50 protein-coding genes and 2 pseudogenes (1 of these 52 running past the window's edge) are annotated in these 57,362 nt (G+C 71.7%); 30 read left to right on the top strand and 22 right to left on the bottom strand.

Annotated elements, in window-relative coordinates:
* The 10 genes from E1295_RS48630 to E1295_RS11175 all read left to right on the top strand — a co-directional run.
* Positions 1 to 1,318, top strand: partial view of a hypothetical protein gene (locus tag E1295_RS48630; RefSeq protein ID WP_220448653.1) — the 3' portion only. It extends 77 nt beyond the left edge of the window; the window shows 1,318 of its 1,395 coding nt (coding positions 78-1,395); its start codon lies off the left edge, out of view; it ends in the stop codon at positions 1,316 to 1,318.
* Between the two features lie 177 nt (positions 1,319 to 1,495).
* A complete protein-coding gene (locus E1295_RS11215) occupies positions 1,496 to 2,539 on the top strand; it encodes a PaaX family transcriptional regulator (protein ID WP_132630174.1) in 1,044 nt (347 codons plus the stop codon).
* Positions 2,540 to 2,620: 81 nt separating this feature from the next.
* On the top strand, positions 2,621 to 3,544 hold the full coding sequence (locus E1295_RS11210; protein ID WP_246079978.1) for a PaaX family transcriptional regulator: 924 nt from the start codon (positions 2,621 to 2,623) through the stop codon (positions 3,542 to 3,544).
* A 185-nt stretch (positions 3,545 to 3,729) separates the two neighbouring features.
* A complete protein-coding gene (locus E1295_RS11205; RefSeq protein WP_246079977.1) occupies positions 3,730 to 4,593 on the top strand; it encodes a transporter substrate-binding domain-containing protein in 864 nt (287 codons plus the stop codon).
* Positions 4,590 to 5,435, top strand: a complete 846-nt coding sequence (locus E1295_RS11200) for an amino acid ABC transporter permease (protein ID WP_132630173.1) — start codon at positions 4,590 to 4,592, stop codon at positions 5,433 to 5,435. The genes E1295_RS11205 and E1295_RS11200 overlap by 4 nt, the downstream gene beginning before the upstream one ends.
* Complete coding sequence (locus E1295_RS11195) at positions 5,432 to 6,253, top strand: amino acid ABC transporter ATP-binding protein (protein ID WP_425465337.1); 822 nt, start codon at positions 5,432 to 5,434, stop codon at positions 6,251 to 6,253. Before E1295_RS11200 ends, E1295_RS11195 begins: the two co-directional genes overlap by 4 nt.
* Positions 6,250 to 7,371 (top strand): CapA family protein, encoded by a 1,122-nt coding sequence (locus tag E1295_RS11190; protein WP_246079976.1) that lies wholly within the window; start codon positions 6,250 to 6,252, stop codon positions 7,369 to 7,371. Before E1295_RS11195 ends, E1295_RS11190 begins: the two co-directional genes overlap by 4 nt.
* Complete coding sequence (locus tag E1295_RS11185; protein WP_132630172.1) at positions 7,364 to 8,602, top strand: CaiB/BaiF CoA transferase family protein; 1,239 nt, start codon at positions 7,364 to 7,366, stop codon at positions 8,600 to 8,602. The genes E1295_RS11190 and E1295_RS11185 overlap by 8 nt, the downstream gene beginning before the upstream one ends.
* Position 8,603: 1 nt before the next feature.
* Positions 8,604 to 9,689 carry a 2-hydroxyacyl-CoA dehydratase family protein gene (locus tag E1295_RS11180; protein ID WP_246079975.1) on the top strand — a complete coding sequence of 362 codons (1,086 nt, stop codon included), beginning with the start codon at positions 8,604 to 8,606 and terminating at the stop codon, positions 9,687 to 9,689.
* Positions 9,677 to 11,020, top strand: a complete 1,344-nt coding sequence (locus E1295_RS11175; RefSeq protein WP_132630171.1) for a 2-hydroxyacyl-CoA dehydratase family protein — start codon at positions 9,677 to 9,679, stop codon at positions 11,018 to 11,020. The genes E1295_RS11180 and E1295_RS11175 overlap by 13 nt, the downstream gene beginning before the upstream one ends.
* On the opposite strand, the gene E1295_RS11170 is transcribed toward E1295_RS11175, so the two are convergent.
* The gene (locus tag E1295_RS11170; RefSeq protein ID WP_246079974.1) at positions 10,909 to 11,814 is read right to left on the bottom strand and encodes a PaaX family transcriptional regulator; all 906 of its coding nucleotides are present in this window, start codon (positions 11,812 to 11,814) and stop codon (positions 10,909 to 10,911) included. The genes E1295_RS11175 and E1295_RS11170 overlap by 112 nt on opposite strands.
* Positions 11,815 to 11,916: 102 nt before the next feature.
* Here E1295_RS11170 and E1295_RS11165 point away from each other — a divergent pair, with 102 nt between their 5' ends.
* From E1295_RS11165 to E1295_RS11140, 6 genes are all read left to right on the top strand, one after another.
* The gene (locus E1295_RS11165; RefSeq protein WP_132630170.1) at positions 11,917 to 12,843 is read left to right on the top strand and encodes an SDR family NAD(P)-dependent oxidoreductase; all 927 of its coding nucleotides are present in this window, start codon (positions 11,917 to 11,919) and stop codon (positions 12,841 to 12,843) included.
* 1 nt (position 12,844) lies between these two features.
* Positions 12,845 to 13,729 carry an amidohydrolase family protein gene (locus E1295_RS11160; protein WP_281284732.1) on the top strand — a complete coding sequence of 295 codons (885 nt, stop codon included), beginning with the start codon at positions 12,845 to 12,847 and terminating at the stop codon, positions 13,727 to 13,729.
* On the top strand, positions 13,729 to 14,187 hold the full coding sequence (locus tag E1295_RS11155; protein ID WP_132630169.1) for a MaoC family dehydratase: 459 nt from the start codon (positions 13,729 to 13,731) through the stop codon (positions 14,185 to 14,187). The genes E1295_RS11160 and E1295_RS11155 overlap by 1 nt, the downstream gene beginning before the upstream one ends.
* 69 nt (positions 14,188 to 14,256) lie before the next feature.
* Positions 14,257 to 15,786 carry an acyl-CoA synthetase gene (locus E1295_RS11150; protein WP_132630168.1) on the top strand — a complete coding sequence of 510 codons (1,530 nt, stop codon included), beginning with the start codon at positions 14,257 to 14,259 and terminating at the stop codon, positions 15,784 to 15,786.
* Between the two features lie 276 nt (positions 15,787 to 16,062).
* Positions 16,063 to 16,644, top strand: a complete 582-nt coding sequence (locus E1295_RS11145; protein ID WP_132630167.1) for a DUF3887 domain-containing protein — start codon at positions 16,063 to 16,065, stop codon at positions 16,642 to 16,644.
* Positions 16,645 to 16,682: 38 nt separating this feature from the next.
* A complete protein-coding gene (locus E1295_RS11140) occupies positions 16,683 to 17,810 on the top strand; it encodes an alpha/beta hydrolase family protein (protein WP_220448652.1) in 1,128 nt (375 codons plus the stop codon).
* Here the strand turns inward: E1295_RS11140 and E1295_RS11135 are convergent.
* Positions 17,797 to 17,940, bottom strand: coding sequence for a hypothetical protein (locus tag E1295_RS11135; RefSeq protein ID WP_220448651.1), 144 nt, complete (start codon positions 17,938 to 17,940; stop codon positions 17,797 to 17,799). The two genes, E1295_RS11140 and E1295_RS11135, sit on opposite strands and share 14 nt — an antisense overlap.
* A 25-nt stretch (positions 17,941 to 17,965) precedes the next feature.
* Here E1295_RS11135 and E1295_RS50825 point away from each other — a divergent pair.
* Together E1295_RS50825 and E1295_RS50820 are read left to right on the top strand one after the other, a co-directional pair.
* Positions 17,966 to 18,031, top strand: a pseudogene (locus E1295_RS50825) (hypothetical protein); the annotation flags it as partial.
* Between the two features lie 146 nt (positions 18,032 to 18,177).
* Positions 18,178 to 18,546, top strand: a pseudogene (locus tag E1295_RS50820) (MmyB family transcriptional regulator); the annotation flags it as partial.
* A gap of 54 nt (positions 18,547 to 18,600) precedes the next feature.
* Here E1295_RS50820 and E1295_RS11125 read toward each other — a convergent pair.
* Complete coding sequence (locus E1295_RS11125) at positions 18,601 to 19,395, bottom strand: SDR family oxidoreductase (protein WP_132630166.1); 795 nt, start codon at positions 19,393 to 19,395, stop codon at positions 18,601 to 18,603.
* A gap of 91 nt (positions 19,396 to 19,486) precedes the next feature.
* Between E1295_RS11125 and E1295_RS11120 the strand changes: the two genes are divergently transcribed.
* Positions 19,487 to 20,101 carry a TetR/AcrR family transcriptional regulator gene (locus E1295_RS11120; protein ID WP_132630165.1) on the top strand — a complete coding sequence of 205 codons (615 nt, stop codon included), beginning with the start codon at positions 19,487 to 19,489 and terminating at the stop codon, positions 20,099 to 20,101.
* Positions 20,102 to 20,459: 358 nt separating this feature from the next.
* Here the strand turns inward: E1295_RS11120 and E1295_RS48625 are convergent, their stop codons facing one another.
* The 7 genes from E1295_RS48625 to E1295_RS11080 form a co-directional block, all read right to left on the bottom strand.
* A complete protein-coding gene (locus tag E1295_RS48625; RefSeq protein ID WP_166427174.1) occupies positions 20,460 to 20,639 on the bottom strand; it encodes a hypothetical protein in 180 nt (59 codons plus the stop codon).
* A 175-nt stretch (positions 20,640 to 20,814) separates the two neighbouring features.
* Complete coding sequence (locus E1295_RS11105) at positions 20,815 to 23,079, bottom strand: phosphodiester glycosidase family protein (protein WP_166427173.1); 2,265 nt, start codon at positions 23,077 to 23,079, stop codon at positions 20,815 to 20,817.
* 29 nt (positions 23,080 to 23,108) lie between these two features.
* A complete protein-coding gene (locus E1295_RS11100) occupies positions 23,109 to 23,915 on the bottom strand; it encodes a phosphatase (protein WP_132630163.1) in 807 nt (268 codons plus the stop codon).
* A 4-nt stretch (positions 23,916 to 23,919) separates the two neighbouring features.
* Positions 23,920 to 25,038 carry an ABC transporter ATP-binding protein gene (locus E1295_RS11095; RefSeq protein WP_132630162.1) on the bottom strand — a complete coding sequence of 373 codons (1,119 nt, stop codon included), beginning with the start codon at positions 25,036 to 25,038 and terminating at the stop codon, positions 23,920 to 23,922.
* Between the two features lie 20 nt (positions 25,039 to 25,058).
* The gene (locus tag E1295_RS11090; protein WP_132630161.1) at positions 25,059 to 26,762 is read right to left on the bottom strand and encodes an ABC transporter permease; all 1,704 of its coding nucleotides are present in this window, start codon (positions 26,760 to 26,762) and stop codon (positions 25,059 to 25,061) included.
* Complete coding sequence (locus tag E1295_RS11085; RefSeq protein ID WP_132630160.1) at positions 26,762 to 27,799, bottom strand: extracellular solute-binding protein; 1,038 nt, start codon at positions 27,797 to 27,799, stop codon at positions 26,762 to 26,764. The genes E1295_RS11090 and E1295_RS11085 overlap by 1 nt, the downstream gene beginning before the upstream one ends.
* A 132-nt stretch (positions 27,800 to 27,931) precedes the next feature.
* Entirely contained in the window at positions 27,932 to 28,717 is a 786-nt protein-coding gene (locus E1295_RS11080) for a GntR family transcriptional regulator (protein ID WP_132630159.1), read from the bottom strand.
* A gap of 308 nt (positions 28,718 to 29,025) precedes the next feature.
* Here E1295_RS11080 and E1295_RS11075 point away from each other — a divergent pair, with 308 nt between their 5' ends.
* Positions 29,026 to 30,198 (top strand): SGNH/GDSL hydrolase family protein, encoded by a 1,173-nt coding sequence (locus E1295_RS11075; protein ID WP_132630158.1) that lies wholly within the window; start codon positions 29,026 to 29,028, stop codon positions 30,196 to 30,198.
* 57 nt (positions 30,199 to 30,255) lie between these two features.
* On the opposite strand, the gene E1295_RS11070 is transcribed toward E1295_RS11075, so the two are convergent.
* The 3 genes from E1295_RS11070 to E1295_RS11060 all read right to left on the bottom strand — a co-directional run bounded on the left by E1295_RS11070 (position 30,256) and on the right by E1295_RS11060 (position 33,321).
* On the bottom strand, positions 30,256 to 30,840 hold the full coding sequence (locus tag E1295_RS11070) for a dihydrofolate reductase family protein (protein ID WP_132630157.1): 585 nt from the start codon (positions 30,838 to 30,840) through the stop codon (positions 30,256 to 30,258).
* A gap of 39 nt (positions 30,841 to 30,879) precedes the next feature.
* Positions 30,880 to 32,463 (bottom strand): MFS transporter, encoded by a 1,584-nt coding sequence (locus E1295_RS11065; protein WP_132630156.1) that lies wholly within the window; start codon positions 32,461 to 32,463, stop codon positions 30,880 to 30,882.
* A gap of 63 nt (positions 32,464 to 32,526) precedes the next feature.
* Positions 32,527 to 33,321, bottom strand: coding sequence for an alpha/beta hydrolase (locus E1295_RS11060; protein ID WP_132630155.1), 795 nt, complete (start codon positions 33,319 to 33,321; stop codon positions 32,527 to 32,529).
* Positions 33,322 to 33,422: 101 nt separating this feature from the next.
* Here E1295_RS11060 and E1295_RS11055 point away from each other — a divergent pair, with 101 nt between their 5' ends.
* The gene (locus E1295_RS11055; protein WP_220448650.1) at positions 33,423 to 34,118 is read left to right on the top strand and encodes a TetR/AcrR family transcriptional regulator; all 696 of its coding nucleotides are present in this window, start codon (positions 33,423 to 33,425) and stop codon (positions 34,116 to 34,118) included.
* 36 nt (positions 34,119 to 34,154) lie between these two features.
* Here E1295_RS11055 and E1295_RS11050 read toward each other — a convergent pair whose 3' ends face one another.
* Complete coding sequence (locus tag E1295_RS11050) at positions 34,155 to 35,321, bottom strand: MFS transporter (RefSeq protein WP_246079979.1); 1,167 nt, start codon at positions 35,319 to 35,321, stop codon at positions 34,155 to 34,157.
* Positions 35,322 to 35,591: 270 nt separating this feature from the next.
* Entirely contained in the window at positions 35,592 to 36,233 is a 642-nt protein-coding gene (locus tag E1295_RS11045) for a TetR/AcrR family transcriptional regulator (protein ID WP_132630153.1), read from the bottom strand.
* Between the two features lie 116 nt (positions 36,234 to 36,349).
* On the opposite strand from E1295_RS11045, the gene E1295_RS11040 reads away from it, so the two are divergent.
* Positions 36,350 to 37,558: a cytochrome P450 gene (locus E1295_RS11040; RefSeq protein ID WP_132630152.1), complete on the top strand. Its 1,209-nt coding sequence runs from the start codon at positions 36,350 to 36,352 to the stop codon at positions 37,556 to 37,558.
* Between the two features lie 19 nt (positions 37,559 to 37,577).
* Here E1295_RS11040 and E1295_RS11035 read toward each other — a convergent pair whose 3' ends face one another.
* The 6 genes from E1295_RS11035 to E1295_RS11010 all read right to left on the bottom strand — a co-directional run bounded on the left by E1295_RS11035 (position 37,578) and on the right by E1295_RS11010 (position 46,406).
* Entirely contained in the window at positions 37,578 to 38,657 is a 1,080-nt protein-coding gene (locus E1295_RS11035; RefSeq protein ID WP_132630151.1) for a HesA/MoeB/ThiF family protein, read from the bottom strand.
* A 121-nt stretch (positions 38,658 to 38,778) separates the two neighbouring features.
* Positions 38,779 to 40,890, bottom strand: coding sequence for an FtsX-like permease family protein (locus E1295_RS11030; protein WP_132630150.1), 2,112 nt, complete (start codon positions 40,888 to 40,890; stop codon positions 38,779 to 38,781).
* Positions 40,887 to 44,057, bottom strand: a complete 3,171-nt coding sequence (locus E1295_RS11025; protein ID WP_166427172.1) for an FtsX-like permease family protein — start codon at positions 44,055 to 44,057, stop codon at positions 40,887 to 40,889. The genes E1295_RS11030 and E1295_RS11025 overlap by 4 nt, the downstream gene beginning before the upstream one ends.
* Positions 44,058 to 44,073: 16 nt before the next feature.
* Positions 44,074 to 44,802, bottom strand: a complete 729-nt coding sequence (locus E1295_RS11020) for an ABC transporter ATP-binding protein (protein WP_132630149.1) — start codon at positions 44,800 to 44,802, stop codon at positions 44,074 to 44,076.
* Complete coding sequence (locus tag E1295_RS11015; protein WP_132630148.1) at positions 44,799 to 45,731, bottom strand: ABC transporter ATP-binding protein; 933 nt, start codon at positions 45,729 to 45,731, stop codon at positions 44,799 to 44,801. The genes E1295_RS11020 and E1295_RS11015 overlap by 4 nt, the downstream gene beginning before the upstream one ends.
* A gap of 156 nt (positions 45,732 to 45,887) precedes the next feature.
* Positions 45,888 to 46,406 (bottom strand): MarR family winged helix-turn-helix transcriptional regulator, encoded by a 519-nt coding sequence (locus tag E1295_RS11010; protein WP_246079972.1) that lies wholly within the window; start codon positions 46,404 to 46,406, stop codon positions 45,888 to 45,890.
* 245 nt (positions 46,407 to 46,651) lie between these two features.
* On the opposite strand from E1295_RS11010, the gene E1295_RS50815 reads away from it, so the two are divergent.
* The gene (locus tag E1295_RS50815; protein ID WP_132630147.1) at positions 46,652 to 48,505 is read left to right on the top strand and encodes an extracellular catalytic domain type 1 short-chain-length polyhydroxyalkanoate depolymerase; all 1,854 of its coding nucleotides are present in this window, start codon (positions 46,652 to 46,654) and stop codon (positions 48,503 to 48,505) included.
* A 109-nt stretch (positions 48,506 to 48,614) separates the two neighbouring features.
* On the opposite strand, the gene E1295_RS11000 is transcribed toward E1295_RS50815, so the two are convergent.
* Positions 48,615 to 49,082, bottom strand: a complete 468-nt coding sequence (locus E1295_RS11000; protein WP_220448649.1) for a MarR family winged helix-turn-helix transcriptional regulator — start codon at positions 49,080 to 49,082, stop codon at positions 48,615 to 48,617.
* A gap of 155 nt (positions 49,083 to 49,237) precedes the next feature.
* On the opposite strand from E1295_RS11000, the gene E1295_RS10995 reads away from it, so the two are divergent.
* The 7 genes from E1295_RS10995 to E1295_RS10965 all read left to right on the top strand — a co-directional run bounded on the left by E1295_RS10995 (position 49,238) and on the right by E1295_RS10965 (position 57,023).
* Positions 49,238 to 50,299 (top strand): LLM class flavin-dependent oxidoreductase, encoded by a 1,062-nt coding sequence (locus E1295_RS10995; protein ID WP_132630146.1) that lies wholly within the window; start codon positions 49,238 to 49,240, stop codon positions 50,297 to 50,299.
* The gene (locus E1295_RS10990; RefSeq protein ID WP_132630145.1) at positions 50,296 to 50,673 is read left to right on the top strand and encodes a hypothetical protein; all 378 of its coding nucleotides are present in this window, start codon (positions 50,296 to 50,298) and stop codon (positions 50,671 to 50,673) included. Before E1295_RS10995 ends, E1295_RS10990 begins: the two co-directional genes overlap by 4 nt.
* A gap of 94 nt (positions 50,674 to 50,767) precedes the next feature.
* Positions 50,768 to 51,298 carry a toxin-antitoxin system HicB family antitoxin gene (locus tag E1295_RS10985; protein WP_132630144.1) on the top strand — a complete coding sequence of 177 codons (531 nt, stop codon included), beginning with the start codon at positions 50,768 to 50,770 and terminating at the stop codon, positions 51,296 to 51,298.
* Positions 51,298 to 52,224, top strand: a complete 927-nt coding sequence (locus E1295_RS10980) for a DUF4097 family beta strand repeat-containing protein (protein WP_246079971.1) — start codon at positions 51,298 to 51,300, stop codon at positions 52,222 to 52,224. Before E1295_RS10985 ends, E1295_RS10980 begins: the two co-directional genes overlap by 1 nt.
* Positions 52,225 to 52,238: 14 nt before the next feature.
* A complete protein-coding gene (locus tag E1295_RS10975; RefSeq protein WP_132630143.1) occupies positions 52,239 to 53,204 on the top strand; it encodes an ATP-binding cassette domain-containing protein in 966 nt (321 codons plus the stop codon).
* Positions 53,201 to 54,004, top strand: a complete 804-nt coding sequence (locus E1295_RS10970) for an ABC transporter permease (RefSeq protein ID WP_132630142.1) — start codon at positions 53,201 to 53,203, stop codon at positions 54,002 to 54,004. Before E1295_RS10975 ends, E1295_RS10970 begins: the two co-directional genes overlap by 4 nt.
* Positions 54,005 to 54,296: 292 nt before the next feature.
* On the top strand, positions 54,297 to 57,023 hold the full coding sequence (locus E1295_RS10965; RefSeq protein ID WP_132630141.1) for a beta-L-arabinofuranosidase domain-containing protein: 2,727 nt from the start codon (positions 54,297 to 54,299) through the stop codon (positions 57,021 to 57,023).
* Positions 57,024 to 57,362 lie beyond the last annotated feature (339 nt).

Raw genomic sequence — 57,362 nt, 5'->3', positions numbered from 1 at the left:
TCCGCACGCCTCGGCGGCGACCCGCCCGGCCCTCCCCATCAGCGTCAAGGGCGTCCATCCGGACGGTGCCACGTACGCGATCGAGGTTCCGCGCGACTGGAACGGCACCGTGCTGACGTACAGCCCGGGCTACGGTCAGGGCGCCGGCCCCGCGCACCTGCCTGCCGATCTCGGCGGCGACGCCGCCGCCCGGGACTGGCTGCTGGCCCACGGGTACGCCCTGGCCGGCACCCGCCCCTACGGCGACGGCTGGGCGGTCGAGGAGACCCTGCGGGCCTCGGCCGACACGCTCGCCACGTTCGCCGAGGTCGCCGGGAGGCCCGCGACCACCCTGGCCTGGGGAGCCTCGATGGGAGGCGCCGTCGCGGCCGGCCTGGCCGAGCTCCGGCCCGACCTGATCGACGGCGCGCTGCCCTACTGCGCCTCGGTCGCCGGCCCGGTGGCGATGCTCAACCAGTCGCTGGACGCGGCCTTCGCGTTCAAGACGCTGCTCGCCCCCGCGAACGACGCGATCAAGCTCGCCCGGCTTGCCTCGGCGGAGGAGGAGACGCGGAGCACCGCGGCCGCCCGCGCCGTCCTGGAGGCCGCGCAGGAGACCGCGGCCGGCCGGGCCCGCATCGCCCTGGCCGCGGCCTTCGCCCAGGTGTCCACCTGGTCCGTGCCGGGCACCCCCGAACCCGCGCCGCGCGACTGGGCCGGGCAGCAGGCCCAGGAGTACGCGGCCTTCATGGCGACCGTCTTCTCCCCCCGTCATCCGCTGGAACAGCGGGCGGGCGGGAACTTCTCCTGGAACACGGGCGTGGACTACCGCCGGGCGCTGCGGGAGTCCGGGCGCATGAAGCAGGTACGCGCCCTCTACGACAGCGCGGGGCTGGACCTCGACGCCGACCTGTCGGCGCTGGCAGCCGCGCCGCGCGTCTCCCCCGACCCCGGCGCCGTCGCGTACATGGAGGACAACTTCACCCCGCGCGGCGCGATCGGCGTGCCCGTCCTGACGATGCACGAGCGCGGCGACAACTACCCCACCGTCACCCAGGCCCGTGCCTACTCCGACGTGGTGCGGCGCGCGGGGAACGGCGCGCTGGTGCGCCAGGCGTTCGTCGACCGGCCCGGCCACTGCCGATACACCGGAGCCGAGTTCGTCGCCGCGGTGCGGACGCTGGAGGACCGGGTCGCCACCGGCCGCTGGAAGGCCACCGACGCCCACCGGCTCAACAGGCTCGCCGAACGCCTGGCCGAGGAGGATCCGGCGCTCGGCACCGCGGAGTTCGTCCGCCACTCCCCCGGCCGCTTCCTGCGTCCCCACGTACCGCGGTGAACAGGAGACCTCCCACGCCGCCGTCGTCCCGGACCGGCCGGGATCGCCGGGATCGCCGGGAAGGGCCCGGGCATGGAGCCGAGGACGTAGGATGCACGCGGGTCCAGCCCGGTAAGCCCGCCCGTGGCCCTGATGCGGCCCGCGGCGGCGACCCCGCATCGGCCGAGGAGTCTGACGATGAAGGCAAGCCGGGTGGCCACGTCGCCGGAGCCGGGCTCCCTGCCCAGGGCCCGGCAAGGAGCCGAACCTCAGCGGCTGCTGACCACGCTGCTGGGCGACTACTGGTTCTGGCGTCAGGAGCACATCCCGTCGGCGGCGCTGGTGCGGTTGCTGGAAGAGTTCGGCATCACGACCAGCAGTGCCCGCGCCGCCCTGCGGCGGCTCGTCTCACGGGGGCTGCTGACCAGTTCCCGCAACGGCCGCACCACCGCTTACGGGCTGCCGCCCCGGGCGTACGACGTGATCGTGGCGCACATGCGCCGGCTGCTGACGTTCGGCGCCGCCACGCCGCGCTGGGACGGCGAGTGGACGGTCGTCACGTTCTCGGTGCCGGAGGAGCAGCGCGACACTCGCCGCGCCCTGCGTGACGGGCTGCGCCTGCTGCACTTCGGCATGATGTTCGACGCGGTGTGGGTGTCCCCGCACGACAGGACGGCCGACGCCGCCGACCTCGGGCGAAGGCTGGGCGTGCGCGAGGTGGTCGTGTTCCGGGGCCGCGAGGTGGCCGGCGGCGACATGGACGCGGTGCCGGCCCGCGCCTTCGACGTCACCGCGCTGCGCGAACGTTACCTGCGCTTCATCGACACCCATGGGCCGGTGGCCGAGCGGCTGGCGGTGTCCGGCCCGTCCCCCGCCGAGGCGCTGCGCCTGCGGACCGCGATCATGACCGACTGGCGGGTGTTCCCCACGATCGACCCCGACCTCCCCGCCGAACTGCTGCCCGACGCCTGGCCGCGGGACGAGGCCAGGCGGCTGTGCGTGCGGATCTACGACTCGCTCGGGGAGCCTGCGGAGCAGCGCTTCCGCGAGATCCTCGCCGGGTTCGACCCCGAGCTGGCCGGGCTGGCCGCCCACCACACCTTCACGCAGGTGTCCGCCCTGGAGTCGCCGGCGATCCGGCGTCACACGAGCTTCGACGAGACGACCGACCGCGACCGCCTCGATCTCCTCGCCGGCGGCGACCTGGACGGCGCGCGGCGGAAGGGAGACGGTAGCCGCTGACGCAACTCGTCAAGGACCCATCGAGAAGCATGACATATTGATAACGCTCGCTCCCTCAAGCGTTGTCAATATACTTCTGCTGTGAATGCTAGCGAGCTACCCGAGGCAGGCGATGTCGACTTTCCGCGCTTCCAGGTGGGCGCGCCTCCGCAACACCTGATCACGACCCTGCTCGGCGACTACTGGATCAGCCGGCCCGAGCAACTGCCGTCCGCGGCCCTGGTGCGGCTGGCCGAGGAGTTCGGGGTCTCCGCCGTGGCGGCAAGGGCCGCCCTCAGCCGCCTGACCAGGCGAGATCTACTGGAGTCGTCCAAGGCCGGGCGGCGCACCTACTACCGGCTGACGGACCGGGCCGCCGCGGTGATGCAGGAAGGCAGACAGCGGATCATGTCCTTCGGCCTGGAGCAGGGCGCGTGGGACGGGCGTTGGGTGATGGCGGCGTTCTCCATCTCCGAGGAGCAGCGCGACCTGCGCCACGCGCTGCGCGCGAGGTTGCGCTGGCTCGGTTTCGCCCCGCTCTACGACGGGCTGTGGGTCTCGCCGACGGCCGACGCCGACAGCGCGGCGGCGGTGCTCACCGAGTTGGGGATCCCCATGGCGACGGTCTTCCGCGCCGAAGCCGTGGACCTTCCCGGCATGCGCGCCCCGCGGGAGGCGTGGGACTTCGACCAGCTCCGGCGCACCTACGAGGGGTTCGTGGCGCAGTACGCGCCGCTGCTGGAGCGCGTGCGCAGGGGCGCGGTCGGCGCCTCCGAGGCGCTCGTGGCGCGTTCGGGGATCATGGACACCTGGCGGACGTTCCCCAACCACGACCCCGACCTGCCCGCGGAGCTGCTGCCCGCCGACTGGCCGCGCGCCGCGGCCCGGGACCTCTTCGTGGAGATCTACGACACCCTCGGGCCACTCGCCGAGTTCCGCGTCAAGCAGATCGTCGCGGAGTTCGACCCCCAGCTGGCCGAGCTGGTCGCCCACCACCGGACCAGCTCCATCCTCGCGGTCACCTGATCGCGCGACCGGGCGGCGCCCCCGCTCGCCCGGCGCACCCCCTGGCCTGCTCTGCGCACAGACGCCCCTTGACAGGTGTGCACCTTTAGATGTGACACTTACCCACACGGCCGCAAGAATAACTGCAGCATTAGCTGGTCGCGGGAAGGATCACCATGAGAGTGCCCAGGACCATCCTCGCGGGTGTGACTGCTTTGACCCTCGCCGGCGTCGCAGCGTGCGGCGGAGGCGAGGGCGAGACGCAGCGACCGGCCGGTGCGACGGCTCTGTACGACGCCCTACCCGAGAGCATCAAGGAAGCGGGCGTCATCCGTTTTGCCGGGGATTCCCACCCGCCGTACCGGATCGTCGCCAACGACGGCAAGACCGTCACCGGCATCGACAAGGATGTGCAGGAGGCCCTCGGCAAGGCCCTCGGGGTCCCCACCGAGATCTCGATCGTCAGCGGCCTGCCCGCAGCGCTCTCCGGCATGCTCGCCTCCAGGTACGACGCCTTCAACGGACCGGTCAAGGACACCGCCGAGCGCGAGAAGCAGTTCGACGCGATCGTGTGGATGGTCACCCGGACCTCCTACCTGATTCCCAAGGCCGGCTCCTCGGCCATCAAGAGCTCGGGTGACCTGTGCGGCAAACGGGTCGCCGGCACCGCGGGCAGCATCACCGAGGACCAGGCCAAGCGCCTGACCGAATGGTGCACCAAGCAGGGCAAGCCGACGCTCTCCTTCATCGGCTTCGCCGACACGAACGGCACCATCCTCGCCGCCACGTCCGGCCGCGCCGACGCGGCGGGCATGACCGAGAGCGCGGCCCTCGACGTGATGGGCAAGCAGAAGGACGCCTTCACCTACGTCACGCAGACCGACGAGCAGGGCGCCGGCGTCGACCAGCTGGCGATGCTCGTGCCCAAGTCCAGCGGTCTCGGCCCGGTCATGCTCGACGCGTTCAAGGAGATCTTCAAGAACGGCGAGTACAAGAAGATCATGGACAAGTACGGGCTCCAGAACGTGGCGGTGGAGGAGCCCAGGATGAACACGGCGGCGGCGCAGTGAGCACGGCCCCACAGGCCGTGGACGTCGCCTCGGCCCGTCCCCGCATCCGCCCGCTGCGCTGGGTGGCGGGAGCCGCGCTGCTCGTGCTGGCCGCGCAGTTCGCCTGGTTCCTCGTCACCAACCCGCGCTTCGAGTGGCCGGTGGCCGGCAAGTACCTGTTCGACCCGAACATCCTGCGCGGCCTCGGCATGTCCCTGCTGCTCACCGTCATCGGGATGACGCTGGGCAGCGTGCTCGGGGTGCTGCTCGCGGCCGGCAGGCTGAGCGACTTCAAGCCCGTGTCCTGGGCCTGCGGCCTCTACGTCGCGCTCTTCCGCGGCATTCCGCCCCTGGTCCAGCTGATCTTCTGGTTCAACCTCGGGTATCTCCTGCCGCGGATCTCGCTGGGCGTGCCGTTCGGCCCGACCTTCGTCTCGTGGCCCACCAACTCCGTGATCAGCTCGCTGACCGCCGCGGTCATCGGGCTCACCCTGCACGAGGCCGCGTACATGGCCGAGATCGTCAGGGCCGGCATCCTCGGCGTGGACGGCGGGCAGCGCGACGCGGCCCGCGCGATGGGGTTCACGGCCAGGCAGAGCTTCGTCAAGGTCGTGCTCCCGCAGGCGATGCGGGTGATCGTCCCGCCCACCGGCAGCCAGTTCATCAGCCTGCTCAAGGGCACCTCCCTGGTGAGCGTGATCGCGATGGCCGACCTTCTGTACTCGGTGCAGGTGATCTACAACCGGACCTACGAGATCGTGCCGCTGCTGATCGTCGCCTGCGCCTGGTACCTGGCGGTGGTCACCGTGCTGTCGCTCGGCCAGCGGCGCCTGGAGCAGCACTTCGGGAAGGGGCAGCGGTGAGCGACCAGCCGGTCCTGCGCGTCCATGACGTGCGCAAGCAGTTCGGCGAGCAGATGGCGCTCGACGGGGTGAACCTCGACGTGCAGGAGGGCGAGGTCGTGGCCGTCATCGGCCCGTCCGGATCGGGCAAGTCCACCCTGGTCCGCTGCGTCCACCAGTTGGAGGGCATCGACGGCGGAGCCATGTACCTCGACGGGGAACTGCTCGGCTACGAGACGCACCGGGGCCACCTGCGTCCCCTGCCGGACCGCCGGGTGGCCGCCCAGCGCGGCCGCATGGGCATGGTCTTCCAGCAGTTCAACCTGTTCCCGCACTGGAGCGTGCTGCGCAACGTCGTCGAGGCGCAGGTGGCGGTGCACGGCCGCAGCCAGGACAAGGCGCGCGAGGAGGCATTGCGGCTGCTGAAGCGGGTGGGGCTCGCCGACAGGGCGGAGTCCCATCCCCGGATGCTCTCCGGCGGCCAGCAGCAGCGCGTCGCCATCGCCAGGGCCCTGGCCACCCATCCGAGGATCATGCTGTTCGACGAGCCCACCAGCGCCCTGGATCCCGAACTGGTGGACGAGGTGCTGAGCGTCGTCCTCGACCTGGCCCGCGGCGGCATGACGATGATCATCGTGACGCACGAGATGAGCTTCGCCCGCGAGGTGGCCGACCGCTGCGTCTTCATGGAGGAGGGCCGGGTGGTCGAGACCGGCACCCCCGCCGAGATCTTCGACGATCCCGCCTCACCCCGGCTACGAGCCTTCCTGTCGCGCTTCTCCGGGCAGGCGGCGCGAACCCCTGACGAACGCCTGCTTGAGAAGGAGCGCACTTCGTGAGTCTCACGGTGATGGCCGTCGGCGACCTCGTCCTCGACGAGCCGGGTCCCGAGGCCTTCTTCACCCCGTCCCGGGAGACGATGGGGCGGGGCGATGTGGTGATCGGCCACATCGAGGTGCCCCACAGCACGTCCACCGCCCAGGTCAGCACCGACGTCCCGGCGCCGCCCGCCGATCCCGCCGCGCTCGGCGCGGTCGCCGAGGCGGGCTTCCACGTGGTGACGCTGGCGGGCAACCACGTCTACGACGTCGGCGACCAGGGAGTGGCCGACACGATCAGGCACGCGACCGAGGCCGGACTGGCCACCGCGGGCGCCGGCCTGACACTCGACGAGGCCCGCCGTCCCGCGGTCGTGGAGCGCGACGGGCTGCGGATCGGCGTGCTGAGCTACAACTGCGTCGGGCCGCGCGAGTCCTGGGCGACCAGCCGCAAGCCCGGCTGCGCGTACATCAAGGTGCTGACCCACTACGAACTCGACCACGCCAGCCCCGGCGGGCCGCCCGCCGTCTACACCTTCGCCGACCCCGCCTGCCTGGAACGGATGGCCGAGGACGTGGCGGCCCTGGCCCGCGAGGCCGACGTCGTGCTGGTGTCGCTGCACAAGGGCGTCGGGCACACGCCCGCCGTGCTGGCGATGTACGAGCGGCCCGTCGCCCATGCCGCCGTCGACGCCGGCGCGCACGCCGTGTTCGCCCACCACGCCCACATCATGCGAGGCGTCGAGATGTACCGCGGCCGGCCGATCTATCACGGGCTGGGCAACTTCGTGACCGTGACCCGAGCGCTGACGCCCGCGGCGGGAGACGAAGGCGAACGGGCCGCGTGGGCGCGCCGCAGGGTCGAGCTGTACGGCTTCGCTCCGGCCCCGGACATGCCGTACTACCCCTTCCATCCCGAGAGCCGGAACACCGCGATCGCGGTCTGCCGGTTCGGCCGGGGCGGCCTGGTCTCGGCCGGTCTCGTGCCCTGCTGGATCGACGGCGCCGGCCGGCCGGCGCCGCTCGGGGACGACGAGGAGGGACGGCGGGTCGTGTCGTACATCGAGGGCATCACGCGGCAGGCGGGCCTGGGGACGGAATTCCACTGGGAGGGGGACGAGGTGGTGCTGCGTGGCTGAGCGCCCGCTCGAAGGCCGTACGGTGATCGACCTGACGACCGCTCTGTCCGGACCGTACGCGACCCTGCTGCTGGCCGGGCTCGGCGCCCGGGTGATCAAGGTCGAGAATCCGCTGACCGGCGGCGACAGCTCCCGCAACAACGCCCCCTATCTCGGTGCCGGGGGACTGGCGCTGACCCGCGGCGGTGACGACGACATGTCCGTGTCGATGCTCCTCCGGGGCCGCAACAAGCAGAGCGTCACGCTCAACCTGAAGCATCCCCAGGCCCGCGACGTCCTCGCCGGGCTGGTCCGGATGTCGGACATCATGATCGACAACTACAGCGCCGGCGTCACGGCGCGGCTCGGCATCGGCCACGACTGGGCGACCACGATCAACCCGCGCATCGTGTGCACGTCGATCAGCGGTTTCGGCGCGCAGGGCGGTCCGGGCTCGGGCAAGGCGATGGACACCATCATCCAGGCGCTCAGCGGCGTGATGATGACCGCGGGCGCGCCCGGCGACCCGCCTGTCCGCTTCGGGCTACCGGTGGGCGACCTGGTCGCGCCGCTGTACGCGGTGATCGGCACGCTCGCCGCCGTCCTGCGGGCCGACGCGACCGGCCAGGGCCAGCACGTGGACGTGTCCATGCTGGGGGCGCTCACCTCGCTGGTCGCGTGCGAGCCGTTCGACGCCTACGAGAAGCTGGGCCTGCCCATGCGCACGGGAGCGACCGTGCCGAGGCTGGCGCCGTTCGGCACGTTCGCCGCGGCGGACGGCTGGTTCGCGTTGTGCGGCCCCACCGACGCCTTCGCGAACGGACTGTTCGCGGCGATGGGGCACGACGACCTGGCCGCGGACCCGCGCTTCGCCTCCCGCGACGCGCGCGTGGCCAACGCCGGCGAGCTGCACGAACTGGTGGGCGCGTGGGCGGCGGCCCGCCCGCTCGCCGCGGTCCTCGACCTGCTCACCCGGCACGGCGTGCCCGCCGCCGAGGTGCGTGAGCCCGGTGACGCCGTGCGCGACCCGCTCGTACTGGAGCGCGAGGAGGTCGTACCCCTCGAACATCCGCGCCACGGCGACCCCGGGGACCTGTACGGAACCGGCGTGCCGATCCGCTTCTCCGCCTCGGAGGCGGCGCTCGACCGGCCGGCGCCCGGCCTCGGCGAGCACAACGCCGAGATCTACGGCGGGCTGCTCGGCTACTCCGACGACGAGCTCAAGGCGCTGGCCGCCGAAGGGGTGATCTGACGTGCCTGCGGCGCTGGCCGCGCTGGAGGAGGCGTACGCCGGGCGTGGCGCCTCGGCGGCTTCCGCGAAGGACCCGGCCCCCGTCGTCGGCTACGTCGGGGCCGACGTGCCGGTCGAGCTGCTGACCGCCGCGGGACTGCGCGCGTTCCGCCTCACGGGCGACCCGGAGTCCGGTTCCGACCTCGGGGACCGCTACCTGGGGCGCGGGGTGGACCCGGTGGCCCGCTCGGTGCTCGCCCGGCTGCTCGCCGGGGCCTTCGGCGACCTCGACCGCATCGTGGTCTCGCACGACTGCGAGGCGTCCCTGCGGCTGTTCTACGCACTGCGCGAGCTGGGCCGCGTGGAGCCGGGCGCGGGGCTGCCCGGGGTCTACCTGGTGGACCTGCTGCACCTGCCGCACCGTACGACCGCCCGTTACAACCGGCGCAGGATCGGCGAGTTCGCCGCCCGGCTGGAGGCCTGGACCGGCCGCCCCCTCGACGTGGCCGGGGCGATGGCGGCGCACGACGTACGGCGCAGGCTGCTGGCGGCCGCCGCCGAACTGCGCAGGGCCGTGCCCGCCCGCCTCACTGGGCGGCAGTTCCTCGCGGTGGCGGGCGCCCCCCTGCCCGTGAACGAGCACATCCCGCTGCTGGAACGGCTGCTGGCCGAGGCGGGACGGCTCGACGAGCACGCCGGGAAGCGCGTCTTCCTGAGCGGCAGCGACCACGACACGCCGCACGTGTACGAGGCCATCGAGTCCGACGGCCATGTGATCGTCGGCGAGGACCATTCCTTCGGGGACCTCTCCGTGACCGAACCGATCGGCGCGGCAAGCCTGGACGCGCTGGCCGAGCACTACCACCGCAGCGGCCCGACCGCCCACCGGGCCACGGCGGGCGAGCGCGCCGCGCACGCGGCGGCGGCCGTACGGCGCTGCCGGGCCGACCTCTTCATCGCTTACAGCCGGGACGGGGACGAGGCTCCGGCCTGGGACTTTCCCGCGCAGCGCGCGGCGCTGGACATCCCCTCCGTGCTGCTGGAGCGCCAGGAGTACGGGCGTGCCGATCTGGCCGCTCTGCGCAAGGAGTCACCATGCCCGATGTGAGAACGCGCAGTGTCAAGTCCCTCGCCACGGCAGCGGAGGCGGGCAGGCACCAGCGCGAATGGTTCGCCGACCTGCACCGCCGGGTCGCCGACGGCGAGCCGTTCGCCCTGCTGAACGCGGACGTCCCGCACGAGATCTTCCGCACCATGGACATCCCGTACGCGGTCAGCCAATGGTGGGCGTCGCTGGTGACCGCCAAGCAGCGCTCCGGGCACTACCTGGAGCTGGTGCGTCAGCGCGGCTACCCCGACTACTCCGAGCAGTACAACTCGGTCACCCTTGGCTCCGCGTTCGACGCGGAGCCGGAGGCGGGCCCGTGGGGCGGCCTGCCCAGGCCGGACATCATCGTCGGCGACGCCACCGGCGACGTCACCCGCAAGATCTTCGACATCTGGGGGCGCGAGCCCGGGGTCACCTTCTATCCCCTGGAGAGCGCCGCGGAGAACGAGGTGCCGGCCAACTGGTGGGAACTCATGCCGCACCGGTGGGAGGAGGCGGTCGGCCCGGCCCGGCTGGACCTGCTCACCGCGGAGCTGGAGAATCTCGTGAGGTTCCTGGAGACCACCACCGGCAGGCGGTTCGACGAGTCCCGCTTCCGGGAGGTGATGGCCCTGGTCAACGAGCAGGAGGAGTGGAACAGGAAGACGCGCGACCTCATCGCCCGGGCCCGGCCCGCGCCGCTCGGCGTCGTCGACAGCATCCCCAGCGTCATGCTCCCGCAGTGGCACCGCGGCACCGAGTGGGCCAGGGACCTGGCCCGGCGCCTGCACGAGGAGGTACGCGACCTGGTCGACGCGGGTCAGGCCGTGTGCCGGGACGAGCGGGCGCGGCTGATGTGGATCGGCCGCGGCCTCTGGTACGACATGGGCTTCTACCAGCGCTTCCAGGAGGAGTACGGCGCGGTGTTCGTCTGGTCGATGTACCTCGCCATCGCCGCCGACGGCTACGTCCGCTACGGCGACGACCCCATGAGAGCGCTGGCGGCGCGTTTCGCCGCGTTCGGCGACCAGCTCTACACCCCACCGTGGTCGAGCGAGTGGTATGTGAAGGAGGCGCGCCTGCACGGCATCGACGGCGTGGTCCACCTGGTCTCCGACGACCCCCGGGGCGGCTACTTCACCACCAGGGCGCTGGAGGCGGCCGGGTTCCCGGTGCTCGAGGTCCACGCCGACAACGTCGACACCCGCACCTTCGACGGCGGCGTGGCCGAGCGCGTCGGTCAGTGGCTGGAGAGCGTGGTCCTGCCCCGGTCGGGCTCGTCACCTGTGTCCGGCCGTACGCCGGCCGTCTCGACCACCGCCGCCGCCAGTCGCGCGGCGGGTGCCTCATAGACGCGGGCGAGCGTGTGGAAGACGTGCTCGGCGCGGATGGCCGGCCAGTCACGCGGCAGGTGCTCGGCGGGCAGGTGCGGGTCCTGCCGGATGAGCTGCAGCCAGTCGGTGTGCAGGAGCAACTGGCGAGCGAGGTCGTCGGCCGCCGCCGGCAGCGGGCGCGCGGTGTCCCAGCGGTCGAGGAAGGCCCGGTAGCGTGCGGCGATCTGCTCGGTGTCGAACGCCTTGCGGACGAGGTCGGCCGACTCGGTGGGGGCGAGCGCCCTGGCCTGCAACACGGTGACGTGGTCGCCGCCCCGGAGATCGTCCGACTCGACGGAGCTGAGGATGGCGCCGACGTCCTTGGTGCCGGGGGCGACCCAGAGCCCGCTCTGCAGCAGGCCGAACCCGGCCCAGACCAGCTGGGAGCGCAGGTCGTGCCGGGTGGTGCGCAGGCTGTCGGGGAGGGAGAAGCCGAACAGGGTCCAGGTTCCGTCCCATTCGCGGTTCACCGCGCCGGTCTCCCAGACGCGCCGGCCGCCGTCCTCCAGCACCTGCTCCGCCCGTTCGGTGAGCCCGAAGTACGTCTTGCGCCCCCGGCGGTGCCGGGCCAGCAGGTTCCGCTTCGCCATGCGGGCCAGCGTCGACCGGACCGCCTCCTCGGAGACGCCGAGGCGGGCGAAGACCTCGATGAGGCTCCCCGAGTAGACGGCGGTGCCGCGCCCCAGCACGTAGATCCCCAGAAAGCTGAACAGCAGCGACTGCGGCCGCGGGGCCGCGGCCGCCTGCCGGTCGTCTCCCTCGGTACGCGCCACGACCCGAGCGTAGGACGGTCACTGACGTTGGGCAAATTTTTGACGACCGTCACATAAGCGACATAGATTCGCCTTATCCGCCGTACAACCCAAGGGGAACCCATGGATCTTTCCGCCAAGGTCGCCGTTGTCACAGGTGCGGGCCGCGGGCTCGGCCGCGCATATGCCGAGGCGCTGGCCGCGGCCGGAGCAGCGGTGATCGTCAACGACGTCGACGCCGAAGCGGCGGCGCAGGTCGTCGAGGCCATCACCGGGAGCGGCGGCAGGGCACGCGCCGTCGCCGCCCCGGTCGGCTCCGCCGAGGTGGCCGACCGGCTGGTCGCCACCGCGGTCGAGGAGTTCGGCCGGCTGGACGTGATGGTCACCAACGCGGGCATCCTGCGCGACCGGGTCCTGTGGAAGATGTCGGACGACGACTTCGACGCCGTGCTCGACGTGCACCTGCGCGGCACGTTCACCTGCGCGCGGGCCGCGGCGGTCCGGATGCGCGAGCAGGGCACCGGCGGCCGGCTGATCCTGATCTCCTCGCCGGCCGGCCAGCGCGGCAACTTCGGCCAGACCAACTACGCGGCGGCCAAGGCCGGCATCGTGGCGATGGCCAGGACCTGGGCGATGGAGCTGGCCAGGGCGAACGTCACGGTGAACGCGGTCGTGCCGGTGGCGGCGACGGAGATGACCAAGACCATTCCCGTGTTCGCGCCCGTCATCGAGGAGTCCGAGCGGACCGGCCGGCCGCTCCCCGGCTGGCTGCGCAAGGACGAAGGGCTGGGCACGGTCGAGGACGTGGCGGGGCTCGTCGTGTTCCTCGCCTCGGACGCCTCCGCCGAGGTCACCGGCCAGGCGATCGGCATCGGCGGGGACCGGCTCGCCCTGTGGTCGCACCCCGCCGAGAAGGCCGTGGCCTTCGCCGACGGAGGGTGGACGGCCGAGACCATCGCCGCCTCCTGGGGGTCGGGCGTCGGCGCCGAGCCGGAGACGTACGGGATCCCCGCTCCCAAGGCGCCCGCCTCGAACGGGCAGGGGGCCTGACATGCCGGTCATGGACGTCGCCGGCCTGGTCGCGATCGACGTGCACACCCACGCGGAGATCTCCAAGGACGGGCACCGCTCGCTGAGCCCGGAACTGTTCGGCGCCTCCGAGGACTACTTCAAGGCTCACGGGCACCGGCAGCCGACCATCGATGAGACGGCCGCGTACTACCGGGAGCGGAACATGGCCGCGGTGGTGTTCACCGTGGACGCCGAACACGCCACCGGGCACCCCCGCATCTCGAACGAAGAGGTCGCCGAGGGCTGCGCCCAGCACGCCGACGTGCTGATCCCGTTCGCCAGCGTCGACCCGTGGAAGGGCAGGGCGGGCGCGCGCGAGGCGCGGCGGCTGGTCGAGGAGCACGGCGTACGCGGCTTCAAGTTCCACCCCGGCATCCAGGCCATCGCCCCCAACGATCCCGTGGCGTACCCGCTGTACGAGGTCATCGAGGAGCTGGGCGTCCCGGCGCTGTTCCACACCGGGCAGACCGGCATCGGCGCGGGTGTCCCCGGCGGTGGCGGCATCCGGCTCAGGTACAGCAATCCGCTGCTGGTGGACGACGTGGCCGTCGACTTCCCCGAACTGCGGATCATCCTGGCCCATCCCTCGTTCCCCTGGCAGGACGAAGCCCTCGCCGTGGCCACCCACAAGCCGTACGTCTACATCGACCTGTCCGGCTGGTCGCCGAAGTACTTCCCGCCGCAGCTCGTGCGGTACGCCAACTCCCTGCTGAAGGACAAGGTGCTCTTCGGCTCCGACTACCCCGTGATCACCCCGGACCGCTGGCTGAGCGACTTCGACAAGCTCGACATCAAGCCCGAGGTCCGCCCGAAGATCCTCAAGGACAACGCCGCCCGTCTGCTCGGCCTGAAGGAGAACGCCTGATGACGACCACCGCCAACGGCCTGACGGAGATCAAGGCCCTGGCCGGCAAGGACCTCGGCCACAGCGCCTGGCTGGAGATCGCCCAGGACCGCGTGAACACCTTCGCCGACGCCACCGACGACCACCAGTGGATCCACGTCGACCCCGCCAGAGCCCAGGACGGGCCGTTCGGCGGCACGATCGCCCACGGTTACCTGACCCTGTCCCTGGTCATCCCGCTGTTCAACGACCTGCTCGACATCCAGGGCGTCACCATGAGCATCAACTACGGCCTGGACAAGGTGCGCTTCCCCAGCCCGGTCAAGGTGGGCGCCAGGATCCGCCTCGGCGCCACCGTCGCCTCGGTCGAGGACGTCGCCGGCAACGGCGTGCAGATGCACGTCGACTTCACCGTCGAGATCGAAGGGGCGGGCAAGCCGGCCTGCGTCGCCCGCGCCATCTACCGGCACTACGCCTGACGCGGCGGCGGCCCCGTCCGCGCTGCCGTACCTCCCCCTGATCTCCGAGCCGACAGGAGGCCGAACACCATGCGCAACGCCGGTCTGGGAGGGTGGCCCGCCCGCAGGGCCCGGATGACACCGGACCGGACCGCGTTCGTCTTCGCGGGCCGGCCCGTCACCTACGCCGAGGTCCATGAGCGGACGACGCGGCTGGCGTCGCGGCTGCGCGCGTCGGGGGTCGGATCCGGTGACCGGGTCGCCTACCTCGGCCGCAACCACGTCGCTCTCGTCGAGACGATGTTCGCCGCCCACCTGCTCGGAGCGGTCTTCGTACCGCTGAACTTCCGGCTGGCCGCGCCGGAGATCGGGTACATGCTGGACCACTCGGGCGCCGAGGTGCTGATCTACGCGCCCGAGTGCGCCGAGGTGGTCCGGGCCCTGCCGGACACCGCCGCCCTCCGGCAGGTCGTCGCCCTGGACACTCCGCGGACCGGGGAGCAGCACTACGAGACCTGGCTCGCGCAGGGCGACCCCACCCCGATCGACACGGCCGTGGGGCTGGACGACACGGCGCTCATCCTCTACACCTCGGGGACGACCGGACGGCCCAAGGGCGCCATGCTCACCCACGCCAACCTCGTGTGGAACTGCTTCAACCTCCTGCTCGGCGTCGACGTCACCAGCGACGAGATGACGCTGATCAGCGCGCCGCTGTTCCACGTCGCGGCCCTGAACCAGACCCTGCTGCCGACCTTCCTCAAGGGCGGCTGTTCGGTGATCATGCCGTCATGGCAGGTGGACGAGTGCTACGACCTCATCGAGAAGCACGGGATCACCTGGATGTTCGGCGTCACCACGATGTTCGCCGCGTTCGCCCGCTCGCCCCGGTGGGCCGGCGCCGACCTGTCGTCGCTGCGTCACCTCATGGCCGGCGGCGCCGCGGTCCCCGCCGCTCTGATCCGCACGTACCAGGAACGGGGTCTGGTGTTCTGCCAGGGGTACGGGCTCACCGAGACCGCTCCCGGCGCCACCTTCCTCGAAGCCAGTCAGAGCGTGCGCAAGACGGGCTCGGCGGGCGTGCCGGTGTTCTTCGCCAACGTACGGGTCGTCCGGCCCGACGGCACGGACGCGGCGGCAGGACAGCCGGGTGAGGTCCTCGTTCAGGGGCCGAACGTCACTCCTGGTTACTGGCGCAACCCGGAGGCGAGCGCCGCCGCGTTCTCCGGCGACGGCTGGTTCCGCTCCGGCGACGTCGCCGTCCTGGACGACGACGGCCACCTGTACGTCGTCGACCGGGTCAAGGACATGTACATCTCGGGTGGGGAGAACGTCTATCCCGCCGAGGTCGAGGCGGTGATCTTCGAACATCCGGGCGTCGCCGAGGTCGCCGTGCTCGGCGTACCCGACGCCGAATGGGGCGAGGCCGGCCGCGCGTTCGTGGTGCCTCGCGCCGGCGCGAGTGTCACCGCCGGCGAACTGCGCGACTTCCTCCTCCCCCGTCTGGCCAAGTACAAGATTCCCCGCTATGTCGACATCACGGGTGAGCTGCCGAAGACCGGGTCCGGCAAGATCCACAAACCCGCGCTGCGACGCCTCCCCCTGACGGACACCGGCTGAGGGCGACGTATTCCGTGCTGTTCTCCCGTAGTATTACGTGCCAGTGACAGCGGCACGATTTCAAGGAGCATCGGCATGGAAGCGCACGACACCCCGACCTGCCGACACTGCGGGAAGTCGCTCCCTAGCAGCTCAGGGCGGGGACGGAAGCGCGAATACTGCGACGCGACCTGCCGAAGCGCTGCGCGGCGCACCCGCGACCGGATGGAGCACGTAAAAGAAAACTTGACACCGTTGCCCCGTAAAGGGGATATTGACGGGGCAACGGAAACGCCGGTGACCACCGACCTGGCGGAGGCCGCGCATCGTCTGACGGAGCACCTGAGCACCACGTCGACTCCGCTGGACGCGGTGGCAGCCGCCCGGGAGCTCGCGCGTCTCGTCGATCAGGCCATGCGGGCCGCGGTCGCCGGGGCACGCACGGCGGGGCACACCTGGCAGGAGATCGGAGACGTGCTGGGCTCCAGCCGGCAGGCGGCGTTCCAGCGCTTCAGCCGGCCACTCGACCCGAGGACGGGGACACCCATGACCGAGAAGATCGTGCCCGACGCAGCCGACCGTGCGGCCGCCCTGGTCGCGGACCTGATCGGGAACCGCTGGGAAGACGCGTGCCGCGACTTCGACGAGACGATGGTCGCCGGCCTCGGCCCGGCCCGCCTGGCCGAGGTCTGGGCGCAGGTGATCGGCACGGTCGGCGGATACGAGGACATGGGGGAACCCGTGGCCCACCAGGCAGGCGATCACACCGTGGTGAACGTCCCCCTGTCCTTCGAAGCGGGCGACCTGACCGCCCGCGTCTCCTACGACCGCGACGGCAAGGTCTCCGGGTTCTACCTCACGCCGACCGGCACTCTGTGACCTTCTCCCCTTGACCTGAGAAACGGAATGACGCTGCCATGGCCAGACGGGCACCCACGCATGCACCGAACATCCATTCATCGCGCCTGGGCGCGTGCCTGTGCGCGTTCGCTCTCCTGACGGCCGGATGCGGCACGGCCGCCGTCGACTCCGGGTCCGCCGATTCCACGACCGCCGCCTCCGCGACGACCGCCTCTTTGCCGGGCCCCCGCGCCATCGAGGAGGAGGTGAGCTTCCGTGCCAACGGAATGACCGTGCACGGCACCTGGCGCCGTCCGGCCCGGCAGGGCGAACCCGCCCCGGCGGTGCTCCTGATCGCGGGCAGCGGCCCCACCGACCGCGACGGCAACTCCGCTCAGCTCGGCGGGGTGGACACCCTGAAGACGATGGCCGAGCTTCTTTCCGCCGAGGGCGTGGCAAGTCTGCGCTACGACAAGCTGGGCAGCGGCAGGACGGGGCTGGGACCGTACGCCTCCAAGGCCGCCGACATCGGGGTCGGCGTGTTCGAACGGGAAGCCGCAGCGGCCCTGAGCTACCTGGCCGGGCGGCCCGGCGTCGACCGACGGCGGCTCACGGTCATCGGGCACAGCGAAGGAGCACTTTTCGCCCTCCTGCTCGCGACGAAGGGGAGGACGCCCGTGCACAGCCTCGGGCTGCTCCAACCGCTGAGCCGCCGGTACCTCGACGTCATCAGCGCCCAGATCACCGCCCAGATCAGAGCCCAGCTGCAGGCCGGGGCGATCACCAAGGCGCAGGCGACCGAGGTCGAGGACGCCCTGGCGAGCGCCGTCGCGTCGCTGCGTGCCGGCGGAACGGTCCAGGCGAACCTGCCGGGCGGGCTGTCGAACGTGTTGTCCCCGGCGAGCGCGAAGTTCCTGTCCGAGGCCGACCGCCTGAACCCGCCCGAACTGGCCGCCGAGCTCAAGGCGCGCACCCCGGTTCTGCTGAGTTGCAGCGACGCCGACATCCAGGTCGGCTGCGACGACGTCGAGCAGCTGGCCGCCGGGCTGAAGCAGGCACGGGCCGGCACCGAGTTCGTCCGTCTGACCGGGGTCAGCCACGTACTCAAGGAGGATCCGAGCCGGAATCCGGCCCACTACGGCGCCCCCCTGCCGTTCTCGTCGCAGCTCAAGCAGGCGATTCAGACCTTCGTCAGCCGAGCTTGAGCAGCAGATCGGTCAGTTCGCCCGGCATGGTGATCATGCAGTCGTGTCCCGTCTCCAGCTCCCACGCCTGCGCCGGGCTGCCGTTGGGCTGGATCTCCGGTACGGGCCGCCGCTCGGTGTCCTCCGGCACGCCGGCCAGCCGGGAGGAGGTCGCGATGCTCGCCGGGATCAGCGCCGACTACTACCTGCGCCTGGAGCAGGGCCGCGACCGCAACCCCTCCGCGCAGGTCCTCGAGTCCCTCGCCCGCGTGCTGCGGCTCGACGACGACGCGACCGCCTACCTGCTCCGTCTGGGAGCGGGGGAACCTCGGAGGCGGCGACGGCGGCGGCCCAGGAAGGAGACCGTTCCGGAGGGCCCGCCGAGCAGGCCCTGTTCCCGGACTGGGAGGACGCAGGACAGGGCATGGTCGCCGGCTTCCGCGAGTCCGTCGGCACCGACACCGACGACCCCCGGTTCATCGAACTCGTCGGCGAGCTCTCCCTCGCCAGCCCTCGCTTCAGCAGGCTCTGGGCCCGCCACGACGTGAACACGTGCAAGGGCTCGCCCAAGCACCTCGACCATCCGCAGGTCGGGGACCTGTGGCTGAACCGGGAGAGACTGGAGGTCAGCGGCGCGCCGGGGCAGACGCTCGTCATCCTCCATCCGGACCCCGGCACCGACAGTGCCGACAAGCTGACGCTGCTCGCATCCATCGCACGCACCCCCGAGACCCCGCCTCGCCCGAACCCGTCCTGACGAACCGTCCCACGGACCTTTCCGGAGACCCGAAGGTGCCGGCGCGGGCGCCGGTCAGCTGAGGACTTCGCCGCCGTCGACGGTGATGACCTGGCCGGTGACGTAGTTGTTGGCCATGAGGAAGAGGGCGGTGGCGGCGGCTTCCTCCGCGGTGCCGACACGGCCGAGCGGGGCGGTCGACCCGGCGGCGGCCACCGCCTCGTCGGAGTCCAGCCCCGGCAGCGAGCGCAGCAGCGGGGTGTCGATCCGGCCGAAACGGACGGTGTTCACGCGCACCCGTGTGGGGGCGAGCTCCACCGCGAGCGCGCGGGTGAGGGTCTCCACGGCCCCGGCGACCGCCAAGGGGGCGGTCATCCCGGGAGCGGGGCGTACCACGAGGATCCCCGAGCTGAAGGTGAGAGAGCCGCCCGCGGGAAGCCGGGTCGCCGCCGCGCGGGCGGCGGCGAAGGCGGCCCCGAGGCGGGAGTCGAAGGTCGTGCGGATGGTGTCGGCCGACAGCCCGGCCACGGGGCCGGCGCCGCTGATGCCGCCGGCGGTGACGAGCACGTGGTCGGCCTGGCCCGCCCGGTCGAAGGCCTCGGCAAGGGTCTGCTCATCGGCGCCGTCGCCGGAGACGCCCACCACGGCGTCGTCGGGGGCGTCGCCCCCGCCCGCGCTCCGCACTCGGGAGACCGCGGCGCCGAGCCGGTCGGGGTCGCGGCCGACCAGCACGACCTTGGCGCCGACGGAACGCAGCAGGACGCCCGCGGCCAGCCCGATGCCCGAGGTGGCGCCGATGAGGACGGCGGTTTCACCGGCCAGGGAGCCGGGCAGCGGCGAACGGACGGGGATGGGAGGCGCAGTGCTCATGGGGAAGCCTTTCAGAAAATAAACTATCTGGTTGTTTTACTGATCCTCCCGCCGGGGCCACAGGAAGTCAACCGGATGGTTTAATTTCTTCATGGCCTACGACGCGGAGGACACCAAGCGGCGGATCTTCGACGCCGCCACCACCGAGTTCGCGCTGCACGGCCTGGCGGGGGCCCGGGTCGACCGGATCGCGACGAACGCCTGCGCCAACAAACAGGCCATCTACCTCTACTACGGGAGCAAGGAGAAGTTGTTCGCCGCCGTCCTGCGGGCGAAGCTGCAGGAGGTCGGCGGCTCCGCCTCCATCGCCCCCGACGCGGTGGCCGAGTCGGTCGGGCAGATATTCGACTGGTATCAGGAACACCCGGAGCTGATCAGGCTGCTGCTGTGGGAGTCGCTCGAGGTGTCGGGAATATGCGACGAGAGCGAGCAGGAGCGCCGTGACGGTTTCCGCCAGAAGGTGCACCACCTGGTGGAAGGAGGCGTGGTCACCCACCTTCCCGAGGAGGAGCGCATCCGCGCCGCCCAGGACCTGCTGTGCACGATCATGGGGCTGATCGCCTGGAACTTCGCCGTACCGGGGATGTGCCGCGCCATCCTGGACGAGGAGAGCGACCGGGCCGCCCTGGCCCGCCGCCGCGACACGGTGGTCGAGGTCGCGCGCCGGCTCGCCGCCTCCCCGGCGGGTGACCGGCCGGGCCGCTGAGGTCGCCGGAGGGCGAGGACCGGCACCGCCCCGCGGCTCGTTCTCGCCGGAGCCTTCGAACGCCGGCCCGCGTCAGCGCAACCGGGCCGAGAGCCCGTCGAGAACGACACCGAGCTGCCGTTCGAACCTCCGGTCGCCGTCGTCGCGGAGGTGCCCGGCGGCCTTGACCAGGTCGGCGCCTTCGCCCCGGCTTCGTGATCGAGGAGCAGGAACGCGGCCAGTCGGCCGACCCCGGCCGCTACTCTCTCGCCGGGCACGATGCCTGGCTCATTCTCGACTTCGTGTGGGGCCCCGTGGCCGAGGCCGCCTTCGCCGCACTGGGAAGCACCCGCCCAGGCGGCGACGGCGAGGCGACCTCCTACGTGCAGATCGGTTCTCTCGCAGGCACCGAGGCGGCGCTGCCCGCGGCGCTTCTCCGCAGCCGGCGGATCCGGATCAGCGGCAGCGGGATGGGCTCGGTCTCCAAGGCCGAGATGATCGCCGGGTTCCCCGACATGATCACCCGGTTCGCCGACGGCACCTTCGACGCGCCGTACACCGCCTATCCGCTCAGCCGCGTCGGCGAGGCCTGGGCGCACCGAGGGCGCACCCGCGCCGTCGTCGTCCCCGGGGCGAACAGACCTCGGGCTCAATTTCCGGGATTTCCTGAGTTTCGCCGCGCGAGGTATATCGGTGAACCACGGACATGGGCCCCCGGCCCATGTCCGGGAGGGTCAGTTCGCGACCACGGCGGTCAGTTCGTCGAGGACCAGGGTGCCGACGTAGCCGGCGTCCGGGTCGAGTTCGTTGAAGAAGATCCGGCGCAGGCTCACCGGATAGGCCATGGCGTCCGGCACGTCATAGGTGACCTGCTGCCAGCCCGGTTCGGTGAGGAACGCGGGCTCGATCGTGTGCAGGGTCCCGTTGCGGTCGACGACCTCCAGGCGCGTCCGGTGGACGTGTCCTTCCGCCTTCACCCAGAGCTTGAACGCCGTCGGTTCGCCGGCCACCGGAAGGAGGCCGGCGGCCGGCCAGACGCCGACGCCGCGCGTCTCGGTGCTCTGGGTGAAGTCGTAGTCCAGCTTCAGCCCGTTGCCGGCGTGGCCGTCCGGGGTGGACGAGACGGTTCCGGTCGCGCGCAGGCTCCAGAAGTCCCAGTTCGAGGTGTCGTCGAAGGTGTCCACCACGCCCTGGGACGTCCCGATGCCCACGATCAGCTCGCTCGTCACGCCGCCGGCGGACACCGTGACGACGTGCTCACCGTCGCCGGCACGGGCGGTGACGGTGAACGCGCCGGTCTCGTCGGCGGTCACGTCCAGCGCTGCCTCGTCATAGGCGAGGGTGACGTCGGCGGGATCGATGGGGGCCGCGTACCCGGCGGAGTCCGCGCCGTCGACCTCGAAGGTGCCCTTGGCCCCCTTCTCGAGGAGGTTGAGCCGGCCGGAGCCGGTGTCCAGCCGGGCCAGCTCGCCCAGCACCGTCACCTCGATGTCCCCGGTGGCCCTGCCCCGCTTGGCCGTCACGGTGGTGCCGCCCGGCGCCAGCGCGCGGAACACGCCGTCGCGGTCCACCCGGCCGATCCGGTCGTCCGCGACCCGCCACCGTGGCCCGGCCTTGCCGGGCAGAACGGCGGGCCCGTACGTCTCGTCGAACGCGTCCGCCCGCAGCCGGCGGGTCAGCCCGGGGAAGACCCGCTCGGTACGCCATGACGCGGCCGGGTCCGGACCCGGGAACCGGTCGCGTTCCGTCGCCGTGCTCACCCAGAAGCCCGTGGCCCTGCCGCTGCCCTCGGGCAGGAACATGGCCAGCCCGGTCGGCACCGGACGGGTGCCTGCGGCGTCGGACGGCCGGTTGACGAGCTCGGCGTCCTTCCTGCCGGGGTCGCGCGCGACGAGCGTCGTCGAGCCCCCGCCGTCCAGGTTGAGCGCGCTGTGCGCGCCCAGGTCGGCCATCATCCGCGCCAGCTCGTTCAACCCGATGCCACGGGAGAACTCGGGTTGCCGGCCGTCCACCGCGACCAGCCACATCCTGGTCCCGTCCGCGGAGAAGCCGACGGCGGTGCGCGGCTCCGGCGTGTTGTTCTCCGCCGGGAGTTCGAGCGGCTCGCCGTCCGCGACGAGGAGCTGACGCCCGCTCATGGCCGCCTTCACCTTCATGTCGCCCGGAGCGCGTATGCCGTAGTCGACGGAGACCGGGTCGCCGGCCCGCAACGAGGACAGCGCCTCGGCACCGGCCTCCCGGCCCACCAGCACGAACGTGCCCTCGGCGATCGGGCCCTCGCGCGGGACGCCGGCCACCTCGGCCACGACGCCGTCGCGTACGACCACCTCGATGGTCTGCTCGACGCCCTTGACCGGATGGCAGCGGCAGTACGTGCCCCATACCGGGGTGAACATGCCGATCTGGTCCTTGAGCAGTTCCGCCTTGTTCAGCGCGTCCAGGGAGGCCGTGCGGCCGCCGGGCAGCGCGATGGTCCCCTCGAAGACGATCTCGCCGATGGCGCCCACCTGGTCTTCGGAGAACATCACCGCCGTCTGGTCCGTCTGCGTCGCCTTCGTGTTGGGCAGCGGCGACTGCAGGAGCTCGCCGTCCTGGACGGCCACGCCCCACGGCGCGCCGGAGCCGTTGATGTCGAAGTAGTCGGCGTTCACCGCGGCGACGGCGCCCGCGTCCCGCGCCAGGTCGAGCAGCGGACGTCGCGCGGCGACCTGGCCGGGGAAGAGCCGGCCGATCTGCACGCCGGACGTCAGGTCCACGGACATCTGGTACGTCTGCAGCCAGCCCGGCTCTCCGGTGGCACCGTCGGGCCCGTGCAGCTCGACCGTGCTCAGCTCGACCCCGGGAGCGACCGGCCGGGTCTCGCGGTACGTCTCGGTGCGGCCGGTGGTCTGCGGCGAGCCGGGCGTGGCCGCGACGGCGGGCGCCTCGGTGTGCACCGGGCCCGTCAGGACGAGGGCGAGAGCCGCCGATAACAGGGCGGAGGGGACTCTCCATCGCATCAAACCGTGACGAGACATGACCATCCTCCTCAAACAGCAGTGCCGACCGCGCGCCGCAGCATGAACGCGGTCACCGGGGCGAACTCGGCGGGCGTGAAGTTGTCCTCGATCGGCAGCACGGGTTCGTTCCGTCCCCGGGACCGCGCCAGGAACAGGGCGATGTCGTTGGCGTCGGCTATCGACAGGGTGTTCAGGCCGGCGGCGATCGCCGCGCCGGCCATGCCGTGGTCGGCGATGACGAGATCGATCCGTACGCCGTCACCGGTCGCCGCGGCGATCATGGCTTCCATGTAGTCGGGCCGGTGGGTGTGGAGGATCGCCTCGTCGTGGAAGGCGCACGCGACCCCGCCGAAGAACCGGATCCCCGTCTCACCGGCGGAGTGGGCGCCGACGGCGAGGTCGAGACGGTGGTCGTCGAGGACGCGGACGATCCGGTTGCCCGCGTTGCGCAGGGCGCCCGCCAGCTCGGCGTAGTGGTCGAGCAGCCCGGTCGGGTGCCCGGTCGCCAGCAGCACCGCCGCGCCGCCGTCGCGCAGGAAGGGAGCCAGGGCGTCGGCATGGGCCCGGACGCCGGCCAGCGTGTGCTCCGGCGCGATGTACCCCAGGCCGGGATCGCCGTGCGTGATGCGGTCGCCGATGCCGGCCTCGACGGCGGTCACGACCTCGTCGAGGGTCGCCGTACGCCAGTCCTGCAGCCCGAAGGTGTTGTCCGGGTCTCCTTCGAGCATCTTGCGGGCGTACGCCAGCGACTGCCGGCGGGTGGTCCTGATGCCGCCGGTCAGGCTCCGCTCGACGAGCAGCTCGCGCAGTTCCGCCTCTCCGTGTGCGGTGCGCATGCCGTCAGCTCGCCGCGGTCGCGACGGCGCTCTCGGGCCGGGCCCCGGGTGGGCGCCAGGTCCCCTCGGTCCGGGGGAACGCCCGCGCCGCGCCCTTCCCGATGCTCAGCCGCACCTTCGCCCCGGGCGACCGGCCGCTCTGAGCCGAGTGCACGATCACGACCGTGCCTTCGACGTCCACGTAGGTGCGGACGACCGGGCCGAGGAACTGCACGTCGCGGACGACGCCGCGCAGCGCCCCCTCGTCGGAGGAGTCCTCGGCGAGGGACACGTCCTCGGGGCGTACCGACACATCCACGAGCGAGCCGGGAGAGACGGGAGGCGACGCGCTCGCGGGCGTCGCGGGAAGTGCCGCTCCGGCGACGTTGACCTCCCACGACTCGGCTGACTCGCCCGCGAACTCCCCCACCAGCCAGTTCGTGATGCCGACGAAGTCGGCGACGTATCCGTTGGCCGGGGCCAGATAAATTTCGTGACCGCTGCCGAGCTGTTCGAGCGAGCCGTCCCTCATGACGGCGATCCGGTCGCCGAGGGCCAGCGCCTCCTCCTGGTCGTGGGTGACGTAGACGATCGTGGTCCCGGTGTCGCGCTGGATCTCGCGCAGCTGGGTGCGCAACTGGATGCGGGTCTTCGCGTCGAGGTTGGACAGCGGCTCGTCCATGAGCAGCACCGACGGCCGGATCGCCAGCGAGCGGGCGACGGCGACGCGCTGCTGCTGCCCGCCGGACAGCTCGTTCGGCCGCCGGCCGCCCAGGCCCGTGAGGCCGACGAGTTCGAGCGCCTCCTCGGTGCGTCGTGCCCGCTCGTCCCTGGGGAGTTTCTGCGCCTTCAACCCGAACTCGATGTTCTCCGCGACGGTGAGGTGCGGAAAGATCGCGTAGTCCTGGAACACCATGGACGTCGGCCGCGCGTCAGGCCCGAAGCCGGACACGTCCACGCCGTCGATGAGCACGGTCCCGCTGTCGGGCCGGACGAATCCGGCGATCATCCGCAGCGTGGTGCTCTTGCCGCACCCGCTGGAGCCGAGGAGGCAGAGGAACTCGCCGCGGCCGACGACGAGGTCGAGGTCGCGGACGGCCGGCACCCCGTCGAACGACTTGCACAACGCCTTCAGTTCGATCATGGAATCTCCCTCAGCAGGTGTCACAGGTCGTAGAGCCGCAGCCGGGAGCCGAGGGCGAGCTTCGCGACGGCGAGCCCGGCGAAGCTGACCACCATCAGGCCGGCCGCGACGCCGGTCGCGGCGCCCCACTGGCCGAACTCGGCGAGGTTGACGATGGTGGGGGCGCCCAGGCCGATGCCCGGCGACGTCAGGAAGATCACGGCACTCAGCGTGTTGATCGCGTGGAGGAACCCGAACACGAGCGACGTGGTGAACGCGCCCCCCAGCAGGGGGAACATGATCTGAACGATGACCCGGGCCCGCGAGGCGCCGAGGTCGGTGGCGGCCTCGTCGATCGACGGGCTGATCTGGTTGATCGTGGTCACGGCGGTCCGGTAGCCGACCGGGATGGCCCGGACCACCATGACCAGCACCAGGATCAACGCGGTGCCGGTCAGCGCGAGCGGCGCCTCGTTGAACGTCAGCAGCCACGAGATGCCGATCATCGTCCCCGGGATCGCCGACGGCAGCACCGCGAGCCCGTCCATCACCCCGCGGCCGACGACCTTCGTGCGGTGCACGACGTACGCGGCGACCAGGGTGCTGATCGTCGTGATGACCGCCGCCGTGGCGGAGAACAGCGCCGAGTTGCGGATGTCGTCCCCGCGGAGGAGCGCCGTACGCCAGTGGTCCAGCGTGAGGCTCCAGTCCGCGCCCCACGCCCGGGTGAACGAGCCGGCCAGGATGCTCCCGTAGATGAGGATCATCAGCACGCTGACCATGCCCAGGACGGTGAGAAGCCCTCGCCGCACCATCGGGGGCAGCGGCGCCGGAGGCAGGCTCCCGGTCTTCCCCGACACGGTGACCGTGGAGCGCCGCGCCAGGACCCGGCGCTGGATCAGGAAGAGGATCAGCGTCGGTACGAACAGCAGCACGCACAGCAGCGCCGCCATGCCGAAGTCCTGGCGGCCCACGGCCTGCACGTACGCCTCGACCGAGAGCACCTGGTACCCGGCGCCGATGAGGACGGGGTTGCCGAAGTCGGTGATGACGAACATGCCGACGAGCAGCAGCGCGTTCAGGACGGTGGGGAACGCCAGGGGCAGCGTGACCCGGCGGAAGGTCTGGAACCACGTCCATCCGAGGTCCCGGCCGGCCCACTCCAGGGTGGAGCCGATGTTCTTCAGCGTGGGCAGCAGGGTCAGCGTGGCCATGGGGAAGAAGGCGAGCGTCTGGACGAGCCAGAGACCGCCGAGGCCCAGCAGGCTGACGTCCAGTCCCAGCAGCTCGTGCGTGATCAGGCCCCGCCGCCCGAACAGCAGCAGCACCGCGAGACCGACGACGAACGGCGGCGAGATCAGCGGGAGGAGCGCCATCACCCTCAGCACGGCCCGGCCCCTGAGATCGGGCCGGCTGAGGGCGTAGGCGAACAGGAAGCCGACCACGGTGGCGCTCAGCGTCGAGGCCGCGCCGATGACGAGGGTGTTCTTCGCCGCCGTCGCCACGCGCGGCTCGGCCAGCCTGCTCCACGCCTCGCCGTCGGGCTCGAACAGCATGGCCACCGTCGGCACCAGCACCAGGAGGACGAGCAGGCCGCCGACGTAGACCGCGAGAGTGCCGACCGTGATCCGGTCGGCCAGGAGGCGCCTGCGGCTGCGCCGCTGCCAGTCCGGCCGGGTCCCGGGGGCCGGCTCCTGCCCGGTCCGCCGTTCCCGGACGGCGCGCTGGGTCGAGGGCACGGCCATCAGACCCCGTACCGCTTGGCGAACTCCTTCGACACCGCGTCGCGCATCTCGCCGGCGCGCACCGGGTCGTAGTCCACGAGGTCGAGCTCGGCCAGGCCCTGCGCACCGTCGGGGAGGTCGACGTCGTTCCGCACGGGATAGGAGTGGACCAGGTCGACGATCATCTGGGACGCCTTCCTGCCCTGGAGCCACTGGACGAACTTCTCGGCTCCCTGGGGATTCGGCGACCCCTCGACGAGCGCGTTGCCGGAGATGACGACGCCGGTGGGCTTGGGGTAGACGAGTTCGATGGGGAACCCGGCCCCGCGCACGTTGAGCAGGTCGTGGGCGAAGGACACGCCGGCCGCGTACTCGCCGGTGGCGACCAGTTGGGACGGTGCTCCCCCGCTGTCGGTGTACTGGCCGACCAGCTGGTGGAAGGAGTCGAGGAACTTCCACGCGGCCGCGTCGTCCCCGTGGCGGAAGAACTGCGTCGCCACGAACGTGTATCCGGTCCCCGACAGCGTCGGGTTCGGCATGACGAGCTGGCCCTTCAGGTCCGGGCGGAGCAGTTCGTCCCACGTCGTCGGGAGCGGGGCCCCGCCGGTCTCCTCCTTCCACCGGTCGGCGTTGACGCCGACGGTCATCAGGATCAGTTCGTTGGCGTGCCAGTAGCCGTCCGGATCGACGAACCGCTGGTCGACGCCCGCGACGGTGGGCTTGTAGGACCGGATCAGCTTCTGTTTCGCCAGCGGGCCGGCATCCCCGCTGGCCAGGCCGATCACGTCGGCCGCCGGACGGCCGGCCTCGGCCTTCAGCCTCGCCAGCAGTTCGCCGGCGCTCTGCCGCAGCACCTCGACCTCGGTCCCCGATTCGGCCTCGTACGCCTCGGCCAGCCGTCGGGCGGGCTCCTCGGGCATCGGCGTGTACCACGTCACCGGGCCGCCGGACGCGGACGCGGTGTCATCGTCGCCGCCGGATCCGCAGGCCACCGGCCCGAGCATGAGGAGTGCGAGGGAGAGCGCGCCTGCGGCGGCGCGTAACAGGAGTGTGCGCATGAGTGACCGCCTTCGGGATCGGTACGCCCGCAAGAGAGGAGCGCAAGGTCACGATGCACGAAATGGTTATATCTGAGGTGCTTGCTGTCAATACCTCTTGTACACCAATTGCCCGGCGCCGGAGGGCGGTCGTCAGCCCAGGGACGTCGCGGGGTGCGTCACCCCACGGGGGTGCCCCAGGTCCTCCTCCGGGGAGGCCGTCAGGTCCAGCTCCGATGTGATCATGTACCGGTCGCCCCTGAACAACGTCCGGGTGAACTCGATGGGAACGCCGTCCGACGTGCGGGTCGCGGTCCTGAACAGGAACGCGGGAGAGTAGGGCGGCGCGTCGAGCACCGTGGACTCCTCCGGGCTGAGCACCGTCGGCTCGATCGTCTGGGTCCCCGAGGCCACCTTGAGCCCGTACCGGTCGGACAGCAGCCGGTAGAGGGATTTCTCCTCCAGCTCTTCGGCGGGCAGGCCGGGGACCAGGGCGTCCGGCAACGTCGTGGTGGCGATCGCGATCGGATCGCCGTCGGCCAGCCGCAGCCGTCGTACGGTCACGATCGCGTCGGAGGGCGCGATCTGGAGCCGCCAGCTCAGGCGGACGCCCGCATCCGAGCGCTCCACCCCGACGACGCGGGTCGACGGCGTGATCCCTCGGCTGCGCAGGCCCATCGAGAACGACGACGCCGCCGGCGACTGCATGATGGTGGGCCGCGCCACGTAGGTCCCGCTGCCCTGCCTGCGGATGAGATGACCGTCCCTGACCAGGTCGTCGACGGCGCGGCGCACCGTGAGCCTGGAGACCCCGCAGTCCTCTTCCAGCACCCGCTCCGGCGGGATCGGATCGCCCACGTTGAGGTCCTCGAGCAGGCTCATGATCCGCTCCCGGACCATGTTGTGCTTGCGCCCGCGAGGAGCGTCTGCGTCGCCCACGTCCACCTCCTCCAGCCCTTCACGGCGGCACCCGCGCTTCTCTCCCGCATTTTACGCCATGGCCACGAATTGGTATTGACGACTTGTATACCGGCTCATACAGTCACCGAGTAGTCAACTGACCTCCCGGTGAACCATGGCGGAGCGCCGACGCGCCGCCACTTCCTCCGTCCCACGGCTGGCCGCGACCGTCAGGCCGGGTCCGATCATCGTCGCATCAGGGCCGACGCATGACCACCCTGCCTCGATCCGCGCCTTCTTCCGTTCGGCCTGAGCCCTGAGAACCATCGAACGACAAGGGAGCACCAGTGGGAAACCCGATGGTCAACCGCCGCCACCTGTTCGGACTCGCCGGCGCCGGCGGAGCCGCCCTGGCGATGCCCGGCCTGTTACCCGCGCCGGCCCACGCCACCCCGCGACCGGGGGCGACGTGGCCCACGGAGTTCGTCGAGGTGACGCCTGCCGTCGAGGGCGACATCGCCTGGTACGACGTGACCCACTGGGGTGTCGAGGGCAAGGGCTGGTCCGACACGGCGGCCCCCTACGACCGGCTGCCCGCCAGGGCCGAAGCGGTCGTGACCCCCGAGGTCTGGGTGCGGAGCCGGAACTCCTCCGGGCTCCTGACCCGGTTCGTGACCGACTCGACGACCTTCCGCGCCCGCTACCGGCTCAACCTGGCCACCACCGCGATGTACCACATGCCGGCCATCGGCCACAGCGGCGTGGACCTGTACGCGCGTACCGAAGCCGGGCAGGACGCCTGGCTGGCCAACACGCACCCGGCGGCGCAGGACATCGACCAGCAGATGGGCCTCGCGGTCGACCCCGGAGAGCGTCTCTACACCGCCTACCTCCCGCTGTACAACAGCCCGCAGCGGCTGGAGATCGGCGTCGAGGCCGGCTCCTCGTTCACCGGGGTCGCCCCGCGCACCGCCGCACCCGCCGTCTTCTACGGCAGCTCGATCATGCAGGGCGGCGTGGCGTCCCGGCCCGGCATGTCCATCACGGCGCTCCTGGGCCGCCGCTTCGACATGCCCGTCGTCAACCTCGGATTCTCCGGCAACGCGCGGATGGAGCCCGAGATCGCCGAGCTGATGGCCGAGCTCGAGGCGTCGGTCTACGTGGTCGACAGCTCCCCCAACATGAATCCGCAGCAGATCTCCGAACGCGCCGAACCCTTCGTACGCATCCTGCGCGAGGCGCGCCCGGACACCCCCATCCTGCTCGTCGAGGACCGCCGGTACGGCGACGGCCAGTTCGTCCAGTTCCGCCGGGATCGCAACGCCCAGAACGCGGCCGCCCTCCACACGGCGTACCGGAACCTGCGCACCTCCGGCGTCCAGCACCTCCGCTACCTCGATGCCGACCAGCTCCCGCAGGCGGAGGAACTGGTCGACGGATCGCACCCGAGCGACCTGGGCATGGTCACGTACGCCAACGCGTACGAGAAGGTCCTGCGCCCGATCCTGAACGGCAAGTGAGACGGACCGACCGGCCCTGAGACTCTGACCCGCGCCGGCAGGACTCCGCGGCGCAGGTCAGGAGGCCGTGCCGGTTGCCGTGCCGGTCGCCGTGCCGGGTGAAGGGTCAGCGCGCTTGCGGTACACCAGGATGACCGCCCCGCTGCTGGTGTTCTTGGCCTCGGCGAGGTCCAGCCGCATGGCGGGCAGGCCGTCGAAGAGCCGCCGGCCCTCGCCGACGACCACGGGGTGCACCAGCAGCCGGAGCTCGTCGAGGAGGTTCTGCCGCAGCAATGAGCGGATGAGGCTCACGCTTCCGCCCACGCCGATGTCCTGGCCCGGCTGCCGCTTGAGCTCGTCGATGGCGGCGGGAAGGTCACCCTTGAGCAGGACACTGTTGTTCCACTCGACCTTGTTGAGGGTGCTGGAGACCACGTACTTGCGGATGCCGTTGAAGATGCTCGCGAACGGCTCGTCGGTGGAGGCGGGCCAGTAGGAGGCCCAGTCGAGATAGGTGACGCGACCCAGCAGGACGGCGTCCTGGGCGTTGAGCTGGGCTTCCATCTCAGCGGCCATCTCTTCGTCGAAGTCGTGCTGCCACTGGTCCGGCGCTTCCACGACTCCGTCCAGGGAGATGAACAGGCCGGCGAAGACCTTGCGCATGATGGTCGTTCCTTTCGGTTGCTGCGGTGGTCGGAGCGGTCAGGCGGAGATGTTCGCGGGTGATTCATCGATGGTCATCGCGCCGGTGGGGCCGGTGGGGCGGGTCCCGCGCAGGACCACCGCGGTGAGGATGGCGAGCGAGACGAAGGCGACGATGCTCACGGCCGCCACCGAGGTGAGGCCGGAGGTGAACGCGACCCGGGCATTGTCCAGCAGTTCGGTGCCGGTCCCTGTGGGTAGCCGCGGCGCGGTGATCACCGCGCCGACGATCCCCTCCTGCGCGCTCTCGCCGAGTTGTGCCGGCATCGCCGTCGGTAGCGTGAGCCGGTCGCGGTAGACGGCGGTGCCCACGCTGCCGAGGACGGCCACGCCCAGCGCGACGCCGAGTTCGCCGCTGGTTTCCGACAGCGCCGAGGCCGAGCCGGCGCGTTCGGGGGGCGCGGCGCCGATGATGAGCTCCTGCACCAGCGGCAGCCCGACGCCGACACCGACCATGATGATGACGAACGAGGGGATCAGAACCGCCATGCCGTCTTCGGGGGGTGTCCGGGTCAGCACCGCGAAGCCTGCCGCCGACAGGACCATCCCGGCAGTGATGACGCCGCCCGGACGGAACCGGCGGCTGAGACGCGGTGCCAGGTTGCCGGCGACGAGCATCCCCAGCACCGCGGGGAGTTGCCACAGGCCGGCCTGCAGCGGCGGTAACGCGGCGACCGTCTGGAGATAGAGGTTGATCAGCAGCCAGACACCGCCCATGACGGCGCCGCTCAGCAACGAGAGAGTCAGAGCGGCGCTCACCTGCCGGTTGGCGAACAGGCGCAGGTCCAGCAGCGGTGCCGTCAGGATGCGCTGGCGGTGGACGAACACCGCCCCCAGCGCCAGGCCGGCCACCATGGCCAGCGCGGCTCCAGGTCGCAGCCCGTTGGCGGCCAGGTCCTTCAGCCCGTAGACGACCGGCAGGATCGCCGAGAGCGAGAGCGCCACGCTCAACGGGTCCAGCCGTCCGGCCTGGGCCGGGTCACGGTATTCGGGCAGCAGCACAGGGCCGGTCACCACCAGGAGCACCATCACGGGGACACCCAGCAGGAAGGCCGAGCCCCACCAGAAGTTCTCCAGCAGAGCGCCGCCGACCACGGGGCCGATCGCGACGCCGCCCATGAAACAGCTGACCCAGACCGCCAGCGCGGTCGTCCGCTGCCCGGGATCGCGGAACATGTTGCTGATCAGCGCCAGGGTGGACGGCATCAGCGTGGCGCCGGCGATCCCCAGCACGGCACGGGCGACGATCAGCATCTCCGGGCTGCCGGAGCTGGCGGCCAGGACGGAGGCGACCCCGAACACGACGGCGCCGGCCAGCAGCAGCCGGCGCCGGCCGACCCGGTCGCCGAGTGTGCCCATGGTGACCAGGAAGCCGGCGAGCAGGAAGCCGTAGATGTCCATGATCCACAACTGCTGGGTGCCGCTGGCGCCGAGATCCGCCGCCAGTTGCGGCAGCGCCAGGTACAACACGCTGGTGTCCAAGGCCAGCAGCAAGGTCGGCAGAGCCAGCACCACGAGCCCTGTCCACTCCCGCCGCGTCGCCCTGAGCGGTGCTGAGGACGAGGTCACTTTTCCTCCGGTCATAGGAGTGAGCACCTCCACCTGCCGCCGGGTGGTGTACCGACCACCCGCCGGGCCGATGGGCGGCTAGCTCAGGATGTCGTGAAGGGTCTGGGCGAACTCCTTCGGCTCGCTGTCGAAGCCGCCGTGGTCCCCGGGGAAGTCGACCAGCGGCGTGCCCAGCCGTTCCGCGAGCGCGGCGGCGGCACGTTGGGGGAAGGTGCCGGCAGAGGCGCTGCCGCCGCCGACCACGATCCGGGTGGGTGCCGCGCGCAGGGCGGCGATGTCGGGTTCGTACAGCGTGATCGGCAGGAGAGCATGACCGAACAGGCGCTCGCCCGCAGCCACGTCTTCCTCGGACGGCTCCTGCGGCTCGCCCTCCGGCATGGGAGGAGGATCGAAGCCGCCGAAGGCGAAGAACTTGCCCCATGCCGCCCCCTGGCCCTCGGTCAGGTAGGTGTCATGGATGTCATGGAGCGCGGCACGTGCCTGCTCCCTGTCCGGCACCAGCTCGGCCAGGGGAGGGTCGTGGGCGACGAGAGTGCGGAGCCGGTCCGGATACCTGGCGGCCAGCGCGAGACCGATGACCGCACCGCCGCTGTTGCCGAACAGATGGGCGGGCTCTGACCCCACGAGGTCGAGCACCGTCTTGACGTCGTCGGCGAGCACCTCGGGAATCGCATCCTGGTTGCGGTCGGCGATCGTGCTGCGGCCGAACCCCCTCGGATCGATCGTGACGACGGTGTAGTGCCCGATCAGCACCGAGACGAGCGCCTCGAAGCCGCTGCCGTCCATGGGATGACCGATGACCCCGAGCACGGGCCCGCTGCCTTGAACGTCGTAGTGGATCCGGGCGCCCGGCACGTCCACGGTGTGCGACATGGCTACTCCTCTTCGAAACGCTGGAACTAGACGGTACAGTACCGACACGAGTACGGAACTGTCTAGTACTATTCGTGGAGTCCGGTGACAAGGTAGGTGGCGTGAACCCGCAGCAGCGAGCAGAGCAGGACATGGGCCGGCCGGCGGCCGCACAGCCGGAGGACGACATGGAGATCGGCCGCACCGCGCGAAAACGACGCGCGATCCTGCGGGCCGCCACGGAAGTGTTCCTCCAGAACGGCTATCTCGGAGCGAGCATGGACCAGGTGGCCGCCCGGGCCGCGGTGTCCAAGCAGACCGTCTACAAGCAGTTCGAGGACAAGGAACGCCTGTTCGCCGAGATCATCCTGGGCACCAACGATCAACTGGTCGGCGGATTCGTGCAGGCCGCCGACCAGCTCGACGGGGCCACCGACGCGCGGCAGGCCCTCCGGGAGGTCGCACGCGGTTTCATCGAGATCCTCACCCAGCCGGACGTCATCCGGTTGCGCCGCCTGGTCATGGCCGAGGCCGACCGGTTCCCCGACCTGTCCGGAGCCTGGTTCGAGCGCGGCTTCCACCGATCGCTGGTGGTCCTGGGAGAGGCGATGCAGGGGCTGGCCGACCGCGGCGTCCTGCGGGATCTCCCCGATCCGACCCTGGCCGCCTACCAGTTCGCCGGGCTCATCATGTACAAGCCGATGAACCAGGTGATGTTCGCCGGCACCCTGGCCAAGCCACCCGTCGACGAACTCGAACGCATCGCGGACGAGGCGGTGAAGGTGTTCCTCGCGGCCTACGACGGTGATCACACCTGACCCGGGCGGCCGGGCGGATGGCGATCAGCGCCGGGCTCAGCGGTGCGGCCCCATGCTCAGCAGGCCCATGCACACCGAACCCAGCAGCGCCGTGACCATGAAGGCGCCGAGCACCATCGTCGGCCCCAGCCCTGCCTCCAGGATCCACCCTCCCAGCGAAGGAGAGATGATGGCGCCGACGCGGCCGACCCCGTGGGTCCAGCCGATGGCCGTGGCGCGCAGAGCGACCGGATAGGCGTCGGCGACCGAGGCGGTGATCAGGTTGAGCGCGCTGTGCGCACCGGCGCCGATGAGCGCGATCAGGCTCAGGAACACTACGGTGCTGCCCGGGTGCAGCACGCAACCCAGGATGCCCAAGCCCGTCAGCAGGGCGCTCAGCCCAGCGACCCGCCTGGTGCTCCAGCGCAGGGTCAGCGCGGCAAGCGCGAACGATCCGGTCAGCGCGCCGAGGTTGAGCACCGTGGAGAACTGCAGCGCCGATGAGAGCGGGTAGCTCAGGTCGCGCATGAGCTGCGTCAGCCAGGTGTTCAGCCCGTACCAGGTGAGCAACATCATGAGGTTGGCCAGGGGGAACACCATCGTGCTGAGCCGTAGCCCCGGCGCGAACAGCATGGAGGCACTGATCGGCTCGGGCGCCCGGCCGCGGTAGTCCGCGGAGTCGGGTAACCACAGGAAGGCCACGACCAGGATGGCGACCGAAGCCACACCGCCGATGAGGAACATCACGCGCCAGCCGCCGACGGGGAGCACGACCAGCCCGGTCAAGGAGGCGAGCATGCCACCCGCGGGCAGGCCCGCCATGAGGACGGTGAAGACGGCTCCGGTGCGGTCGGCCGGAGCCAGCTCCCTGGCCAGGGCCAGAACGACGGGCAAGACCGCGCCCATGCCGATCCCGGCCAGCAGCCGGAAGGCGCCCAGCTGCCATGGCGCTGCGGCCACGGCACTCGCGATCGTCCAGAGCGTGAACCAGGCGACCGACCCGAGGACGAACGGCCGCCGGCCGGACAGGTCGCTGCGCCTGCCGACGGCCAAGGCACCGACCAGCATGCCCACGTAAGCGGCGCTGCCCAGCGTGCCGGCGCTCGCCCGGGTGAGCTCCCATCCCGGTTCCTGCAGCAGGGACGGCAGCAGCGCGCCGTACACGATGAGGTCGTAGCCCTCGGCGACCACGACGAGCGCGCAGATCGCGACGGCAGACCACATGCGCACGCCTCTCCTTCCGCACGACGGAGCCCCTGGATCACCTCGGCGACCGCACCGGGTACCGGCGCCACGGGGACACGCGGGCGGGCCGAGCCGACGCGGCCGGGCCGGGAGAGCTCCGTACCGTGGCGGGCGCCCGATCCCGACGGCGTCATCCTCGCCGCTCCACGCGGCCCGGGCGTCGGTCGAGGGGAGGCCGTCCGGATACGCCCAGGGGCGTACGGCGATCCCGCGTGACCAGCCCGGCGAGGAAGGTGGTGAGGATCCGCGTCAGAGCATGCGGGATGTGTACGCGCGGAGCGTGTCGGCCAGGCGTTTGCGGTGCCGGGTGACCTCGTCGGCGGTGACCCCGTTGGCGGTGGCCCAGGCGAAGTCGTCCGTGACCAGGCGCAGTGCGGCGTTCATGGTCGCGGCGGCGAGCCGGACCTCCGGCGTGTCCGGCGGCAGTCCGAGACGGCCGGACAGGACGTCGGCCAGGGTGGGTTCCGCGCGTTCCTGGAGGACGAGCCATGCGGCGCGCAGGGCGGGCTCGCTGCGGCTCATGCGAACCACCGCGAGCAGGGCGTCGATGTCGGCGCGGGAGTCCTCCGGCACGAAGGTGTAGTTGGCGCGCAGATGGTCGGGGAGATCGCGGCCGGCCGGCCAGGTCCGTAACACCTCACAGAAGGCGTCGAGCGACTTGGTCAGCAGGGGCTGGACACAGCTTTCCTTGGTGCGGAACAACCGCCACAGGGTGCGCTCTGACACGCCGGCCGCCTTGGCGATCTGAGCTCCGGACGTGCCGGCGACCCCTTGTTCCCGGAAGAGCCGGACCGCCGCCCGGGAGATCTTCAGGCCCTGTTGGCGCCGGGCCTCGTCGCTGAGTGGTGGACGCCCTCCGAGGTTGGCCGTGCCGCCGCGCTGAGAAGCCACTGGTACCGCCCCTCGATGCCTGATGAATGTCCTGGAGACTACCCCATCGAATTATTGGCAGTAAGTGCCACAAAGGGTAGGGTCCGTAACGGCGTCCGTCGGCTTAGGAGACAACCATGACCGTGACCTCTGAACGACCGCACCTGCCGTTCCCCCGCCCCAACGTCCTTGAGCTTTCCCCGCTGTACGAGGTGCTACGCCGCGAGGCCCCCATCACCCCGGTCACCACCCCGGTCGGCGATCCCGCCTGGCTGGTGACGCGGTACAGCGAGGTCCGGCAGTTGCTGAGCGACAAGCGCCTGGGCCGGTCGCACCCCGAGCCGGACAAGGCCGCGCGCATCAGCGCCGCGGCGATACAGGACGGGCCGACAGGCTCCTACGAGACAGAGGAAGCCGATCACACGCGCATGCGGCGGTTGCTGACGCCGGCGTTCTCGGCCAAGCGGATGCGGATGCTCTCCGGACACGTCCAGCACCTGGTCGACGGCTATGTCGACGACCTCGTCCTGGCGCGCGACGCGGCGTCGGACGGGGTGGTCGACCTGCACGCCGGTGTGGCGCTGCCGTTGCCGGTGGCGGTGATCTGCCGGCTGCTCGGCGTGCCCGAGGAGGACAGTGAACGGTTCCGCTCGTTGTCCGAGCGGATGGCGGGGCTGACGGATCATCAGGATGCGCAGGCGGCGCGCGGGGAGTTCGCCGCCTACATGACCGGCCTGGCGGAGGCCAAGCGGGCGCGGCCGGGCGAAGACGTGATCTCCGACCTCGTCGCGGCGCAGAGCGAGGATGCGGGGTTCACCTACGAGCAGATGGTCAGGCTGTGTGTCGGGCTGCTGTTCGCCGGCCACGAGACCACGGTCAACCGCATCGGTCTCGGGACGTTGTTCCTGCTGACCCGGCCCGAGGCGTGGAGGAGTCTGGTCGACGATCCCGCCGCGCGCACCGACGCCTGCGTCGAAGAGATCATGCGGCTGGGAGCTCCCGGGGATCTCGGGCTGCTCCGCTACGCTCACACCGACGTGGAGGCCGCGGGGGTCACCATCCGCCGCGGCGACGCGGTCATCCTGTCGATCAACTCCGCGAACCGCGATCCCGAGGTCTTCGCCGAGGCCGAACGGTTCGCCCCTGGCCGCGAGCAGGGACACCTCGGATTCGGGCACGGCTCACACTTCTGCATCGGGGCCAGCCTGGCACGCATCGAGCTGCGGATCGTGTTCGCGACCCTGGCCCGGCGGCTCCCGGACCTGCGCCTGGCCGTGGAACTCGACGACCTCGAAGTGCGCCCGACGCTGACGGGAGGCGTGACCTTTTTGCCCGTGACCTGGTGACATCTGCGCCGGGTTCCAGTTACTTCCCTCCGCATACCGTGCAGTCGGGATCGCGTGGCCACTCGGTCAGCGTCGTCGCGCAACCCGCGGCGAAGTCGATCGTCAGTGGCCGCCCGGCATAAGCCGGGGGCTCGAACGCGGTCAGATGCCGTGCGATCTCGAAGGCCCCGAACGAGCCGAGGAGCCCGGCGACCGGGCCGATGCCCCGGTGGGTTCCCGGTCGGACGTCCCGCAGCCGCGCTGCCGCGGGCTCGTCCGGGCCGGTGTGATGGCCGGGATCGGACGGGTCATGCGGGATGCAGGCGCGGCAGGCGCTGATTCCTGGCGCGACCGACCAGACGATCCCCTGCGTCACGCCCATCCCACCGCGGACGTACGGCACGTTGTGCCGCACGCACGCCTCGTTGACCCAGAGGTCGGCCTCGCGAGGCTGGTCGATGCCGGAGGCCACCAGGTCGGGGCGGGTATCGGCGAGGATCTCCGCCAGTTGCCCGGCGCCTTCGACACCGGAGTCGATCGTGGCGACGTCCATGTCCGGGTCGAAGGCGCGCGCCCAGTCCGCGGCGCGCTCCACCTTCCTGGCGCCGATGTCGGACCACCGGTAAAGATACTGTCCGGAGAAGTGGCGTGCTTCGACGGTGTCACGGTCGAGGAGCGTCAGCTTCCGAACGCCGAGCCCGCACAGGTGGGGAATCGTGTGGGCGTTGGGCCCGCCGGTTCCCAGCACCAGCACATGGGCCTCGCTCAACTGCTGCTGAAGGTCCTCACGGCTGCGTTCCAGCGTGCCGAACGACTCGAAGAAGGCCAGGTTGCCGGAGTGGCGCTCAGCCGCCGTCCCGCTCATGCCACCGAGATGGTCGCCGTTCTCCAGGAGGCGCCGCTCGTCGAGCGCTTTGAGCGTGTCGGTCGTGTCCACGATCGGCAGGCCCAGTTCGTCGGACAACTCGGTGATGGTCCGGCCGCCTTCTCTGAGCAGAAGCAGCAGTTTCTCCACCACGCCATCCGGATCGGCGAGCACCAGGAGGTCGCGGGGATCGTGGACAAGGGTCAGCTTGTCCACGGAGCGCTCCCACGCGAGCTCCTTGAGCCGTGGCCTCATCCGATCCCCCGTTTCGCGCAGCGCCGCAAAGGCACCAATATGTCGGCAGCAGAAGGGACCGGCAAGGACACACACCCCACGCATCAGGCCATTCCGCGAATCCTCATCGCGGCCGGCCGGCTCAGCTGTCGCCCGCGCGGAGTACCTCGCTCAGCCGTCGTCGCCGGCGTAGCGCCGATTCGACGGGCACCACGACGGCGACCGCCGCCAGGAACACGACCGCCACCAGGCCGATCCCCCACCACGGCAACGCCACGGCCGGATCCGCGCCGGTGAGCAGGTGCAGGGCGAGCGAGCCGAACGTCAGGCGGGCGAGCACCACCCCGAGCAGCGGCCCGCACACAGCGGCGACCACCACCGGCGGCAGCAGTTCTCCCGCGGCGACCCAGCGCGCCTCCCTGGGGCGCAGCCCGAGGGTGCGCAGCCGGGTCAGGGTCAGCCATCGCTCCGGCGCGCCGGCCGCCGTGCCGAGCGCGAGTCCGAGCAGGCCCAGGACCGGAAGGGTCACCGCCGAGACCCATGCCAGCCGCAGCAGTCCCGAGGCCAGCGGGCCGTCCGCGCTCCCGTGGCCGACAGCGGCACCGAGGGTGAGCGCGTACGCGGTCAAGGCCACGGAGGTCACGAGCGCCGGCAGCGGCAGCACCCGGGCCGAGGTCGCCGCCGCCCTCGCGGCCCCGAACACCGCCAGCGGCCGGCTCGACCGCAGCAGCCGCCTGAGCACGAAGCGCGTCGCGAGGGGCAGCAGCCGCGCCAGCATGAGCGCGCCCGCGATGGCGCAGAGGGCGGGCGCGCTCGCGGGCAGCACCCCGCCACCGATTCCACGCTGGTACAGAGCGACGAGGGCGCCGGCCGCGGCCGCCAGCACCCCGGTCTCGAGTGCGGCCCGCCGCAGCCGTACGGTGTTACGCACCCACCGCCGCGCACTCCGGTTGGCCGGGACGCGGCGGTCCCGCGTGGCGCGGGCGGCGGCGAGCGTCCCGAACGCCGGTCCGGCGGCGACGGCGGAGACCACCACGGGCGCGATCCACTCCAAGGAGACCCCCGGCGCGACGGCCCTGGCCAGGCCGAGCCCGGCCGCCGCGGCCACCAGCGCCAGCACGGCGGATTCGAGCAGCAGCTCGCCCGCGATCACCGGGAGCGACATCCCTCTCCGCCGGGCGGCGGCCAGGGCGGGAGCGCGGCGGTGCACCAGCAGGTCGGCGGCGAGCAGCAGGACCAGGACGGCGACGGCGAGCAGGGTGAGGAGCAGCACGGACGCTTGCGCGAACGCGGCATCGACCTGGGAGCCGACGTCCCGCAGCACCCCGTCGAGCCGGGTCTCCCACTTCAGCGAGCCGTCCCTGGCGCCGGAGGAGCCGGAGGCCGCCTTGAGCGCGACCACCTTCGCGACGACCGACGGGACCACGGCCCAGGTGAGCCGGGCGGGGTCGGGCGTGAACCAAGCGGTACGCCGCAGCTCGTCCTGGGCGAAGGCGAGCCGGGCGTCGGGCAGCGAGTCGCGGGACAGCAGCCCGGCGAACCGGGTGCTTCCCGTGCCGTCCGCGCCGGTGACGGGGCTCAGCAGCGAGGGCACGAGCCGCCAGGCGGGATCGGCGCTGTCCCGGGGCCGGAAGATGCCGCTGACCTGGACCTTCTTGACGTTCCCCTGCTCGTCGGCCAGCGGCAGGCGGGCGCCGGGACGGATCTGCAGGGCGGCGGCGTCCGCCTCCGACAGGCCCACCTGCACCGGCCACGGCGGCGCGCCGTAGGGAACCGACGCCGTCCTGGAGGCGGTGGGCCGGGGCGGGCCGCCCGCGATCCAGGTCACGCCGGGCCCGCCGTCGCGAGCCACGTAGGCGAGCTGGAACGTCCGCAGCACACTGCCGTCGGTGATCTTGAGGGTGGGGCTGATGACGGTGGCGACGGGTGGATGCAGGGCGGCGCGCAGGCCGGGGCCGAGTTCGTCGGTCGCCCTGGTGCGGAAGTCGTCGACGTCCTCGGCGAGGCGGGGGTGCCGGAGGCGGCCGGCGTTCGGCCCGCTGTCGTCCTCCATGCGGGCGTGGACCTGGAGGTGGCCGCCGTCCGTGCGTACGGCGTCGCGTACGGCGGCGTCGGCGGTCGCGGACAACAGCGGCGGCATCGCTCCGGCGAGCAACGTGACGGCCACCACCACGAGGGCGGCCAGGAGCAGCGGCCCGGCGTCCGCGCGGGCGCGGCCGGCGACGTTGGGCCAGTGCGGTGCCGGGATCCTCACGACGCCACCCGCAGGTACGCGGCATCGGCGAGCCGGGCCTGGACGACGACCACCACGCCCACCGCCAGCGCGCACCCGGCCGACAGCCCGGTGAGCAGGGCGGCCTCGGCGGCCCACGGCCAGACGGGCAGGACCTCGGGCACGGGAGCGGCGCCGGTGTCGGAGCGGACGAGCAGCGGCGCGACGACGCGGGTGGCCAGCGCGCCGACGACCGCGCCCGCCGCGAGCAGCGGCAGCAGGATGCCGACGTGCTGGCCGAGCAGCACGGTACGGATCTCGCGCCGGGTCATCCCGAGACCCCGCAGGCGCGCCACCTCGACCGCGCGGGCCCGCAGGTCGAACGTCACGTGCAGGACGATCCCGGCGATCATCAGCAGCACCGCGGCCGGGACGAGCAGCCGGAGCACCGCCGGCAGCCCCGCCCGCAGCGGGCCGCCGGTGAGCCGGGCGGTCTCGGACGCGCGCGTGGTGACGGCGCCGAGGCGGAGATCGGCCGCGTCGCCTCGGGTGGGATGGCCGACCCACCACGCGTCCACGGGTACGTCGAAGTCGCCGCTGACGGCGAGGGCACGGGAGAGGGCGTCGAAGTCGGCCAGGACGGCCGCGGCGCCCGGAGCGGACGGCACGGCGGGCAGCACCTCGGCCACGGTGACCTGGACGGGGGTGAGCCCGACGGTGAGGTCGAGCCGGGAGCCGCGCCGGGCGCCCGCCTCGTCGGCGAAGCGGGCCGAGACGGCGACGGGCACCGGGCCGGGGGCCGGGAAGGCGGTGGCGACCAGGGTCCTGGCGGCGTCCGGCGGGCCCTTCAGCGCGACGGTCGTGGTCATCCTCAGCTCGGTGCCCGCGGAGGTGCCGGTCAGGGCGACGGCCGGGTTGCCGAGCTGCCCGGGGGCCGGTCCGGCGGAGGTGGCGGTCCAGGGTGGTGTCTCAGCGCCGGTTCCCGCCACGGTGAGCGTCACGGCGACGCGGCTGTCGCCCGCCGGGGGTTCCGCCAGGGCATGGGAGTAGCCGGTGCCCACGTTCCCCGTCGCGATCGCGATCGGCAGGGACACCGCGACCAGCCGCAGCCCTTCGGCCGTCGCGCAGTCCGGCAGCGGATGTGTTTTCCCGTCGAGCGGGATGGGCGCGCCGGTGCACGGTGTACGCAGCCCTGTCGCGTCCTGCAGCAGCAGCCGGGGCGTCACGGTGAGCGGCGTCGCGCCGGTCGCGTTCCCGGTCAGGGAGAGCCCGGCCCCGGCCGGCACGGGAACACCGGCGGCGCGGGCCTGCGGCGCGAGCGCGGCGCCGACGGCGTTCCAGGTGCGGCCGTCGTTCAGCCGCCCGCGCAGCAGCGCCCCGGCGCGCGTGGTGTCCACGGCGATCAGCCGCGGCGGGTCACCGGCGCCGCCGAGCCACTGCCCGACCGCGATGCCCCGATCGGTCGCGGGACTCACCTCTCCTCCGCCGGCCGCCCGGACCACCGCGCCCTGCCCGGCGGCGGGCGGGGCGGCGAGGGTGAGCGCGAGATCGGTGCCGACGGACAGATCGGCCTGGTCCTGCTGGGAGCGCTGCCACGTGGCGTCGAACCCGACCCCGTACGTGGCCGCCGCGCAGCCCAGCCCGACCAGCAGCCCCGCCGCGACCGCCTGCGGCCTGCGGGCGGCTTCGAACGCGGCCAGCGGCACCATCAGCCCCCGGGCCCGGACGGCCAGCCGTTCCACGACGCGCAGCGCGGGCCACACCAGGCGCAATGCCACTGCCGATCCGGCGATGAGCAGCAGCGCGGGAGCGAGCACCCGTACCGTGTCGATGGGCGAGCCGGAGCCGGCCGGCTGGTCGCGCAGCTGCCACCAGCCGACGGCGGCGAGCGCCACGAGCAGCACGTCGGCGCCGGACCGGGCGAGCAGCTCCCGCCGCCCGCGCACACCGGCGGACCAGGTCCGCAGCGAGGGCACGATGAGCACCGCCGCCAGCGCCAGCGCGCCGCCGGCGACGGACGCCACCTGTGCGGCGTTCACGCCGAAGGGCGTGGCGAGCCCGGCTCCGGCCATGGGCGGCAGCCGGGTCAGCCCGGCGTGCAGGGCGGACGAGGCCGGGATCGCGACCGCGGTGGCGAGCACGGCGAGCGCGCCGGCCTCGGCGACCGCGGCGCCGGCGAGCTGTCCGCGGCCGGCGCCCAGCGCGGACAGCAGGGTGGTCTCGTCGCCGCGCACACCGGCGCTGAGCCGGCCGGCGAGGGCGAGAGCGGTCGCGGTCAGGACGAGTCCGATGGCGGCGACGGCGAGCACGGCGGCCGTGGTGACCCGCTGCTGGTCGTGCGCGGCCAGCAGGGTCGAGGGCAGCCGGGAGGCGACGCGCTGGATGCGTACGCGGTCGCCGAGCGTCTGCCCCAGCCGGCGGTCGGCGCCGAGCACGGCGTGGGTGACGGTGTCGAGGTCGCGGACGGAGGGGGCGGACAGGTCGGGGTGGGCGGTGATCTCCAGCCGGTCGAGGGTGGAGCCGCCGCCGAGCAGGTCGGCGAGGTCGACGAGGAACGGCCCGTACGCGTGAACCGGCTGTGCGGAGCGGCCGTCGCGGTAGGCCAGGTCGTAGCCGGCGGCGGCGAGGGGGTCGCGATCCCAGCCGGTGCCCGGCAGCGGGCGTACGATCCCGATCACGCTCACCTCGACCCCCTGCTCGGGATCGTCGGCCAGCTCCCTGCCGAGGCCGACCCGGCTGCCGACGGTCAGGCCGAGCTGCCGCGCGGTGCTCTCCAGGACCACGGCCTCGGCCGGCGCGGCACCCGCCCGAGGCAGGCGACCGCCGGCCAGTTGGGTGCGGGCCGGCAGGTCCTCCACCCCCGACAGGTACGCCACGGCCGGGACACCGGCGCCGGGCATCGACCGCATCACGGTCGACGTGCGTGCGGCCGTCGTCGTCGCGAACGGAGCGAGGGCCGAGGTCAGCGCGGCGCGGGTGTCGTCGGCGACGGATCTCGCGTGTTCACCGCGAATGGTGACGGTGTAGGCGGTGACGTCGACCTGGTCGGGGGTGGCGCGAGCGGCGGCGGTCTCCAGCGCCTGCTCGGCGGTACGGGTGAGCAGGAGGGCACAGGTGCCGAGCAGCGTGGGGCCGACCAAGGCGACGGCCAGGAGGGCGGCCAGCAGGGGCCATTGCGCACGGGCTCGCCGGGCGACCAGCCTCAGCACGGACGGCTCTCAAGGATCACGAATCGCCCCGGCCGTCGGAGCGCCCGTCAGGAGGCATGCCGGGATGGTGGCCGAGCCGCCCGTCGTCGATGCGGATCACCCGGTCGGCCAGCGCGAGCATCGTCGGGTCATGCGTGGAGACCAGCGCCGTCACCCCCTCCGACTCCACCACCCCGCGCAGCAGCGCCATCACCGACAGGCCGGTCTCGGCGTCGAGCTGCCCGGTCGGCTCGTCAGCGATCAGCAGCCGGGGCGACGCGGCCAGCGCGCGGGCGATCGCCACCCGCTGCTGCTGCCCGCCGGACAGCTCACCGGGAAGCTGCTCGGCGTGGGCGGCCAGTCCGACGAGTTCCAGCAGCAGCGCGACCCGGCGCTCACGCTCCACCGGCGGTACGCGGGCCAGCCGCAGCGGGGCGCCCACGTTCTCCGCGGCCGACAACACCGGGATCAGGCCGAAGGTCTGGAAGACGTACGACACCTTCTCCCGCCGTAACAGGGACAGGCCGTCCTCGTCGAGGGCGGTGACGTCCGTTCCGTCGACGTGGACCGTACCGGAGTCCGGCCGGTCCAGGCCGCCGATGATGTTGAGCAGCGTCGTCTTGCCGGAGCCGGACCGTCCGACGAGGGCGGTCATGGTGCCGGTCGCGAGCTCGAACGTCACGTCCCGCACCGCGTGCACGGCGGTCGCCCCGCTGCCGTACCGGCGATGAACGCCGCGCACCCTCACCAGCGGCCCGCCGTTCATCCGGGCCCGTCGCCGTCGGGACGGATCGCGACGTGATCGGCCTCCAGCACCAGCCGGACCCGCCGCGTCAGCGCCAGCGCCTCCCGGTAGTCGCGCGGGACCTGGACCCGCCCCGCCCGGTCCATCACCGCGTACTCCTCCGCGATCACCTGCGGGGCGCCGTCGTCCCCGGTGGTGGTACGCCGCAGCACCTCGCTGCTCGTGCGCCCGTCGCGGATCGCCACCGTGCGCTCCACCTGCCCGCTGACCGCGGGATCGTGGGTCACGATGACGACGGTGACGCCCAGCCGCCGGTTGATCTCCCGCAGCACCCCGAACACCTCGGCCGACGTGGCGCTGTCGAGTTCCCCGGTCGGCTCGTCGGCCAGCAGCACCCTGGGCTCGTTGGCTAGGGCCACCGCGATGGCCACGCGCATCTGCTGCCCGCCGGACAGGTGCGCGGGCCGCCGCCCGGCGCAGTCGGCGACGCCGAGCAGGTCCAGCAACTCGGCGGCGCGCCTGCGGCGTACCCGGCCGGGGGTGCGGGCCGCGGTCATCGGCAGGTCGACCATCTGCCGCGCGGTCAGGTAGGGGATGAGGTTGGCGGCCGTCTGCTGGCGTACGAGGCCCACGGTGTGCCGCCGGTACCGCACCTGATCGGCACGCGACATGTCCAGCAGGTTCCACCGATCGACCCGTACGCGCCCGGCGGTGGGAGCGTCGACCCCGGCCAGGATGGACAGCAACGTCGACTTTCCCGACCCGGACGCGCCGACGACGGCCACCATCTCCCCGCCGTCCACGACCAGGTCCAGCCCCTGCAGTGCCTGTACCTCGACCGATCCGGACTGGTAGATCCGCACCAGGCTCTCGCACACGATCAGCGCGTCTCGCCCGGACTCCGGCGCCTTCGCAGGGGGTTGCGGCAGGGACAAGGACGTGATGGACAACCCCTCCTCAACCCGGGCACGGATTCGCTTTTACGGCCAGACTCTATCGTTCTCACAAATCTGCCCCAAGCCCCTTTCTCGCCGCGAATTCCACCGCGCGCTCGCGTGGGCGGCATCCACCGGCGGAAAAGGCCGGGAATCGACCCGTGGCCCACGCTATGGCCAGGGCGGCGGTGGTGGCTCCTGCGAGCGAAGGACCGGCTCCAGGGCCCGCGTGTCCGGGTGGAGGGCCCGGGCGCACAGCGTGAGCGTTTCCGCGAGTGTCGTGCGGTCCGGGTCGTCGATCTCGGCGAGCATGACGGCCTCGATCGTGTCGAGCGAGCGGTCGCATCGCCGGAGGGTGCTCAGGCCCTCCGGGGTGAGGCGGGTGCGCAGAGCGCGGCCGCCACGGGGATGCGGGTCGCGGCGGATCAGGCCGCGTTGTTCGAGATTGCGGATGACCAGGTTCATCGCCTGCGGGGTGACGAAGGCGATGCGGGCCAGGTCGGCCGAGGATGGGGCGTCGCGCAGGCGCAGCTCGCTGAGCGCCATGTATTCGGTGGTCGTCATGCCGTGCCGGGCGAGCGCTTCATCCAGGCAGGCGCGGATGCGGCGTTCCAGCCGGAACACCAGGTAGCTCACATGGGGCGGCGGTGCGTCCGGTGCAGCGGCCGCGGGGACACCCGGATCGGTCACCAGGAGACGATATCGCGCGCCGTCGGAACGGAGCCCGATGTAAGTTTCGCGCACCGGTATCAAGGACATTGATAACAAGTTACTTGATAACCAGCGGAAACAGCGCTTCGCCAGGTGAACGGCCGGGCACGCGCGCCGGGCGAGCATTGACGGTGGATTGCGGCCCTTCTATTTTCCAGCGACCGAGGTCTGTACGCGGCGGACCGATGTGCGGCGCGCCGCGGACACGGAGAGGAGGAGCTCGAATGACACGATTGACCACGGTGCTGGCCGGTGCCTGCGCCACGGCGCTCGTCGCCGTCATGACCGTGGTACTCGGATCGCCGGCCGTCGCCGCCACCCTGGTGGAGGTGACCGCCTTCGGCAGCAACCCGGGCAACATGCGGATGCACGTCTACGTGCCGGACTCGCACCCGTCCTCGCCGGCGATCGTGGTCGCCATGCATGGTTGCGGCGGCTCCGGTCCCGGCTTCCACCAGAGCAGTGAGTTCGCCTCGCTGGCGGATCGATACGGCTTCATCGTCATCTACCCGACCGCCACCCAGTCGGCGGGGTTCGGCAACTGCTTCGACACCTGGTCGGACGCCGCCAAGCGGCGCGGCGGCGGCAGCGATCCGGTCTCGCTCCTCTCCATGATCGACCATGTCGAGCGGACCTATCAGGGAGACCCGGACCGGGTCTACGCCACGGGCAGCTCCTCCGGCGGGATGATGACCCAGCACATGCTCGCCGTGCACCCGGACGTGTTCAAGGCAGGGGCCTCCTTCATGGGCGTGCCCTTCGACTGTTTCGCCGGCGCCTCCGACTATCCGCCCGGCAGCAGCAGGTGCACCGGCGGAAGCATGGACCGGACCCCCCAGCAGTGGGGCGACGCGGTCCGCCAGGTGTACCCGGAATTCTCCGGCACCCGCCCGCGCATGCAGCTGTGGCACGGCACCAGCGACACGCTCGTGCCGTACTCGCTGCTGCGGGAGTCGACCGACCAGTGGACCGACGTGTTCGGGCTGAGCCAGACCCCGACCGGCACCGACACCCCGCAGGCGAACTGGAACCGCAGCCGGTACGCCGACCGGTCCGGCACCGTGCAGGTCGAGGCGTACAGCATCCAGGGCGCCGGACACGCTCTCCCGCAGGGCGGCATGGCCCTCTACGCCATCCAGTTCTTCGGACTGACCACCAGCCAGAACGACACCACGCCGCCGACCACGCCGGGCACCCCTGTCGCGTCCGGCGTGACCGCCACCAGTGCCACGCTGACCTGGACCGCGTCCACCGACCAGGGCGGCTCCGGCCTGGCCGGCTACACCGTCTACCGGGAGCAGGGCACCACCGATCCGCAGCTCGGCCAGTCCACCACCACCTCGATCACCCTGACCGGGCTGAGCGCCGGCACCCAATACCAGGTGTACGTACGGGCGCGTGACGGCGCGGGCAACCTGTCGGGCAGCTCGGCGCCGGTCACCTTCACCACGACCTCCACCGGAGGCGACACCACCCCGCCGACCGCCCCGGCCGGGCTCACCGCCTCGGGCACCACCGCGACCGGCACCAGCCTGACCTGGACGGCCTCCACCGACGACACCGGTGTGACCGGCTATGACATCCTGCGCGCTCCCGGCGCGTCGGGCGGAACGTTCACCCAGGCCGGCACCTCGGCCACCACCTCGTTCACCGACACGGGCCTGACCGCGAACACCACCTACCGCTACCAGGTCCGGGCGCGCGACGCCGCCGGCAACGTCTCGCCCGTCTCCGGCACCGTCCAGATCACCACCCAAGGAGGCACGACCGGCGGGTGCTCGGCCACCGCCGCCGTGCAGTCCCAGTGGGGCAACGGGTACGTGATCCAGCCGCTGACCGTCACCAACACCGGCACCGCGACGATCACCAGCTGGACCGTCACCTTCACCCTGCCGGCCGGGCACACCCTGACCGGCTCATGGAACGGCACCGTCACCACCAGCGGCCGGACCGTCACCGTCAAGAGCGTCGGCCACAACGGCACGCTCGCGCCCGGAGCGAGCACCACCAGCTTCGGCTTCCAGGCGAGCAGGCCCGGCGGCGACACCGCCCTGCCGTCCGGCTACACCTGCGCCTGACCGTCAGCGCACCTCCCGGATCACGGCCCCGTCACGCACGGACCGGGCCGTGATCAGGGGACCGCCCGCCAGGAGAACCGTGGGCAGGGCCACTCGCGTGGGGTCCGCCCTAGGCCGAGGAGCCCTGCTTCGGCACGCCCTCGTCGTCCGGGTCGAGCCGCGCCCAGACGTCGGCGAGGTTGCGCAGCTGCTCGTCGTCGAGCCGGTCGAAGAAGAGCCTGCGCAGGTCGCCGTACTGCCGGCGCCACGCCTTGCGCATGAGCGCCCGCCCCTCCTTGGTCAGGACCGCCGTGAAGCCACGGCCGTCGTCGGCCGACCGGCGCCGCTCGATCAGGCCGCGCCGCTCGAGCCGGTCGGCGAGCCGGGTGAACCCACCGCTGGACATCAGGCGTAGCTGGGCGAGCTCTGACATCCGCATGCCGTTCTGACCGGCCTCGCCGAGCAGTGCCAGCACGCTGTATTCGGCCATGCTCACGTTCAGCGGAGCGAGCCCGGCCTCGATCTCCCGCCAGATCCGGTCATGGGTGCGCAGGAACCCCCGCCACGCCCGGTCTTCGAGCTCTCCCAGGGTCTCCATGGGCAGCACAGTAGCGGCAGGTCAACCCGGGAACCAACCGATGTGTCTGCCTGCGCAGCGAACGATTCCGGGAATAATTGTCTGCGCAGATAGATTTATGGCGGGTGGACCGGCGGCGGAAGACCCCCGGTGCCGCCGGCCAGAGAGGACACGACATGCCATTCGAGATCGGCATCATGACGTTCGGGGAACTCACCGAGGACCCGTCCACCGGAGCCCTGCCCTCCCCGCGGCAGCGCGTCCGCGAGACGATCGAGCAGGCGCAGGTCGCCGACCAGGTGGGCCTGGACGTCTTCGGCGTCGGCGAACACCACCGCACCGACTTCGTGGGATCGGCGCCGGCCGTCCTGCTCGCCGCCGCCGCGGAGAAGACCGAGCACATCAGGCTGACCAGCTCGGTCACCGTGCTCAGCTCGGAGGATCCCGTACGCGTCTGGGAACAGTTCGCCACGATCGACCTGCTGTCCGCCGGCCGCGCCGAGATCATCGCCGGCCGCGGCTCCTACACCGAGTCCTTCCCCCTGTTCGGCTACGACCTGAAGGACTACGCGGACCTGTTCCGCGAGAAGCTCGACCTCCTGCTCAAGATCCGCGACAGCAACCCGCTGACCTGGCACGGCCGCTTCCGCGCGCCCCTGGTCGACGCCGACATCGCGCCGAGGGCCGACGGCGCGACCATCCCGATCTGGGTCGGCGTCGGCGGATCGCCCGCGTCCGCCGTCAGCACCGGCCGCCTCGGCCTGCCCATGGCGCTGGCCCTGCTGCTCGGCCCGATCACCTCCCATCAGCAGACCGTCGAGCTCTACCGGGGGTCGGCGGCGCAGGCCGGGCACGACCCGGACGCCCTGCCGATCAGCATCAACGCGCACGGGTTCGCCGGCCGCACCAGCCGGCACGCGCGCGACACCATGTACCCCTACTTCGCCAGGGGCATGATGGACAACAACCACCAGCGCGGCGTCGGCCTGCGGCTGCCCAGGGCCGCGTTCGACGCGCAGGCGTCGCCCGCGGCCGGGCTCCTCGCCGGCAGCCCGCAGGAGCTCGTCGACAAGCTCCTCACCTATCACGAGCTGTACGGCGTCACCCGCGCCATCATCCAGATGGGCTTCGGCGGCATGCCGCAGAAGGAGCACCTGGAGGCCATCGAACGCCTCGGCACGGAGGTGGCACCCGTCGTGCGCCGCGAGGTCGCCCTGCGAGAGAAGAGCCCGGCATGACCGTCATCTCACCCGATCCGGTCGTCGCGCCCGCGCGAGGCCCGGCCCTGCGGGTCGTCGTCGTCAACGGCAGCCCCAGCCGGCCGTCCAGGACGATGGGCCTCGTGGACGTCGTCCTCGACACCCTGAAAGGCATGCTCCCCATCGAGGTGTCCAGGATCGACGTGTACCACCTGGGCGCGGGCTTCACCGGCGCGATCGAGCGCGACGACGTCACGCCCGAGGTCGAGGACGCGCTGCCTCCGCGGGCGACTTCGACGGGACGACACTGCTCAACCCGCGCGTCCACGGGCGCGTCGAGGTCGGGCTCACCCGTCGCGGACCTGCTCCGAGCCGGCGCGACGGGCACCGCGGGATCCCGGACCGGCGGGTAGCCCCCGCCCCGGCGCGCCGCCTGCCCCCTGCATGACGCCATGACGACCGCACCGGACGATTGCCATGGCGTCATAGCGATGCCATTATGACGTCATGGACCTTGCGCCGTATGTCGATCACCTCCGCCGCGAGCTCGCGATCGCCGCGGGGGCGGGCGGCGAGGAAGCACGTGTGCTGGCGGAACGGCTCGCCGCGACGCTCGAGTCGGCCACCCGGCTCGCGCTGCTGGAGGCTCTGTCGGCCGCCGCGGACGAGATCACCCAGGACCTCGCGCCAGGCTCTGTCGAGGTGCGCCTGCGCGGGCGCGACCCCGCCTTCGTCGTGACGCCACCACCGGACACCCGTTCGATCACGGAGGAAGGCGACATCGGGCAGGCGGAGGGGCCGCCCGCCCCGTTGCCGCCCCCTGACGCCGACGACGGCGGCACGTCCCGGATCTCGCTCCGCGTCCCCGAGCACCTCAAACCGCGCATCGAGGAGGCGGCCGCCCGGGACGGGCTGTCGGTCAACGCCTGGCTGGTCCGGGCCGTTTCCGCCGCTCTGCAACCCGGTGACGCCGGTCGCCGCCCCGGCCGGCGCCCGGCTCCGCAGACCGGCAACCGCTACAGCGGCTGGGTGCGCTGATGACCATGCCCGCCCACGACGAGGGGACCTCCGTGCCGACGTTCGACACTCCCGAATCCATCGCCGCCGTCATCGATCTGGCGACCGCCACCATCCGGATCAACGCGAGTGACCGCGCCGACACCGTCGTCGAGGTCCGCCCGAGCGACCGGCTCAACGACGCCGACGTACGAGCCGCCGAGCACACCGAGGCCGGGTACGCCGACGGCAGGCTGTTCGTACGGACCGGCGGGGAGCATGCCGGCTGGGGCCTCTCGCTCGACAAACTCGTCGAGTCGCCCGCGAGCTGGGCACATTCGCTGCTGCACGGCCCCGGCTCGGTCGACGTGACGATCGACCTGCCGGCCGGCTCCCGCCTCGACGTCAGGACGGCGGCGGCGGTCCTGTGCCGGGGACCGCTCGGCGAGGTGGCGATCACCACCTCCCATGGGGACATCCGGGTCGAGCACGCCGGCCGGCTACGGCTGAAGAGCACCTACGGCGACATCTCGGTCACCCGCGCGACCGGGCACGCGGAGGTCACCACCACGCACGGCGGCATCCACCTCGGCGAGATCCACGGCAGCGCGGCGGTCAAGACCTCCCACGGCGACGTCCGCCTGCGCGAGGTGACGGGCGAGCTGCGGCTGAACAGCGCCCACGGCGACATGACCGTGGGCCGCGCCCTGGCCGGCGTAGGAGTCAAAACCGCGTACGCCAGCGTGGAGATCGGCGAGGTGGTGTCCGGCTCGATCACCATGGAGACCACCGGCGGCGGCCTGGATCTCGGCATCCGCGACGGCACCGCCGCCTGGCTGGACGTGAGCTCCAGATACGGCACCGTGGACGTCTCCCTCGACCCCAGCGACGTCCCCGCCGAGACGGACGACGTCGTCGAGGTGCGGGCCCACACCACTCACGGCGACATCGTCGTCCACCGTTCCTGACGAAGGAGATCCCCATGCCCGACGCGATCGTGGCCGAAGGACTGAGCAAGAAGTACGGCGACGTGGCCGCCCTCGACGGGTTGGACCTGACCGTCGCAGAGGGAACGGTGTTCGGGCTGCTCGGCCCGAACGGCGCCGGCAAGACCACCACCGTGCGGATCCTCACCACACTGCTCAAGCCGGACGCCGGGCACGCCACGGTGGCCGGATGCGACGTCGTCCACGACGCGCCCCGGCTGCGCGCCCGCATCGGCGCCTCCGGCCAGTACGCCGCCGTCGACGACCACCTCACCGGCGCCGAGAACCTGGAGATGGTCGGCCGCCTCTACCACCTGGGAGCCAGGCGAAGCCGGCAGCGCGCCCGCGAGCTGCTGGAGCGCTTCGACCTGGCGGACGCGGCCGAGCGCCCCGTGCAGGGCTGGTCCGGCGGCATGCGACGCCGCCTCGACCTGGCCGGCGCCCTGGTCGCCGACCCCCCCGTGCTGTTCCTCGACGAGCCCACCACCGGCCTCGACCCCCGGGCCAGGATCGCCCTGTGGGACGTCATCGCCGAGCTCGTCGCCGAAGGCACGACGGTGCTGCTCACCACCCAGTATCTGGAGGAGGCCGACCGGCTCGCCGACCGCATCGCGGTGGTCGACCACGGGCGGGTGATCGCGCTCGGCACCGCCGACGAGCTGAAGGACCAGGTCGGCGGCGACCGGATCGAGCTGTCGGTGACGGACGCGGCGCACCTCCGGACCGCCGCGAGGACGCTCGCGCCGCTCGCCATCGGGGACATCCGGATCGACTCCGCCGCCCTGCGGGTGACGGTCCCGGTGGCCGGTGGCGCGGCCGCACTGGCCCAGGCACTCGGCCACCTGGCCGCCGAGCGGATCACCGTACGCGATGCCGGCCTGCGCCGCCCGACCCTGGACGAGGTGTTCCTGAGCCTGACCGGACACCAGGCCGACGAGAAGACCAAGGAGACCGTCCGATGAACACCCTGCGGCTCGCCGCCGCCGACGGCATGACGATCGCCAAGCGCAACGCCCTGAAGATCCGCAGAGCCCCCGACCTGCTGGGCGGCGTGGTCATCCTCCCCATCGTGTTCGTGCTGCTGTTCACCTACGTCTTCGGCAGCATGATCAGCCTGCCCGGCATGTCTTACGCGGAATACCTGCTCCCCGGCATCTTCGTCATGACGATCACCACGAGCGCGCAGATCACCGGCTACACCCTGACGCAGGACCTGCAGAAGGGCATCTTCGACCGGTTCCGAACCCTGCCGATGTCGCCCTCGGCGGTGCTGACCGGCCAGACCATCAGCGATGTCATCATGAACGTGACCAGCATCGTCACCATGACGCTCGTCGGGCTGCTCGCCGGGTGGCGCATCCACAGCTCGCCGCTGGAGGCCGCCCTCGGGTTCCTGGTGCTCCTGCTGTTCGCGTACGCCTTCTCCTGGGTGACGGCCACGGTCGCGCTGACCCTGCGCACGCCCGAGGTCTTCAACAACGTCGCCACCATCGTGTCGCTCCCGCTGGTCTTCCTGTCCAACGCCTTCGTCGACAGCACGCGGCTGCCCGGACCGCTGAAGCCGATCGCCGAATGGAACCCGGTCTCCACGCTCGTCCAGGCCGCACGCGAGCTGTTCGGGAACACCAGCCCGGCCATCCCCACGCCCGGTGCCTGGCCGCTGCGGCACGCGGTGCCGGTGTCGCTGCTGTGGTCGGTCCTGCTCCTGGTCGTGTTCGTGCCGCTGGCCACGCGGCTGTACAGGAGGGCCGTCAGTCAGTGAACGAGCTGCGGCGCTGAGCGTGACCGAGCGGTGGAGCGGATACGTCGATCCCCCCGCTGCCATCCGGTGAAATTTTCACCCGCGCCGGCGGCGCGGCGCGGCCCGTGTGGCGGCGGAACTCCAGGCGAGAAGGTGTTTCGCCGGCCACGCCCGGCTCGGCGCGGCCGGCCGGCCTTGACGCCGGATGAACGGTCGGATGTACTCCACGGCAACGTCCTCACCCCATAGCCGTGCAGCTCCGCACAGCAGGATGTTAACGCTAACATCGTCTCTGGAAGCCGAGGAGTCCCGCATGTCCTTGAGCCGTCGCCAGCTCCTTCAGGCCGCCGGTGCGACCGTCGCGTTCTCGGCCGCCGGCCAGGTGGCCGGCGCGCCCCCCGCTCTGGCCGCACTCCCCTGGGCCAGAGCCGACATCGGCGTCTCGGCCCACGCCTTCGACCTCGGCCAGGTGCGGCTGACCTCCGGCCGCCTGCTGGACAACCAGAACCGCACCCTGAACTACCTGCGCTTCGTCGATGTCGACCGGCTGCTGTACGTCTTCCGGGCCAACCACCGCCTGTCCACCAACGGCGCGGCGGCCAATGGCGGCTGGGACGCGCCGAGCTTCCCGTTCCGGTCCCACATGCAGGGCCATTTTCTGACGGCGTGGGCGCAGGCCTACGCCGTGCTCGGCGACACCACCTGCCGGGACAAAGCCGACCACATGGTCGCCGAACTGGCCCGATGCCAGGCCAACAACGGCGCCGCCGGGTTCACCGGCGGCTACCTGTCCGGCTTCCCCGAGTCCGACATCACCGCCGTGGAGAACCGCACCCTGACCAACGGCAACGTGCCCTACTACTGCATCCACAAGACCATGGCCGGGCTGCTGGACGTGTGGCGGCTGATCGGCAACACCCAGGCCAGGACCGTACTGCTTGCGCTGGCCGGATGGGTGGACACCCGCACGTCGCGGCTCGGCCCGGACCGGATGCAGGCCATGCTCGGCACCGAGTTCGGCGGCATGAACGCCGTACTGACGGACCTGTACCAGATGACCGGCGACTCCCGCTGGCTGACCACCGCCCAGCGGTTCGACCACGCCGCCGTGTTCGACCCGCTGGCCGCGAACCAGGACCGTCTCAACGGGTTGCACGCCAACACCCAGGTGCCCAAGTGGATCGGGGCGGCACGGGAGTACAAGGCGACCGGCACCACCCGTTACCGCGACATCGCCGCCAACGCCTGGTCCATCACCGTCGGCACGCACACGTACGCGAACGGCTCCAACAGCCAGGCCGAGCACTTCCGCGCTCCCAACGCGATCGCCGCCCACCTGACCAGGGACACCGGCGAGGCGTGCAACACCTACAACATGCTCAAGCTGACCCGGGAGCTGTGGCTGCTGTCGCCGACCCGGGCCGACTACTTCGACTACTACGAGAACGCCCTGCTCAACCATCTGGTCGGGCAGCAGGATCCGGCGAACGCGCACGGGCACGTCACGTACTTCACCCCGCTCAACCCGGGCGGACGGCGGGGCGTCGGCCCGGCCTGGGGCGGCGGCACCTGGAGCACGGACTACACCTCCTTCTGGTGCTGCCAGGGCACCGGGATCGAGACCAACACCAAGCTGATGGACTCCATCTATTTCCACGACGGCACCACCCTGTTCGTGAACCTGTTCGTGCCCTCCACACTCGACTGGAGCCGGCGCGGCATCACCGTCACCCAGACCACCTCCTACCCGGCCGGCGACACCACCTCGCTGCGGGTCACGGGCGACGTGAGCGGGTCGTGGACCATGCGCATCCGCATCCCGGCCTGGACCCGGGACGCGACCATCAGCGTCAACGACGTGCGTCAGGACATCGCCACCACGCCGGGCACCTACGCCGGCCTCACCCGGTCGTGGACGCCGGGCGACACCGTGACCGTACGGCTGCCCATGCGGATCATCATGGCGCCCGCCAACGACAACCCGGACGTGCAGGCCGTCACCTACGGCCCGGTCGTGTTGTCGGGCGACTACGGCAGCACCGGCCTGTCGTCGGCCCCGGCTCTGACCGTCTCCTCGATCGCCCGGACCAGCACCTCCTCGCTGGCCTTCACCGCCACCGCCGACGGGGCGGCGGTGCGGCTGGGGCCCTTCCACGACGCCCACGGCCACAACTACGTCGTCTACTGGGACACCGGCGGCGGGGGCGGCGCCGGCCAGGCCACCTTCCGGCTGCTCAACGCGGCCAGCGGGCTGGCCCTCGGCATCCGGGACATGTCCACCGCCGACGGCGGCCTGGCCCTGCAGTGGACCGACAACGGCACCGCCGACCACGACTGGATCCCGGTCGTCGACGGCACCGCCCTGCGCTTGCGCAACGCGCACAGCGGCAAGGTGCTCGGCGTCGAGAACATGTCCACCGCCGACAACGCCCGGGTGCTCCAGTGGGGCGACACCGGCACCGCCGACCACCGCTGGACGGTCACCGACGCCGGCGACGGCTCCGTCAAGATCCGCAACGTCCACAGCTCCAAGCTGCTCGCCGTCCAGAACGGATCGACCGCCAACGGCGCCCAGGTGGTCCAGGACTCCGACGACGGCAGCCGGGACAACCTGTGGCGGTTCGTACCGAACGGCGCGCGGCGCATCCAGAACGCGGGCACCGGGATGGTGCTCGGCGTCAGCGACATGTCCACGGCCGACGGCGGGCTCGTCATCCAGTGGGGCGACACCGGGACCGCCGACCACCTGTGGACGGCGATCGTCGACACCGGCGGCTACCTGCGGCTGCGTAACTCCAACAGCCAGAAAGTGCTGGGCGTGGAGAACATGGGCACCGCCTCGGGGTCGCGTGCCGTGCAGTGGGCCGACAACGGCACCGACGACCACCGCTGGCGGCTGCGCTACGGGTCGGCGGCCGCCTTCCGGATCCAGTGCGCCAACGGCGGCCGGGTGCTCGGCCTCGCCGGCACCTCCCAGGGCGCGCAGGTCGTGCTCGCCGACGACAACGGCGCGAGCACCACGCTCTGGAGGTTCCTGTGAGAGGCGTGCCCAAGGATCCTTGCGCTTCTGCTCGGCGTGAGGACCCCTATTCGAGGGCTGCGGCATTCCCTGGCGGCGCGGCGTCTTCCCTGGGCGAGGCCCGCAGGACGACGGCCAGGAACATCAGGCCTGCGCCGATGCTCAAGGAGTGCTCGACGACGGCGACCACCGTGTGTTCGGCGGATACGAAGCCTCCGGGCCGGCGCGCACGATCAGTCCCAGGGCCGAGCACCGTCCACAGGTGTGGAGACATCCCGAGAAGTGCCGTACATGCCGGTAATGTGAGCGGCCATGGCGAGAAAGCTCGGCGTCTTCCTCGTGTCGTTGGCGCTCACCGGC

Origin of the sequence: Nonomuraea mesophila (assembly GCF_004352805.1) — a bacterium.
GTDB classification, from domain to species: Bacteria; Actinomycetota; Actinomycetes; order Streptosporangiales; family Streptosporangiaceae; genus Nonomuraea; species Nonomuraea longispora.
Note: the sequence above shows the minus strand (reverse complement) of the source record. Positions and strands in the feature narration are given on the sequence as shown.

Excerpts from the sequence above, each read along its gene's own strand:
- E1295_RS11215 (WP_132630174.1), top strand. The coding sequence starts at position 1,496 with ATGAAGGCAAGCCGGGTGGCCACGTCGCCGGAGCCGGGCTCCCTGCCC.
- E1295_RS11175 (WP_132630171.1), top strand. The coding sequence starts at position 9,677 with ATGCCCGATGTGAGAACGCGCAGTGTCAAGTCCCTCGCCACGGCAGCG.
- E1295_RS11165 (WP_132630170.1), top strand. The coding sequence starts at position 11,917 with ATGGATCTTTCCGCCAAGGTCGCCGTTGTCACAGGTGCGGGCCGCGGG.
- E1295_RS11160 (WP_281284732.1), top strand. The coding sequence starts at position 12,845 with ATGCCGGTCATGGACGTCGCCGGCCTGGTCGCGATCGACGTGCACACC.
- E1295_RS11155 (WP_132630169.1), top strand. The coding sequence starts at position 13,729 with ATGACGACCACCGCCAACGGCCTGACGGAGATCAAGGCCCTGGCCGGC.
- E1295_RS11150 (WP_132630168.1), top strand. The coding sequence starts at position 14,257 with ATGCGCAACGCCGGTCTGGGAGGGTGGCCCGCCCGCAGGGCCCGGATG.
- E1295_RS11140 (WP_220448652.1), top strand. The coding sequence starts at position 16,683 with ATGGCCAGACGGGCACCCACGCATGCACCGAACATCCATTCATCGCGC.
- E1295_RS11125 (WP_132630166.1), bottom strand. The coding sequence starts at position 19,395 with ATGAGCACTGCGCCTCCCATCCCCGTCCGTTCGCCGCTGCCCGGCTCC.
- E1295_RS11120 (WP_132630165.1), top strand. The coding sequence starts at position 19,487 with ATGGCCTACGACGCGGAGGACACCAAGCGGCGGATCTTCGACGCCGCC.
- E1295_RS11105 (WP_166427173.1), bottom strand. The coding sequence starts at position 23,079 with ATGCGATGGAGAGTCCCCTCCGCCCTGTTATCGGCGGCTCTCGCCCTC.
- E1295_RS11100 (WP_132630163.1), bottom strand. The coding sequence starts at position 23,915 with ATGCGCACCGCACACGGAGAGGCGGAACTGCGCGAGCTGCTCGTCGAG.
- E1295_RS11095 (WP_132630162.1), bottom strand. The coding sequence starts at position 25,038 with ATGATCGAACTGAAGGCGTTGTGCAAGTCGTTCGACGGGGTGCCGGCC.
- E1295_RS11090 (WP_132630161.1), bottom strand. The coding sequence starts at position 26,762 with ATGGCCGTGCCCTCGACCCAGCGCGCCGTCCGGGAACGGCGGACCGGG.
- E1295_RS11085 (WP_132630160.1), bottom strand. The coding sequence starts at position 27,799 with ATGCGCACACTCCTGTTACGCGCCGCCGCAGGCGCGCTCTCCCTCGCA.
- E1295_RS11070 (WP_132630157.1), bottom strand. The coding sequence starts at position 30,840 with ATGCGCAAGGTCTTCGCCGGCCTGTTCATCTCCCTGGACGGAGTCGTG.
- E1295_RS11065 (WP_132630156.1), bottom strand. The coding sequence starts at position 32,463 with ATGACCGGAGGAAAAGTGACCTCGTCCTCAGCACCGCTCAGGGCGACG.
- E1295_RS11060 (WP_132630155.1), bottom strand. The coding sequence starts at position 33,321 with ATGTCGCACACCGTGGACGTGCCGGGCGCCCGGATCCACTACGACGTT.
- E1295_RS11050 (WP_246079979.1), bottom strand. The coding sequence starts at position 35,321 with ATGTGGTCTGCCGTCGCGATCTGCGCGCTCGTCGTGGTCGCCGAGGGC.
- E1295_RS11040 (WP_132630152.1), top strand. The coding sequence starts at position 36,350 with ATGACCGTGACCTCTGAACGACCGCACCTGCCGTTCCCCCGCCCCAAC.
- E1295_RS11035 (WP_132630151.1), bottom strand. The coding sequence starts at position 38,657 with ATGAGGCCACGGCTCAAGGAGCTCGCGTGGGAGCGCTCCGTGGACAAG.
- E1295_RS11020 (WP_132630149.1), bottom strand. The coding sequence starts at position 44,802 with ATGAACGGCGGGCCGCTGGTGAGGGTGCGCGGCGTTCATCGCCGGTAC.
- E1295_RS50815 (WP_132630147.1), top strand. The coding sequence starts at position 46,652 with ATGACACGATTGACCACGGTGCTGGCCGGTGCCTGCGCCACGGCGCTC.
- E1295_RS11000 (WP_220448649.1), bottom strand. The coding sequence starts at position 49,082 with ATGGAGACCCTGGGAGAGCTCGAAGACCGGGCGTGGCGGGGGTTCCTG.
- E1295_RS10995 (WP_132630146.1), top strand. The coding sequence starts at position 49,238 with ATGCCATTCGAGATCGGCATCATGACGTTCGGGGAACTCACCGAGGAC.
- E1295_RS10990 (WP_132630145.1), top strand. The coding sequence starts at position 50,296 with ATGACCGTCATCTCACCCGATCCGGTCGTCGCGCCCGCGCGAGGCCCG.
- E1295_RS10985 (WP_132630144.1), top strand. The coding sequence starts at position 50,768 with ATGGACCTTGCGCCGTATGTCGATCACCTCCGCCGCGAGCTCGCGATC.
- E1295_RS10980 (WP_246079971.1), top strand. The coding sequence starts at position 51,298 with ATGACCATGCCCGCCCACGACGAGGGGACCTCCGTGCCGACGTTCGAC.
- E1295_RS10975 (WP_132630143.1), top strand. The coding sequence starts at position 52,239 with ATGCCCGACGCGATCGTGGCCGAAGGACTGAGCAAGAAGTACGGCGAC.
- E1295_RS10970 (WP_132630142.1), top strand. The coding sequence starts at position 53,201 with ATGAACACCCTGCGGCTCGCCGCCGCCGACGGCATGACGATCGCCAAG.
- E1295_RS10965 (WP_132630141.1), top strand. The coding sequence starts at position 54,297 with ATGTCCTTGAGCCGTCGCCAGCTCCTTCAGGCCGCCGGTGCGACCGTC.